Source organism: Acetivibrio ethanolgignens (assembly GCF_001461035.1).
Classification (GTDB): domain Bacteria; phylum Bacillota; class Clostridia; order Lachnospirales; family Lachnospiraceae; genus Velocimicrobium; species Velocimicrobium ethanolgignens.
Genome location: NZ_LNAM01000175.1, coordinates 1 through 57,671, shown reverse-complemented (window position 1 = coordinate 57,671; position 57,671 = coordinate 1). Strand labels below are relative to the sequence as shown.

51 protein-coding genes and 1 pseudogene are annotated in these 57,671 nt (G+C 42.0%); 40 read left to right on the top strand and 12 right to left on the bottom strand.

The window, feature by feature from the left end; all coding sequences use genetic code 11:
- Window positions 1-2: 2 nt before the first annotated feature.
- Complete coding sequence (locus tag ASU35_RS12830) at window positions 3-941, top strand: DUF6788 family protein (RefSeq protein ID WP_058353398.1); 939 nt, start codon at window positions 3-5, stop codon at window positions 939-941.
- A gap of 228 nt (window positions 942-1,169) precedes the next feature.
- On the opposite strand, the gene ASU35_RS12825 is transcribed toward ASU35_RS12830, so the two are convergent.
- Entirely contained in the window at window positions 1,170-2,363 is a 1,194-nt protein-coding gene (locus ASU35_RS12825; protein ID WP_058353397.1) for a coenzyme F420-0:L-glutamate ligase, read from the bottom strand.
- Window positions 2,364-2,521: 158 nt separating this feature from the next.
- On the opposite strand from ASU35_RS12825, the gene pgmB reads away from it, so the two are divergent.
- The 5 genes and pseudogenes from pgmB to purH all read left to right on the top strand — a co-directional run bounded on the left by pgmB (window position 2,522) and on the right by purH (window position 8,848).
- Window positions 2,522-3,172 carry a beta-phosphoglucomutase gene (gene pgmB, locus ASU35_RS12820; protein ID WP_058353396.1) on the top strand — a complete coding sequence of 217 codons (651 nt, stop codon included), beginning with the start codon at window positions 2,522-2,524 and terminating at the stop codon, window positions 3,170-3,172.
- A 15-nt stretch (window positions 3,173-3,187) separates the two neighbouring features.
- Window positions 3,188-4,603, top strand: a pseudogene (gene pyk / locus ASU35_RS12815) (pyruvate kinase); the annotation flags it as partial.
- A gap of 24 nt (window positions 4,604-4,627) precedes the next feature.
- Complete coding sequence (locus ASU35_RS12810) at window positions 4,628-5,128, top strand: DUF5721 family protein (protein ID WP_058353394.1); 501 nt, start codon at window positions 4,628-4,630, stop codon at window positions 5,126-5,128.
- 111 nt (window positions 5,129-5,239) lie between these two features.
- A complete protein-coding gene (gene htpG / locus ASU35_RS12805) occupies window positions 5,240-7,231 on the top strand; it encodes a molecular chaperone HtpG (RefSeq protein WP_058353393.1) in 1,992 nt (663 codons plus the stop codon).
- A 39-nt stretch (window positions 7,232-7,270) separates the two neighbouring features.
- Window positions 7,271-8,848 carry a bifunctional phosphoribosylaminoimidazolecarboxamide formyltransferase/IMP cyclohydrolase gene (gene purH / locus ASU35_RS12800; protein ID WP_242861285.1) on the top strand — a complete coding sequence of 526 codons (1,578 nt, stop codon included), beginning with the start codon at window positions 7,271-7,273 and terminating at the stop codon, window positions 8,846-8,848.
- Window positions 8,849-8,921: 73 nt separating this feature from the next.
- Here purH and hflC read toward each other — a convergent pair whose 3' ends face one another.
- Window positions 8,922-9,803: a protease modulator HflC gene (gene hflC / locus ASU35_RS12795; RefSeq protein ID WP_058353392.1), complete on the bottom strand. Its 882-nt coding sequence runs from the start codon at window positions 9,801-9,803 to the stop codon at window positions 8,922-8,924.
- Complete coding sequence (gene hflK, locus ASU35_RS12790; protein ID WP_083504298.1) at window positions 9,803-10,807, bottom strand: FtsH protease activity modulator HflK; 1,005 nt, start codon at window positions 10,805-10,807, stop codon at window positions 9,803-9,805. Before hflK ends, hflC begins: the two co-directional genes overlap by 1 nt.
- 55 nt (window positions 10,808-10,862) lie before the next feature.
- On the opposite strand from hflK, the gene ASU35_RS12785 reads away from it, so the two are divergent.
- Genes ASU35_RS12785 through ASU35_RS12775 form a run of 3 tightly spaced genes read left to right on the top strand, consistent with a single transcriptional unit; the run spans window position 10,863 to window position 12,957 of the window.
- Window positions 10,863-11,744: a phosphatase PAP2 family protein gene (locus tag ASU35_RS12785; RefSeq protein ID WP_058353391.1), complete on the top strand. Its 882-nt coding sequence runs from the start codon at window positions 10,863-10,865 to the stop codon at window positions 11,742-11,744.
- Window positions 11,745-11,757: 13 nt separating this feature from the next.
- Window positions 11,758-12,132: a diacylglycerol kinase family protein gene (locus ASU35_RS12780; RefSeq protein WP_058353390.1), complete on the top strand. Its 375-nt coding sequence runs from the start codon at window positions 11,758-11,760 to the stop codon at window positions 12,130-12,132.
- A gap of 21 nt (window positions 12,133-12,153) precedes the next feature.
- Window positions 12,154-12,957, top strand: coding sequence for a Cof-type HAD-IIB family hydrolase (locus ASU35_RS12775; RefSeq protein WP_058353389.1), 804 nt, complete (start codon window positions 12,154-12,156; stop codon window positions 12,955-12,957).
- A gap of 156 nt (window positions 12,958-13,113) precedes the next feature.
- Here the strand turns inward: ASU35_RS12775 and ASU35_RS12770 are convergent, their stop codons facing one another.
- Window positions 13,114-13,314 carry a cold shock domain-containing protein gene (locus ASU35_RS12770; protein WP_058353388.1) on the bottom strand — a complete coding sequence of 67 codons (201 nt, stop codon included), beginning with the start codon at window positions 13,312-13,314 and terminating at the stop codon, window positions 13,114-13,116.
- Between the two features lie 191 nt (window positions 13,315-13,505).
- Here ASU35_RS12770 and ASU35_RS12765 point away from each other — a divergent pair, with 191 nt between their 5' ends.
- Window positions 13,506-14,660 carry a class I SAM-dependent methyltransferase gene (locus ASU35_RS12765; RefSeq protein ID WP_058353444.1) on the top strand — a complete coding sequence of 385 codons (1,155 nt, stop codon included), beginning with the start codon at window positions 13,506-13,508 and terminating at the stop codon, window positions 14,658-14,660.
- 20 nt (window positions 14,661-14,680) lie between these two features.
- On the opposite strand, the gene ASU35_RS12760 is transcribed toward ASU35_RS12765, so the two are convergent.
- Window positions 14,681-15,295 (bottom strand): TetR/AcrR family transcriptional regulator, encoded by a 615-nt coding sequence (locus ASU35_RS12760; protein WP_058353387.1) that lies wholly within the window; start codon window positions 15,293-15,295, stop codon window positions 14,681-14,683.
- A 188-nt stretch (window positions 15,296-15,483) separates the two neighbouring features.
- On the opposite strand from ASU35_RS12760, the gene ASU35_RS12755 reads away from it, so the two are divergent.
- From ASU35_RS12755 to spoVAE, 4 genes are all read left to right on the top strand, one after another.
- The gene (locus ASU35_RS12755) at window positions 15,484-17,586 is read left to right on the top strand and encodes an efflux RND transporter permease subunit (protein ID WP_058353386.1); all 2,103 of its coding nucleotides are present in this window, start codon (window positions 15,484-15,486) and stop codon (window positions 17,584-17,586) included.
- Window position 17,587: 1 nt separating this feature from the next.
- Window positions 17,588-19,303, top strand: a complete 1,716-nt coding sequence (locus tag ASU35_RS12750) for a hypothetical protein (RefSeq protein WP_058353385.1) — start codon at window positions 17,588-17,590, stop codon at window positions 19,301-19,303.
- Window positions 19,304-19,392: 89 nt separating this feature from the next.
- The gene (spoVAD, locus tag ASU35_RS12745) at window positions 19,393-20,415 is read left to right on the top strand and encodes a stage V sporulation protein AD (protein ID WP_058353384.1); all 1,023 of its coding nucleotides are present in this window, start codon (window positions 19,393-19,395) and stop codon (window positions 20,413-20,415) included.
- A gap of 21 nt (window positions 20,416-20,436) precedes the next feature.
- Window positions 20,437-20,793, top strand: a complete 357-nt coding sequence (gene spoVAE, locus ASU35_RS12740) for a stage V sporulation protein AE (protein ID WP_058353383.1) — start codon at window positions 20,437-20,439, stop codon at window positions 20,791-20,793.
- 74 nt (window positions 20,794-20,867) lie between these two features.
- On the opposite strand, the gene ASU35_RS12735 is transcribed toward spoVAE, so the two are convergent.
- Complete coding sequence (locus tag ASU35_RS12735) at window positions 20,868-23,519, bottom strand: transglycosylase domain-containing protein (RefSeq protein ID WP_058353382.1); 2,652 nt, start codon at window positions 23,517-23,519, stop codon at window positions 20,868-20,870.
- A 167-nt stretch (window positions 23,520-23,686) separates the two neighbouring features.
- On the opposite strand from ASU35_RS12735, the gene ASU35_RS12730 reads away from it, so the two are divergent.
- The 4 genes from ASU35_RS12730 (at window position 23,687) to ASU35_RS12710 (ending at window position 26,943) form a co-directional block, all read left to right on the top strand.
- Window positions 23,687-24,361: a YigZ family protein gene (locus ASU35_RS12730; protein ID WP_058353381.1), complete on the top strand. Its 675-nt coding sequence runs from the start codon at window positions 23,687-23,689 to the stop codon at window positions 24,359-24,361.
- Window positions 24,362-24,363: 2 nt separating this feature from the next.
- Window positions 24,364-25,692, top strand: coding sequence for a replication-associated recombination protein A (locus ASU35_RS12725; RefSeq protein WP_058353380.1), 1,329 nt, complete (start codon window positions 24,364-24,366; stop codon window positions 25,690-25,692).
- Window positions 25,693-25,709: 17 nt separating this feature from the next.
- Window positions 25,710-25,904, top strand: a complete 195-nt coding sequence (locus ASU35_RS12720; protein ID WP_058353379.1) for a hypothetical protein — start codon at window positions 25,710-25,712, stop codon at window positions 25,902-25,904.
- A gap of 535 nt (window positions 25,905-26,439) precedes the next feature.
- A complete protein-coding gene (locus ASU35_RS12710; RefSeq protein ID WP_058353377.1) occupies window positions 26,440-26,943 on the top strand; it encodes an SEC-C metal-binding domain-containing protein in 504 nt (167 codons plus the stop codon).
- Between the two features lie 66 nt (window positions 26,944-27,009).
- Here ASU35_RS12710 and ASU35_RS18825 read toward each other — a convergent pair whose 3' ends face one another.
- The 3 genes from ASU35_RS18825 to glmS form a co-directional block, all read right to left on the bottom strand.
- Window positions 27,010-27,360 carry a helix-turn-helix domain-containing protein gene (locus ASU35_RS18825; RefSeq protein WP_172794642.1) on the bottom strand — a complete coding sequence of 117 codons (351 nt, stop codon included), beginning with the start codon at window positions 27,358-27,360 and terminating at the stop codon, window positions 27,010-27,012.
- 323 nt (window positions 27,361-27,683) lie between these two features.
- Window positions 27,684-28,544: a methylenetetrahydrofolate reductase [NAD(P)H] gene (gene metF, locus ASU35_RS12700; RefSeq protein ID WP_058353376.1), complete on the bottom strand. Its 861-nt coding sequence runs from the start codon at window positions 28,542-28,544 to the stop codon at window positions 27,684-27,686.
- A gap of 18 nt (window positions 28,545-28,562) precedes the next feature.
- Window positions 28,563-30,380 carry a glutamine--fructose-6-phosphate transaminase (isomerizing) gene (glmS, locus tag ASU35_RS12695; protein WP_058353375.1) on the bottom strand — a complete coding sequence of 606 codons (1,818 nt, stop codon included), beginning with the start codon at window positions 30,378-30,380 and terminating at the stop codon, window positions 28,563-28,565.
- Between the two features lie 330 nt (window positions 30,381-30,710).
- Between glmS and ASU35_RS12690 the strand changes: the two genes are divergently transcribed.
- The 6 genes from ASU35_RS12690 (at window position 30,711) to ASU35_RS12665 (ending at window position 38,454) form a co-directional block, all read left to right on the top strand.
- A complete protein-coding gene (locus tag ASU35_RS12690; protein ID WP_058353374.1) occupies window positions 30,711-31,400 on the top strand; it encodes a YjjG family noncanonical pyrimidine nucleotidase in 690 nt (229 codons plus the stop codon).
- A 94-nt stretch (window positions 31,401-31,494) separates the two neighbouring features.
- Complete coding sequence (locus tag ASU35_RS12685; RefSeq protein WP_058353373.1) at window positions 31,495-32,367, top strand: carbohydrate ABC transporter permease; 873 nt, start codon at window positions 31,495-31,497, stop codon at window positions 32,365-32,367.
- Window positions 32,364-33,260, top strand: a complete 897-nt coding sequence (locus ASU35_RS12680) for a carbohydrate ABC transporter permease (protein WP_242861284.1) — start codon at window positions 32,364-32,366, stop codon at window positions 33,258-33,260. The genes ASU35_RS12685 and ASU35_RS12680 overlap by 4 nt, the downstream gene beginning before the upstream one ends.
- A gap of 10 nt (window positions 33,261-33,270) precedes the next feature.
- Window positions 33,271-35,076, top strand: a complete 1,806-nt coding sequence (locus ASU35_RS12675) for an HlyD family efflux transporter periplasmic adaptor subunit (protein ID WP_058353372.1) — start codon at window positions 33,271-33,273, stop codon at window positions 35,074-35,076.
- Entirely contained in the window at window positions 35,073-36,191 is a 1,119-nt protein-coding gene (locus ASU35_RS12670) for an ABC transporter permease (RefSeq protein ID WP_058353371.1), read from the top strand. Before ASU35_RS12675 ends, ASU35_RS12670 begins: the two co-directional genes overlap by 4 nt.
- Complete coding sequence (locus ASU35_RS12665; protein ID WP_058353370.1) at window positions 36,178-38,454, top strand: extracellular solute-binding protein; 2,277 nt, start codon at window positions 36,178-36,180, stop codon at window positions 38,452-38,454. The genes ASU35_RS12670 and ASU35_RS12665 overlap by 14 nt, the downstream gene beginning before the upstream one ends.
- Before the next feature lie 44 nt (window positions 38,455-38,498).
- Here ASU35_RS12665 and ASU35_RS12660 read toward each other — a convergent pair whose 3' ends face one another.
- Window positions 38,499-39,344 (bottom strand): YitT family protein, encoded by an 846-nt coding sequence (locus tag ASU35_RS12660; RefSeq protein ID WP_058353369.1) that lies wholly within the window; start codon window positions 39,342-39,344, stop codon window positions 38,499-38,501.
- A 173-nt stretch (window positions 39,345-39,517) separates the two neighbouring features.
- Between ASU35_RS12660 and ASU35_RS12655 the strand changes: the two genes are divergently transcribed.
- From ASU35_RS12655 to folK, 6 genes are all read left to right on the top strand, one after another.
- On the top strand, window positions 39,518-40,846 hold the full coding sequence (locus ASU35_RS12655) for a bifunctional folylpolyglutamate synthase/dihydrofolate synthase (protein ID WP_058353368.1): 1,329 nt from the start codon (window positions 39,518-39,520) through the stop codon (window positions 40,844-40,846).
- Between the two features lie 179 nt (window positions 40,847-41,025).
- A complete protein-coding gene (gene sdaAB, locus ASU35_RS12650) occupies window positions 41,026-41,712 on the top strand; it encodes an L-serine ammonia-lyase, iron-sulfur-dependent subunit beta (protein WP_058353367.1) in 687 nt (228 codons plus the stop codon).
- Window positions 41,705-42,580 carry an L-serine ammonia-lyase, iron-sulfur-dependent, subunit alpha gene (sdaAA, locus tag ASU35_RS12645; protein ID WP_058353366.1) on the top strand — a complete coding sequence of 292 codons (876 nt, stop codon included), beginning with the start codon at window positions 41,705-41,707 and terminating at the stop codon, window positions 42,578-42,580. Before sdaAB ends, sdaAA begins: the two co-directional genes overlap by 8 nt.
- Window positions 42,581-42,587: 7 nt before the next feature.
- Entirely contained in the window at window positions 42,588-43,145 is a 558-nt protein-coding gene (gene folE / locus ASU35_RS12640) for a GTP cyclohydrolase I FolE (RefSeq protein ID WP_058353365.1), read from the top strand.
- Between the two features lie 28 nt (window positions 43,146-43,173).
- The gene (folP, locus tag ASU35_RS12635; RefSeq protein WP_058353442.1) at window positions 43,174-43,989 is read left to right on the top strand and encodes a dihydropteroate synthase; all 816 of its coding nucleotides are present in this window, start codon (window positions 43,174-43,176) and stop codon (window positions 43,987-43,989) included.
- Window positions 43,973-44,791: a 2-amino-4-hydroxy-6-hydroxymethyldihydropteridine diphosphokinase gene (gene folK, locus ASU35_RS12630; protein WP_058353364.1), complete on the top strand. Its 819-nt coding sequence runs from the start codon at window positions 43,973-43,975 to the stop codon at window positions 44,789-44,791. Before folP ends, folK begins: the two co-directional genes overlap by 17 nt.
- Before the next feature lie 2 nt (window positions 44,792-44,793).
- Here the strand turns inward: folK and ASU35_RS12625 are convergent, their stop codons facing one another.
- Window positions 44,794-45,813 (bottom strand): DUF5050 domain-containing protein, encoded by a 1,020-nt coding sequence (locus ASU35_RS12625; protein ID WP_058353363.1) that lies wholly within the window; start codon window positions 45,811-45,813, stop codon window positions 44,794-44,796.
- 13 nt (window positions 45,814-45,826) lie between these two features.
- Complete coding sequence (pheA, locus tag ASU35_RS12620) at window positions 45,827-46,963, bottom strand: prephenate dehydratase (RefSeq protein ID WP_058353362.1); 1,137 nt, start codon at window positions 46,961-46,963, stop codon at window positions 45,827-45,829.
- Window positions 46,964-47,672: 709 nt separating this feature from the next.
- Here pheA and ASU35_RS12615 point away from each other — a divergent pair.
- The 10 genes from ASU35_RS12615 to ASU35_RS12580 all read left to right on the top strand — a co-directional run bounded on the left by ASU35_RS12615 (window position 47,673) and on the right by ASU35_RS12580 (window position 57,625).
- A complete protein-coding gene (locus tag ASU35_RS12615) occupies window positions 47,673-48,332 on the top strand; it encodes a lactate utilization protein (protein WP_242861283.1) in 660 nt (219 codons plus the stop codon).
- 17 nt (window positions 48,333-48,349) lie between these two features.
- Window positions 48,350-48,526, top strand: a complete 177-nt coding sequence (locus ASU35_RS19345; RefSeq protein WP_156059425.1) for a hypothetical protein — start codon at window positions 48,350-48,352, stop codon at window positions 48,524-48,526.
- A gap of 3 nt (window positions 48,527-48,529) precedes the next feature.
- Window positions 48,530-50,605: a DNA topoisomerase gene (locus tag ASU35_RS12610; RefSeq protein ID WP_058353361.1), complete on the top strand. Its 2,076-nt coding sequence runs from the start codon at window positions 48,530-48,532 to the stop codon at window positions 50,603-50,605.
- Window positions 50,606-50,759: 154 nt separating this feature from the next.
- A complete protein-coding gene (locus ASU35_RS12605) occupies window positions 50,760-51,305 on the top strand; it encodes a TlpA family protein disulfide reductase (RefSeq protein ID WP_058353360.1) in 546 nt (181 codons plus the stop codon).
- The gene (locus ASU35_RS20500) at window positions 51,289-51,435 is read left to right on the top strand and encodes a CD1871A family CXXC motif-containing protein (RefSeq protein WP_278278075.1); all 147 of its coding nucleotides are present in this window, start codon (window positions 51,289-51,291) and stop codon (window positions 51,433-51,435) included. The genes ASU35_RS12605 and ASU35_RS20500 overlap by 17 nt, the downstream gene beginning before the upstream one ends.
- A 3-nt stretch (window positions 51,436-51,438) precedes the next feature.
- A complete protein-coding gene (locus tag ASU35_RS12600) occupies window positions 51,439-52,332 on the top strand; it encodes a 4Fe-4S binding protein (RefSeq protein WP_058353359.1) in 894 nt (297 codons plus the stop codon).
- Window positions 52,329-53,003, top strand: a complete 675-nt coding sequence (locus ASU35_RS12595) for an acyltransferase (protein ID WP_058353358.1) — start codon at window positions 52,329-52,331, stop codon at window positions 53,001-53,003. Before ASU35_RS12600 ends, ASU35_RS12595 begins: the two co-directional genes overlap by 4 nt.
- A gap of 162 nt (window positions 53,004-53,165) precedes the next feature.
- Window positions 53,166-53,858: an iron-sulfur cluster assembly scaffold protein gene (locus ASU35_RS12590; RefSeq protein ID WP_058353357.1), complete on the top strand. Its 693-nt coding sequence runs from the start codon at window positions 53,166-53,168 to the stop codon at window positions 53,856-53,858.
- 29 nt (window positions 53,859-53,887) lie between these two features.
- Window positions 53,888-54,898 carry a GGGtGRT protein gene (locus tag ASU35_RS12585; protein ID WP_058353356.1) on the top strand — a complete coding sequence of 337 codons (1,011 nt, stop codon included), beginning with the start codon at window positions 53,888-53,890 and terminating at the stop codon, window positions 54,896-54,898.
- A gap of 444 nt (window positions 54,899-55,342) precedes the next feature.
- Entirely contained in the window at window positions 55,343-57,625 is a 2,283-nt protein-coding gene (locus tag ASU35_RS12580; protein ID WP_058353355.1) for an EndoS/ChiA family endoglycosidase, read from the top strand.
- Window positions 57,626-57,671 lie beyond the last annotated feature (46 nt).

Below are 57,671 nucleotides of genomic sequence, written 5' to 3'. Positions count from 1 at the left end.
AAATGGGTGCAAATTATTCGGAAATTCAAGAGCTGTTGCAGCAGCGAGCGGATATACAGGCAAGAATCAACTTAATTCCATATGATGGTAATCCGGAAATAAAAGAAGTGAGTGGTGCAAAGTATTTATATATCCGCAAACGTGTGGCAGGTAAACTGACATCTACTTATGTGGATACATATTCAGATGAACTGTATCAGTTGCTTTTGCGTAATGCAAAAGAGCGTAAAGACTTAAATAAATCAATCCGTAAAATCAATAAAGAATTAGCGACACTTGGTTATGAAGATAAAGAACTCTCGACAAGAGTTTTGCAGAATTTAGATTTTGCAAGAGCTAATATGAAAGCAAATATCTACGATCAGGCAGTATTGGAAGGGGTTGCGACATCATTTCCACAGACAGAAGATATTATTGAGAATGGACAAGTGAATGGTGTATCGGCAACGGATGTGCAGAAGATTCTTAATCTGAAACATGCGTGGGAGTTTATTTTGGATAGAGATGTAATCCAAAGTGAAAGCAACTACTATATGCTTTGTCATATTGCAAAGCTGGTAAATGAAGGATTTTTTTATGATGGTGGTCGTATTCGTGGGATCCCGGTACAAATCGGTGGAACAAGTTATGTGCCGCCATTACCTATCGAATCCGTAGTCATTGAGCGAATTGATGAAATACGAACGCAGGACAAAGAACCGATAGATATAGCGATTGAATTATGTATGTACTGTATGAAAACACAGGTATTCAAGGATGGGAATAAGAGGGCATCTGTAATATTTGCAAATCATTATTTAATTGCACAAGGAATGGGATTTTTGGTAATACCGGAAATGGATGTATCAGAGTTCAAGACATTACTTGTGGAGTACTATGAGGGTGCACCATTAGAAATTATTGGACAGTTTTTGCGTGAAAAATGTTGGAAGAATTTTTAGGGGCTATAATGTTGACATAGGTATGGTTGAGTATAGTTATTGAACTAAAGATAAACGGAAGGTTCAGAAACAGTTAGAGGTTGATTTTGTATGTAATCAATCTTGAATACAGGCGAATATACGGCTGTCAAAGTAACAGTAAAATAAACAGGTAATATAAAAATATCCTCTTGGATTATGCCAAAACAGGCAGGAATCCAGGAGGATATTTTATATAAAGAAAATCTATTATTCTGTTGTGAAATTGTCAAAATAACCCTGAATCAGGATAACAGGAGTTCCCTTGTCACCGGAACCGGAGGTTAAGTCACATAAGGAACCGATTAAATCGGTCAGCTGTCTTGGAGTAGTACCCTGGGAAGCCATATTTCCTACAAGGTTGTCCTGCTTGGATTTAATGCTATTGGAGATAGCTTCCTTCAATGCAGCTCCGCTTAAGCTGGCAAAATCATTATCAGCCAGGTATTTAAGCTTTAATTCGTTTGGTGTACCAATGAGACCATCTGTAAAGGCTGGAGATACCACCGGATCAGCAAGCTCCCAGATTTTGCCCTGTGGATCCTTGAAAGCACCATCACCGTATACCATAACCTCAACGTGCTTACCGGTCTTTTCTAAAATAGCAGACTGGATATCCAGCACGAGGTCTTTGCACTCATTGGGGAAGAGCTTAATCTTGTCCTCGGTAGATTTATTGGAGCCTAAAAGGCCGTATTTTGTGTTGTAGCCACTGCCATTGACAGGTGTATTTAAAATATCATCCAGACCGCATACTACCCTGGCACCAGCATTTTTCAAAAGACGCTTGGTGCGGACTCTGGTGTGGATATCGCAGTTAATGACACAGTCTGTGTAATCAAGAATAGTCTTTGCCTGATTGGAAAAAATAACCTCTACTTCAGCACCGGCTTCTTTAATAATATCGGAATAATAGGAAACATAGTCGATGCCGGTAAATTCATGCTTATTTTCACCAAATAATTCACGGTATTTTTCCAGAGTTAAAACATCGGAATAAGGGTTGACGCCTGCTTCATCAAGCTGGTCATAGGTGAGAAGGGCGTTACCTACTTCATCCCTTGGATAGCTTAACATCAGTACAACCTTTTTGCATCCCATGGCGATACCCTTCAGGTTGATAGCAAATCGGTTACGGGATAAAATAGGGAAGATAACACCAACGGTTTCTCCACCCAGCTTTGCTTTTACATCAGCGGCAATAGCATCGATGGATGCATAGTTACCCTGAGCACGGGCAACGATAGATTCTGTAAGGGCAATGACATCTCTGTCCCTAAGCTCAAAGCCTTCGCTTTTAGCAGCCTCTAAGACGCTGTCAACGGTGATAGCTACCAGATTATCACCTTCGCGGATAATTGGGCAACGGATACCTCTTGAAACTGTACCAACTCTTCTTTCCATTTACATACCTCTTTTCATTTATATAAATACAAGCCGATATTATTATACATGAATATTGACTGGATAGGAAGAGAAAAATAAAAAAATATTTTTCTATCTATCATAGAGAGGGTAAAAGTGATATAATAGGAGCGATAAAGAGGAAAGGTGGAAAGAGAATGCACAAAGGATTATTGTTTGACCTGGATGGTGTTATTGTGGACACCGCAAAGTACCATTATCTGGCATGGAAGGAAATCGCTGATGAGCTTGGGATTGATTTTACAGAGCAGGATAATGAAAGACTTAAGGGAGTAAGTAGAATGCAGTCCTTTGAAATTGTTCTGGAGGTGGGCGGTAAAACCATGTCTCGGGAAGAAAAAGAACAGTATTGTGAAAAGAAAAATGAGGTTTATCTTACCTATATACGTAAACTGAAAGAGAGTGAAATACTGCCGGGGATAAGAGCATTTTTGGAGGATGTTAAGGAAAAAGGCTATAAAATTGCCCTTGGCTCAGCAAGTAAAAATTCGAGATTGATTTTAGACAGGCTTCATCTTACAGAAATTTTTGATGAAATTATAGACGGAACGAAAACAAGCAAGGCAAAGCCAGATCCGGAGATATTTGTGCTGGGAGCTAAGGCCTTGGGCTTTGCCTGTGAGGAGTGTATTGTCTTTGAGGATGCAAAGGCCGGTATTGAAGCTGCTCATGCAGGTGGTATGCAGGCAGTAGGCATCGGAAGCCGCTCCCGGCTTCCGGAGGCAGATTTTAATATACCGGGCTTTGCAGACATGGAAATAGAAGCGATAGAAAAAGCATTAAACTAAAAAAGGAGAAAATATATGAGAAAGACAAAGATTATATGTACCCTGGGACCATCTACCGATAACGAAGAGGTACTACGGCAGCTTATGGAATCTGGTATGAATGTGGCAAGATTCAATTTTTCCCACGCAGATTATGAGGAGCATTTAAACAGACTAAAGATGCTAAAGAGATTGAGAAACGAGCTGGGACTTCCGGTAGCAGCTCTTCTGGATACAAAGGGACCGGAGATTCGTATTAAAAAGTTTGAAAAGGATAAGATTACACTGACCCAGGGACAGGAATTTATCCTGACGACAGAGGATATTATCGGGGACGAGACAAAGGTTTCTGTAACCTATGGGGATTTGCCAAAGGATGTAGCTGAGGGCTTTCGTATCCTGATTGACGATGGCCTGGTGGAGATGGTAGTTAAAGAAAAGACGGATACAGAGGTTTTGTGTGAAGTAAAGAATGATGGTGTTATTTCCAATAATAAGGGAGTTAATCTGCCAGATTCCCAGATTTCCATGCCTTTTATCAGTGAAAAGGATAGAGAAGATATTATTTTTGCAGCAAAGAATGGATATGATTTTATTGCGGCTTCCTTTACAAGAAGTGCTTCGGACATCCAGGAGGTACGTCAGATTCTTAAGGAGCATAATGGAGAAGGAATCCAGATTATTGCTAAGATTGAAAATATGCAGGGTGTTGATAATATCGACGAGATTATTAAGGCAGCAGACGGTATCATGATTGCCCGTGGAGATATGGGGGTAGAGATACCGGGAGAAGAGGTGCCGGTGCTTCAGAAAAAGATTATCAAGCTGGTATATAATGCAGGAAAGCCGGTTATTACAGCGACCCAGATGCTGGATTCCATGATTAAAAATCCTCGTCCGACCAGAGCAGAGGCGACAGATGTGGCAAATGCAATTTATGATGGAACCAGTGCGATTATGCTATCAGGAGAAACTGCTGCCGGCAAATATCCGGTACAGGCTCTGCAGACGATGGTACGGATTGCAGAACGGACGGAAGAGGATATTGATTATAAAAAGCGGTTTCGTGCAATGGGAACTTCAGAAAAACCAGATGTGACAGAGGCTATTTCCCACGCAACCTGTACGACGGCTCACGATTTGAATGCCAAGGCGATTATTACAGTTACAAAATCCGGCAGAACAGCGAGAAAGATTTCTAAATGCAGGCCGGAATGTATGATTCTCGGCTGTGCAATGCATCCGCAGGTTTGGAGGCAGTTAAACCTATCCTGGGGTGTAGTACCACTTCACATCCGGGAGGAGCAGGATGCCTTTGAACTTTTTGACCATGCTCTTAAGGAGGCTATGGATAAGGGACTGGTAAAGGAAGGCGATTTGACGGTTATTACGGCAGGTCTTCCTCTTGGAATTTCAGGAACCTCTAATCTGATTAAGGTACAGACTGCCGGAGAAAAGTATATGGGATGGTAAAGGATGATAGCACTAAAGATATTGGATGTAAAGGAGTTTATGGCTAAGCTTCTGATAAAGAGAGTTTTTGATAACTTTCTGCTTTCAGAGGCAGAGCTTTTATGTGGCTGTTCCTATGTAATCAATGGAAGAAGAAATAAGGACTGGTATTCCGGGGAGGAGCTTTTAGAGCTTTCTGAGCCGGATTATATGTGCTTTTCAGAGCAGAGACCTTTTTTGTATCAGCTGATTAAAGGGAAAAAAACTCCTCAGAGTATGAAGCTTATACTACTTTTATCCAGGGAGAATGTACGAAAAATTCTGGAGCGGATCGGTCGTGGAGCAGAGGCTGATTCCATAGAGGGGCTGTTTTTGAATATCCGCTATGAAAAGGGAGAGGTAAAACTGATTACCGGGAGCTCTTTTAAGGTATTTACCCTGGATAAAACCATTGAGCGGGAATGGGATGACAGTTTGAAGGTATTTTTAAGACATTATGAAATTGCCTTTGAGGAAATTTCTTAATGTATTAGCACTCAATGAAGTTGAGTGCTAATTTTTTCTTGACAATTAGAAATAACCGTATTAATATAAGATTTAGTGAAAGAAACGTAAATGAGAAAAGGAGTGGTAAACATGGCAATGGAAAAAGGAAGTCTTTCCATTAATTCTGAAAATATTTTCCCAATTATCAAGAAGTGGTTGTATTCTGACCATGATATTTTTGTTAGAGAGCTGATTTCTAACGGCTGTGATGCGATTACAAAGATGAAGAAGCTTGAGCTGATGGGAGAATATGCAATCCCGGAGGACAATAAGTTCCGGATCTTAGTTGAGGTAAATCCGGAGGAAAAGACCTTAAGCTTTACCGATAATGGTATTGGTATGACGGGAGATGAAGTAAAGGAGTATATTAATCAGATTGCCTTCTCCGGGGCAGCTGATTTCCTGGAGAAATATAAGGATAAGGCCAATGAAGAGCAGATTATCGGGCATTTTGGACTAGGCTTCTATTCTGCTTTCATGGTAGCAGACAAGGTTACCATTGATACACTCTCCTGGCAGTCCGGAGCGAAGCCAGTACACTGGGAGTCTGAGGGTGGTACTGAGTTTGAGATGGAAGAAGGCGATAAGGATTCCATCGGTACTAAAATTGTATTATACCTGAATGAGGACAGCTATGAGTTTTCTAATGAATACCGCATGCGTGAGGTCATTGAAAAATACTGTTCCTTTATGCCGGTAGAGATTTTCCTTTCCAAAGCAAATGCAGAGCCAGAGTATGAAACGATTGATGCTTCCGAGATTCGTGAGGACGACGAGGTCATTGAGAATATTGTAGAGGAGGCAAAGACCGAGGAAAAAGAGAATGAAAATGGAGAAAAGGAGATTGTAGAGGTTTCTCCACGGAAGGAAAAGGCTAAGATTAAGAAACGTCCGGTATCCTTAAGTGATACCACACCACTTTGGAACAAGCATCCAAATGAGTGTACCGAAGAAGAGTACAAGGAATTTTACAGAAATGTATTCCACGACTATAAAGAGCCTTTATTCTGGATTCATCTGAATATGGATTATCCGTTTAACTTAAAGGGTATTTTATATTTCCCTAAGCTGAATACAGAATATGATAATCTGGAGGGCGTTATTAAGCTGTATAACAACCAGGTATTTATCGCAGATAATATTAAGGAAGTTATTCCGGAATTTCTGATGCTGTTAAAGGGTGTTATTGACTGTCCGGATTTACCGTTAAATGTATCCAGAAGTGCTCTGCAGAATGACGGCTTTGTGAAGAAGATTTCCGATTATATTACGAAGAAGGTAGCTGACAAGCTGTCTGGCATGTACAAGGTAGACCGGGAAAATTATGAAAAATACTGGGATGATATCAGTCCATTTATCAAGTATGGTTGCTTAAAGGATGATAAGTTCCGTGAAAAGATGAAGGATTTCATTATCTTTAAAAATCTGGAGGAAAAATATATTACTCTGCCAGAGTATGTCGAGGCTGCAAAGGAAAAGGACATTGTATATTATGTGACCGACTTACAGCAGCAGAGTCAGTATATCAATATGTTTAAGGAAGAGGGCATTGATGCACTGATTCTGACACACAACATTGACCAGCCATTTATTACCCAGTTAGAGCAGGGTGATTTAAAGGTACGTTTCCAGAGAATTGATGCAGACATTACCGATACCTTTAAGGAGGAGATTCCAGAGGAGGAGTTAAAGGCGGATACCGATGCCTTGACAGAAATCTTTAAAAAGGCTCTGGGTAAGGAAAATCTGACAGTTAAGGTAGAAAAGCTGAAAAATGCAGAGGTTTCTTCTATGATTACTCTGTCTGAGGAAAGCAGACGTATGCAGGATATGATGCGGATGTATTCCATGGGTGGAGGCTTTGACCCGGCTATGTTTGGTGGTAGTGGTGAAACTCTGGTGCTGAATGCAAATAATGCCCTGGTTCAGTATATCCTGGCAAATAAAGAGGGTAATCATACAGATATGATTTGTAACCAGCTCTATGACCTGGCTATGTTAAGCCACAGACCACTGGATGCAGAGGCTATGACTAAGTTTATTGCACGAAGCAATGAAATAATGATGCTTCTCACGAAATAAAGATGAATAGACTGTGTGATGTACCAGGCGGTTTTCTTTATGTTTACAGAAAAGGAGAATAATATGAGAGCATTAATCAGCGTATCTGACAAAACAGGAATTGTTGAATTTGCAAAGGAGCTTACCAAGCTTGGAGTAGAGATTATTTCTACCGGTGGAACCTATGGAAAATTAAAGGAAGAAGGTATTGCTGCCATTGAAATTTCCGAGCTGACAGGCTTTCCGGAGTGTTTGGACGGACGTGTAAAGACCCTGCATCCAATGGTACATGCCGGACTTCTGGCCATGAGAAGCAAGCCGGAGCATATGAAGCAGCTGGCAGATTTAAATATTGAGACAATTGATATGGTAGTTGTAAACCTGTATCCTTTTAAGGCAACCATCTTAAAGGATGGTGTTACCCGGGCTGAGGCAGTAGAAAACATTGATATCGGAGGACCTACCATGCTCCGCTCTGCAGCTAAAAACTACCAGGATGTTACTGTTGTAGTTGACCCGGCAGATTATGAAACTGTTCTTTCTGAGTTAAAGGAAAATAAAGAGGTTTCTCTGGATACCAAGTTTTATCTGATGCAGAAGGTGTTTATGCATACCTCAAATTATGATACGATGATTGCAGATTATTTAAAGAAGGAAAGAGAGGACTACAGCCTTCCGGAAACGCTTACGATGACCTTTGAAAAGGTGCAGGATATGCGGTATGGTGAGAATCCTCATCAGCAGGCGGCCTTCTATCGTGAGATTGGAAAGAAGACAGGCTCCTTAGTGGATGCAAAGCAGTTAAATGGAAAGGAATTGTCCTTCAACAATATTAACGATACGAATGGTGCTCTGGAGCTGCTAAAGGAATTTACTGAGCCTACGGTAGTAGCCTGCAAGCATGGAAATCCTTGTGGTGTTGGCAGTGCCGAAAATATCTTTGATGCATGGACTAAGGCCTTCCAGGCAGATAAGGTATCTATCTTTGGTGGTATTGTAGTTGTAAACCGTGAGGTAACAAAGGAAGCTGCTGAAGAGATGGATAAGATTTTCCTGGAGGTTATCGTAGCTCCTTCTTATGAAAAGGAGGCTTTGGAAATCCTTTGTACGAAAAAGAATCTCCGTGTACTGGAGCTTCCGGGCATTGAGGTTCCTCAGAATGAGCATGCCTATGACTTAAAGAAGGTAAATGGCGGATTGATTGTACAGACCATCGACAGCAAGCTGTTAAAGGAAGAGGAATTAAAGATTGTGACAGACCGGGCTCCAAGTGAGAAGGAAATGGAGGATATGCGGTTTGCATGGAGAGTTGTAAAATATGTAAAATCCAATGGGATTGCGATTGCAAAGGATAAACAGACTGTTGGTATCGGACCTGGACAGGTAAATCGTATCTGGGCTGCAAAGCAGTGCTTTGACCATGCTGCTGAGCTGATTGGAAAGGATGCAACCAGGGGCTGTGTACTGGCCTCTGACGCCTTTTTCCCATTTGATGACTGCGTAGAAGCAGCTCATGAGGCTGGAATTACTGCAATTATTCAGCCGGGGGGCTCTATCCGTGACGAGGATTCCATTAAAAAATGTAACGAATATGGAATTGCAATGGTATTTACCGGTATGAGACATTTCAGACATTAAGAAAAGACAGATATTAGAAAAAACAGCAGGGGCTGTGATTTACAGCTCCTGCTGTTTTTTCTATTGGTAAAGCTTATTCTATTGTAGTAAAAATCTGTGTAATCGGCGAATCCTTGGAAAGAATCAAAGTCTTGTTATCACCGGTCATAGTAGCCTTAGCTGCATCGAGAGAACGGACAAAGGTGTAAAAATCAGCCTTATCCTTGCTGTTATAGGCTTTAGAAAGAATTTTCATATATTCAGACTCGCCTTCAGCAATGATTTTCTCGGCCTGTGCCTCTGCTTCGGATACTTTTACTTCAATGGAGGTATCAGTGTCGGTTTTTATTTTTTTAGCCTCTGAATTACCCTCAGCCTCGTACTGGGCAGCGATATTGTTACGCTCGGAAATCATTCGCTCATAAACTGCGGTCTTGTTGGCATCAGGTAAGTCCAGATGCTTAGTTTCCACTGCTGTCAGTTCAATACCATACTGCTCCGGTGTTGCTCCGATATTCCTTTGGATTGCTTCCGATAATTCGCCATCCCTGCCGCTGATAACATCAGCCTGGGCCATACTACTGATTACGTTTTTAATTGAATTGTATACAATAGTATTGATACGGGATTCCGCATTCCCTACCTGACCATTTAAGGAACGGACAAATTTCTGTACATCAGTGATTCTCCAGAGAACAAAGCTGTCGCAGACCATAGTTTTTTTGTCCTTGGTAATGACATCAGAAATCGGCAGGTCATACAGCTGGACATTCTTTGGAAGAGACTGGGTTGACTGGATAAAAGGTACCTTAAAGGAAAGTCCGGCGGTATTTACAATTTTTACAATCTTTCCAAATTCACGGATAATTTTGTATTCATCCTGCCGGGTTACTACCATAGAGCTTCCCAGCAAAATGACTAAAAGAAGTGCCGCAAAGGGCAGAAGAATTCCGGATACTATTTTTCTTTTTTTCATCAGTTTCCCTCCCCTTCTGTTTTGGTTTCTGTTTGTGCCGTTGCCTGATTTTGTACCATGCTGCCTAAGAAGTTATCCAGAATAACGGTCTGGGTGGTGCCGTCGCCATTGTCAATGACTACCTTTAAGTCAGGTAGAATTTTCTCCATGGTCTCATAGAACATTCGCTGCTTGGTAATCAGCGGATACTTTTTATATTCATTGTAAAGCTCTTCAAAACGGGCTACCTGACCGGTTGCCTCATTAATGCGGGCACTTTTTTTGGCTTCGGCCTCCTTTAAGATTTTATCAATTTTTGCTTCAGCAGCAGGGAGCTGCTCATTTTTGTACTTGGTAGCCTTGTTGATAGCCGTTTCCTTTTGCTGTTTGGCAGTTTCTACGGCCTTGAAGGCATCGGAAACCTCAGCAGTTGGTGGCTCTGCATCCTGAATTGTGATATTTACCAGCTGGATTCCCAGGTCTTCCTCCTCCAGACGCTTAATGAGCTTTTCCTTAATTTCAGCCTGAATTTCATTTTTCCCGGTGGTAATAACGTCATCCACCTTATAAAGGCCGATGGTATCACGGATGTAGCTCATGGCAAGGGCCTTTAATATCATCTGCGGAGAAGAGGAGTTGTAAAGGTATTTTACAGGGTCTCCAATCCGGTATTCAATGTAAAAATCTACGTTCACAAAGTTATAATCGTTTGTAATCATAAGGGATTCATCATCAATGCTTTCTCCACTTTCCGGTCTATAGCCGATAGCAAAGCCCATGATAGCAGTTGGAAGCTTATGTATCTGTTGGATAAATGGTATTTTGAAGTGCATACCGGAGGTTGTGACTGTCTGTGGAACACCAAAGGTAGTCACAACGGCCTGCTCCTGATCCTTTAAGGTATAAAAGGAATTGAACAGACAGACAATAATAAATAAAATGGCAAAAAAAGCAAGAAAAGCTATTTTTACATGTTTAAAAATACCGGGCTTTTTTTGCGGAGTAAACTCCTGTGTAGTTTCCATAAAGAAAACCCCCTTTCATTTGTATAAATAAAATTATAACAAAGTGAGATAGGGAATGCAATCTGTAGTTGCAAAGGATGGAAATTTTGATATAATAAAGCATGACAATATTGGAGGGATAGGTAACGGTATGAGTAAAATAAGGATAAGTAAGACCTGGGTCTGGCTGTTTTATGGGGTTGGAGCTCTGGGGATGATACTATTTGCTTTTTGGGATTTAAGGATTTCCATGACTCTTTGCAATCAGGAAAATCTATTTGGAAAATTTATTGAGGTATTAGGGGACTATCCGATGTACTTAAGTCTTGGACTGGGGTCTGTGTACCTTTTTTGTGAGGAGCTAAAAAAAGAAAAGAAGCATCCTGGATGGTTGGTTTTCTGGGGACTTGGGAGTCTGGCAGGTGCAGTGTTAAGTAGCCTTCTTCCAATCTACCGGATGACCCGGATAAGCCGCTGGCAGCTGATTTTAATACCGATATTTCTGCTTCTGTTTTATCTGATTGTGCAGAAAATGCCAGAAAATAAAGGAAAAGCTCTACATCAGCTGGCAAAATTTGCAGTAATCTATTTTATTGCAGCCCAGGTAATTGCCTATGGAATCAAAGTGCCCTGGGGAAGACTGCGTTTTCGTCATATGAGTGAGCCTCTTTCGCAGTTTATTCCATGGTATCTGCCCCAGGGGCTGACTGGAAATCATTCCTTTCCATCAGGGCACACCTTTAATTCCTGCAGCATCCTTTTACTTCTATATCTGCCGGGCATCCGTAAGGAAAATGCCCAGCCGGATTTAAGGCTCTGGTTGTTTGTATGCACATGGATTTTTATGGTAGCCATAGGCAGAATCATAGCAGGAGCTCATTTTGCATCGGATGTTACGATGGGAGCGATGCTTGGTATTGGAACCTTCCTTTTTATGAATTATAGGCTGGAAGGATAAAGGGGCGTACAAGATGAAAAAGAAAAAACAAAGCCGCAGGGAAAGCTTTTACCACGCTTTTTGCGGTATAAGTGAGCTCATCCGGAAGGAGACAAATTTTAAAATAGAGCTTAGCTGTGCTACTCTGGCATTGTTTGCCTGTGGGATTTTTCAGGTAAGTCGGACGGAGGTTATACTGGTAATTTTGTGCTGTATGATTGTATTGGCCTTGGAGGCCGTCAATACAGCCATAGAGCACACGGTGGACCTGGTGACAGAGGAATACCGGGAGCTTGCCAGATGGGCTAAGGATGTAGCGGCAGGAGCGGTGCTTCTGGCAGCGATAGGAGCAGCCTGTGTGGGGGCAGCTCTGTTTCTTCCTTACCTTGTGGAATGGATGAAAAAATAATAGAAAAGTGAGGGAAATACTATGGCATATGAGCTGATTGTACTGGATTTGGATGGAACCTTGACCAATTCCCAAAAAGAAATTAGTCCCAAAACAAAGGAAGCTCTTTTTCGAATACAGAAGGAGGGTGTCCGTGTAGTATTAGCCTCTGGGCGGCCGACACCGGGGATTATGCCGCTGGCGAGGGAGCTTTGTCTGGACAAGCACGGCGGTTATATTTTATCCTTTAATGGAGGTAAAATTATTAATATAGAAAATGGGCGGCTTGTTTATAATGCAGTAATTCCTAAGGAATTGATTCCGGAGATATATGAGGCATCAAGACAATACGGGACAGGCATTGTTACCTATACGGATGATAAAATTGTGCTGGGAAGTGATCCTGATCCATATATTGAGAAGGAGCAGGAAATTAATAAAATTCCTTATTGGAAGCCGGAGAACTTTGTAGAAGCTATTGATTTTCCTGTGAATAAGTTCCTTTTAACAGGAGAGCCGGAACGTATGGAAAGCATCGTAGAGAAGCTTAAGGAGCAGTTTGGCGAAGACTTAAATATTTTCCGTTCTGAACCATTTTTTATAGAAATCATGCCGCCAAACATTGACAAAGCATATTCCTTAAGTAAGCTTTTAGAGCAGCTTCACTATTCCAGAAAGCAGATGATATGCTGTGGAGATGGTTTTAATGATATTTCCATGATTCGCTATGCCGGACTTGGAGTGGCGATGGCAAATGCCCAGCCGGAAGTAAAGGCAGTAGCAGATTTTATAACTCTGTCAAATGATGAAGATGGAATTGCCTGTGTGATTGAAAAATTTATTTGATTTCTACTTCCAAGCCTGGATGCCCGATTATGCAGATTAACTCTGTCTGGCAATGGAGTCCTTGTATTCACAGGAATCACGCTTAGTGATGACGGTAAAAGGAAAACCGCTGACAGAGTAACTATCTGTCGGCGGTTTTTAAGTGTTCTGGTTTTATTAAGCCAGGCGTACTACGTTAGCTGCCTGTGGGCCTTTGGCTCCATCTACTATATCAAATTCAACCTCTTCATTATCTTCCAGTACCTTGAAGCCGTCCATCTGCAGGGCAGAAAAGTGAACGAATACGTCATTACCATCGGCATCAGAAATAAATCCAAACCCCTTCTTTGCGTTAAACCATTTTACTGTTCCTCTCATGAGAAAAACCTCCTCCATTTTCGTATCAGTGATGCATGACCACAAGTCATATTCTACCACAAATAGGAAAAAATTTCAATTATTTCTTTTTTATGCCTACCTTCGATGGTATAATAATGTTAAAATATAATGGAAAACAATGGGATGATAATATAGTAGAGCTTAGAGAAAATAAAGAAAAGAGGAGATATATGGAAAATATCAAAGGCTATATAGAGGAAATCCTTTCTGATGGCTTGAAAAAGGCAGTTTTCAGTGATATGCGGAACAAGGAATACCCATATCGGAGAATTACCCTTATAAAGAAAGAGAAGGGCTTTCAGGCAGAAAAACAGACAGAAAAGCAGGTTTTTCATGATAATTTGAGAGAGGAAGAGGTAGCTGACTATTGCGAAGAACGGCTTTTAGAGGGCTTTCGCCAGGTGAACTTCTGGGGCGAGAGCTATGAGTACAGCATGAAAATATCGAAAAAGGGAAAGCTGTTCTTTAACCGGAAGCAGGCAAAGAATGCAGTAAAGACAGTAACAGAGCATAACCGCAGAAAAAACTACCTGATAGAAGAGGGTATGGTACCTCCGCTGGTGGATATGGGTGTATTTACCAAAGATGGCAAGGTCGTAAATGCTATGTATGATAAATACAAGCAGATTAACAGGTTTATTGAAATTATTGATGATGCGGTGGAAAAGGCTGGGCTTACAAAGCTTCACATTATTGATTTTGGCTGTGGCAAGTCCTATCTTACCTTTGTTATCTACTATTATCTGACGGAAGTAAGAGGACTTGAGGTTTCTATAATCGGTTTGGATTTAAAGGCAGACGTCATTGAAAAGTGTAATGCTGCAGCGAAAAAGTACCAGTATGAAAATCTGTATTTTGAAGTAGGAGATATCAATGGATATAGGACAAAGGAACCGGTAGATATGGTGATTACCCTTCATGCCTGTGATACGGCAACAGATTTTGCCTTATATAATGCGGTATGCTGGGATGCAAAAATGATTATTTCCGTTCCATGCTGCCAGCATGAGCTGTGTGGACAGATGGAAAGTGAGAATTTATCAATTCTGACACGATATGGGATTATTAAGGAGAGAACTGCAGCCTTGATGACCGATGCTATCCGGGCTAATCTTCTGGAGGTCTGTGGCTATAAAACCCAGCTTTTGGAATTTGTGGATTTAAGCCATACACCCAAAAATATACTGATTCGGGCAGTAAAAACCAATGGTTCAAGAAAGCACCGGCAGGAGCGTTTTGATGAGGCAAAGGCCTTGATGAAAGAATTTCATTTTGAACCAACACTGTGGAAGCTTTTACAAGAAAAAATCAAGGAAACGATCTAAAGAGTTTCCTTGATTTTTTCTTATTGCGTGGAGCCGTGCTGGCTCTGGAAACGGATAATAGCCCGGACGGCATCATAAAGACAGGGTTTCAGCTCTTTAATTGGTACGGGCTGGTTATTTAAAATGGAATCATGGATAGTAGAGCCAATCAATTCAATAATCATAAAGAGAAGAATTTCGGGATTTTTAAAATTTTCCTCGGAATTAGCAATCATATCCAGATATAGCTCATAAAAATTAAATTCACTGGATAGCTTTGGATTGATTAAGGCAGCTTTAAAAACGCCCCAGCTTAAATTCTTGGAAATAAACCGGAGCAGAGTCTTGTCCTTTTCCAGCTGGTCTATAATGTGGTCAATAATAAAAATAATTTTGTCATCTAAATTGGTCAGCACTGTGTTCAAAAGAGCCTTGTGGGCATTCAGAAAAAGGGTACTGGATTTCGTGGCAATCAGGTAATTGCAGATATCCAGCTTGTCCTTAAAATAAAGATAAAAGGTACCCTTAGCAACACCAGCCTTTTCTACAATATCAGAGATAGAGGCTTTTTGAAGCCCCTTTGTTGTAAATATATCAAATGCACTTTGAAGCAGGGTTTCCTGCTTCTTTTGCTTTTTTTCTTCTATTTTTCCCATAATATCCTCTTTTCTATTGTTGCTTCTTTTTCATGATAGCATAGTCAAAAAGAAAAAGAAATGGAAAAATTCTAAAATATTTATAAATAATATTGACTATTAGTCATTTTTGTAGTATAACACTATATAAGAAATGACTAATAGTCATTTTAGTAATATAACCTGTAAATATAGAAAGGAGCATTTTTATGATTTCGTTTGGTAAATTTATTACGAAACATAAAAGCATCATATTGGCGATTGGAATTCTTCTGCTGATTCCATCCGTATTCGGATATATGAATACCAGAGTCAATTATGATGTATTAACCTATCTGCCAAAGGATATTGAGACAATGGAAGGCCAGGACATACTGGTAGATCAGTTTGGCTGCGGAGCCTTTTCCATGGTTATGGTAGAGGGTATGGACAACAAGGATGTGGCTAAGTTAAAGGATCAGATTGAAAAGGTTGATCATGTCAGCAGAGTCATATGGTATGACAGCATTTTGGATCTGAATGTACCAATGGAATTACTTCCGGAGGATATTGTGGCTGCCTTTAATTCCGGTGAATCAACGATGATGGCAGTTATGTTTGATGAAACTACATCAGCAGATGGAACAATGGAGGCTATTGAGGAAATCAGAGGCCTGGCAGATAAGCAGGTATTTGTAAGTGGTATGTCTGCGATTGTTACAGATACGAGAAAGCTCTCAGAAAAAGAGACCCCCCTTTATGTACTGATTGCTGTTATACTTTCTGTTATTGTTCTTGGTATCAGTATGCCGTCATTCTTAGTACCGATTTTTTTCCTGATAAGTATTGGAATGGCGATTGTGTATAACCTGGGAAGTAACGTGTTCTTTGGAGAAATATCTTATGTAACAAAGGCTTTGAGTGCTGTACTTCAGCTAGGTGTTACCATGGACTATTCGATTTTCCTTCTTCATAGCTATCAGGAAAATCAGGAGCGGTTCCCCGATGACAAAAACCGTGCGATGGCCCATGCAATCTCCAATACGATTACATCTGTTGTTAGCAGCTCCGTTACTACAGTTGCAGGCTTTATTGCTCTTTGCTTCATGAGCTTTACCTTAGGTAAGGACATCGGTATTGTAATGGCCAAGGGCGTTATCTTTGGCGTAATAACCTGTGTTACAATTCTTCCGTCATTAATCCTTACCTTTGATAAGGCAATTGAGAAGACAACCCACAAAGAGTTTATTCCGAGCCTGGACGGAATTTCTGATTGGATTACCAAGCACTATCTAATTCCTATGGTATTGTTTGTAGTAATATTATTTCCGGCTCTGTATGGCTACCGGAATACAGAGGTTTATTATAACCTGGATTCTTCTCTTCCAAAAACATTGAAAAGTGTTATTGCTAATGATAAGCTGAGTGAAGAGTATGAGATGAATACAACCCATATGCTTCTGATTAAAAAGGATGTATCAGATAAAGAAGTAGGCTCCATGCTTGATAAAATTGAAAAAGTGGACGGTGTAAAGGCTGTTTTAGGAATGGAATCTGTGGTAGGCAGCCGGATTCCAAGGGAGCTGCTTCCTTCTGAAGCAACAGAAATGCTGGAAAGCGATGAATATGAACTGGTATTAATCAACTCCGAGTATAAGGTGGCTTCCGATGAGGTAAATGCCCAGTTAGATGAACTTGAAAAAATCGTAAAAGCCTGTAGCAAGGATTCCATGCTGGTTGGTGAGGCACCACTTACCAAGGACTTGATTACGATTACCGATGTTGACTTTAAGAATGTAAGTATTGTATCCATTGGTGTAATTTTCCTGATTATTTTACTTACCTTTAAATCCATTTCTCTTCCGGTAATCCTGGTAGCAACGATTGAGTTTGCTATTTTTATCAATATGGGCATTCCATATTATACACATACGACGCTTCCGTTTGTTGCCTCTATTGTAATCGGAACGATTCAGCTGGGTGCAACTGTTGACTATGCGATTCTTATGACAACCCGTTATAAGAAGGAAAGAGCAAAGGGAGCAAGTAAAAAAGAAGCAATCAGCATTGCACATAAGAGCTCCATTAAGTCTATCCTTGTAAGTGCATTGAGCTTCTTTGCAGCCACCTTTGGCGTAGGAATGTATTCTAACATCGACATGATCAGCTCCTTATGTACGCTGATGTCTAGAGGTGCATTAATCAGTATGGTAGTTGTTATCTGTGTTCTGCCATCTATGTTTATGGTATTTGATGGTATTATTTGTCACACATCCGCTGGCTTTCGGCCAAAGAAACAGAAATTAGAACATATTGCACAGGGAGGAATATAAAATGAAGGCAAAAAGATTAATTGCGTTAGGTATGGTATCTGTTTTAAGTTTAAGCCTGGCTGGAGCAAATCTGGTAGATGCAAAAGCAGCTAAGGCTCAGATAAATTCAGGAAGTATAGAAAAGGATGAAACAGTATATGCATTTACAAATGCAGAAGGAACGGTTGAAAAGGTGCTGGTAAGTGACTGGCTGAAAAATCTGGATAATCAGTCTGAAATCTCTGATAGGTCTGATTTACAGGATATTGTCAATGTAAAGGGCGATGAAACCTATGAGCAGAAGGGTGATAAGAGTCTGATATGGAAGGCGGAGGGGGCCGATATTTATTATCAGGGAACCAGCACCAAGACCCTCCCGATGGAGTTAAAGGTAAGCTATCAGCTGGATGGCAAGGATATCAGTGCGGCTGAACTGGAGGGAAAGTCAGGTAAGGTAAAAATCACAGTAAGCTTTACGAATACAACAAAGGAATATGTACCATTTACGATTATTTCAGCAGCTTTACTGGATGCTGATAAGTATCAGAATGTTACCGGCGAAAATATCAAGGTGCTTTCTGACAGCGATAAGCTGATTGTAACCGGTCTTTCCATGCCGGGACTTGCCAAGGCTCTGGACACGGATATGGAGATTCCAGAGGAGGTTGTTATCGAAGCGGATGTAACGGAATACGAGCCTCTTACTATTTATAATGTAGCTACAGCTGGTTTGTTATCTGAGCTTACCTTTGATGATGAGGATAAGATTTCTGATTTAGGCGATGCTATGGAGGAGCTTTCTGACTCTTCTAAAAAACTGGTAGATGGTTCTAAGGAATTGTCCGAGGGATTAAATACTCTGGATGAGAAGGCTTCCGAATATATCGACGGTGTTGACCAGATAGTAAAGGGGGTTGACAGCCTGTATACCGGTGCTGGCCAGTTAAAGAGCGGTGCTTCTGAATTAAATAAGGGTATCACCGATACAAAGAATGGCATGAGTAAGGTTGTAGAAAGTACAGGTAAGCTGGAGGAAGGAAACAAGGCTCTGGCAGTCGGTGTCAGTCAGTTTGATGCAGCTATGAAGCAGCTTGCAGCCGCAAAGAAGCAGGAAAATGCGGCTTATGATACTCTGGCAAAGACGGTAGAGAATAATGAGGCTATTATTAAGGCTATGGAGGCTGCTGGTGTTGACAAGACAATTGTAGAGGAGCTGAAGCAGAACACAGCAGGACAGAAGCAGATAGCAGAAGGCTTACAAAAGAGCGGAAGCCAGATTGAAGCAGGTATTACCCAGGCAGCAGCTGGTGCAGACAGCATTGTAAGTGGAGCTACTCAGTTGACAGGAGGCATCAGCCAGCTGACCGATGCTCATAAGCAGCTATTAGCAGCATTAACCCAGTTAGAAGCAGGCAGTGGTAAGCTTTCTGTAGGCATCGATTCCCTGCTACAGGGTGCCTTAAGGCTTCAGAATGGTGGAAAGCAGCTTGGCAGTGCAAGCATTCAGTTCAAAAAGGGAATTACCTCTGCAGCAGAAGGTGGAAAGACTCTTTACAAGGGTATGAAGAAATTTGATAAGGAAGGTATTCAGAAGCTTTATGATACTTACAACGATAAAATCAAGGGTCTTCTAGAAAACAGTGAAGCTGTTGTAGATAACGCAAAGAATTATACCATTTTCTCTGATGCCGAGGATGGCGTGAAGACAGAAGTAAAATTCATTTTTAAAGTAAATTAATATGAAATGATATCAGAAACCAGGAATTTTGTATAAAATTCCTGGTTTTTGTAAATTCTAACATCAGAATAAAAAAGGAGGATGCTTCAATGAAGAAATACGTTGGAAAAAGAAGTATTGAGTTTGAGAAGCCGCCCTGTATTCTGAGTGAAGCCTCGATAGCCGGAAAAAAGGAGGCTGAGGGCCCGCTGGGAGAATATTTTGATGTGATAGAGGAAGACCCTATGTGTGGTGGAAAGAGCTGGGAGGAGGCAGAGAGCCGGCTTCAGGAAAAGGCAGCATCTTTGGCAATTCAAAAGGCAGGCCTTAAGCCTCAGGATATCCGCTATCTGGTATCTGGAGATTTGCTGGGTCAGCTAATTGCTACTTCTTTTGGCATCATGAGTCTTGATATTCCGATGTTTGGAGTCTATGGAGCCTGCTCCACGATGGGAGAGGCTATGACAATCGGGGCAATTCTGGTTGAAGGCGGATATGCTGACAAAGTAGTATCTCTTACTTCCAGCCATTTTGGAGGAGCAGAGAAGCAGTTTCGTTTCCCTCTGGCCTATGGTAACCAAAGGCCCCTGTCAGCCACCTGGACTGTGACAGGAAGTGGAGCAGTGGTTTTAGGCGAGGCAGCACCGGAAGCCAGTGGCTGGATTGGTATTCGCAGGGTTACAACCGGAAAGGTAGTGGACTTTGGAATTAAGGATAGTATGAATATGGGAGCCTGCATGGCACCGGCAGCCTATGATGTTATTTATAGCCATTTATCTGATTTTGGACTTAGGCCGGACTACTATGATAGAATTATTACCGGAGATTTAGGCTGTGTTGGAAGAGATATTCTTTTAGATATGCTTAAGCAAAAGGGAATGGATATTTCCTCTAATTATATGGATTGTGGAATTGAAATATTCGATGATGAGGAGCAGGATACTCATGCAGGAGGAAGCGGCTGTGCTTGCAGTGCTATTACTCTTACAGGGTATGTGCTGCGAAAGATGAAGAAAAAGGAATGGAAAAAGGTTCTTTTCGTGCCGACGGGAGCCCTGCTTTCGACAGTCAGCTTTAATGAAGGAAATTCTGTTCCAGGTATTTCACATGGTGTTGCCTTGGAATTAATGTAAAACTAGGAAATGAGGAGAAGCATGGATTATATAAAAGCATTTATCATAGGCGGACTAATTTGTGCTGCCGTACAGATTTTAATGGATAATACAAAGCTGATGCCGGGACGTATTATGGTAATACTAGTATGTCTGGGAGCATTATTGGGAGCAGTCGGTATCTATGAGCCCTTTGCAAAATGGGCTGGTGCCGGTGCTACTGTACCATTAATTGGCTTTGGAAACACGTTATTTAAGGGAGTTAAGGAGGCTGTAGATAAGGAGGGCTTTATAGGAATTTTTAAAGGTGGATTTACTGCGTCTAGTGTGGGAATTTCAGCAGCCTTGATATTTTCTTATATTGCATCCTGGATTTTTAAGCCAAAACTAAAGGAATAACAGATATTTCAAGCAGCCGGCTGCTTTTAATATAGATAAAGGGGACCTGCCTTAAAGAGCAGCTCCCCTTTGCTTTATTTTTTCTTTCGCCTATTGTTTTCCGGGCTATCTGTCGGAGCTTCTGACGGCCCCTCTGAAGGGGCAGCAGGCTCATCTGTAGGTTCTTCCACTGGTTTTTCAATTACAGGAGAGGTATGGATGTGACAGGTTTCATTTAATTCATCCGGGCTGATGACATATGGAGTATCAGCGGTTTTTCCTGTTTCCTCTTTTAAAAGGAAGACCTGCTCTGTTACTTCATCCTCTGGGCAGTATTTGCCAGCGATTTTTTTTGACTTATTACAAATACGGAACTTAACATGAATATCACATTTTTCCGTTGGAACAGTACCTGCCTCAAAATATTCGGTACGGATACAGCCATCGCAAAGACCATCAACAGCCAGTTTGCCTGATTTGGTACAAATCTTGGCTGTTACTATATTGCCAGGCTTTTCAAATTCCTTATATTCCTTGTCAAGCTTCTGATGAACTGTCTGCATAACGGTTCGCCAAAGCACCTTATGATAAGAAGTATTATCCTGATCCTTGTTATTATCATAGCCACTCCAGATGCCAGCGGTATAGTAAGGTGTATAGCCTACAAACCAAAGATCAATATCATTGGAGGTAGTACCGGTTTTGCCGGCTACGGGCATTGACATGGAGGTAAAACGGGTAAGACCGCCGGTACCCACCTTGACAACGTCCTCCATAGCATTGGTCAAAAGCCATGCAGTGCTTTCCTTCATGACCTGACGGGTTTCTGGTTTATTTTCCAGAAGTACATTACCATCATGGTCTAAAATCTTAGTATAAAGGGTTGGCTTTGTGTAGACTCCTTTATTTGCAATGGCAGCAAAAGCGGCTGTCAGTTCAAAGTTAGTAACACCCTTTGTAAGACCACCCAGTGCTGTTGGATACTGAAGGTCAGAAAAAAGCTTGCCATTTTCATCTACATATTTATCGTAAACGGTAGTAAAGCCCAACCGCATCAGATAGTCATAGGCAACAGATGGGGTAACATCTACCATGGTTTTTACCGTAACAACGTTCATGGAACGCACGATACCCTGCCGAAGTGTTGTAAGACCCTTATAGGAATCGCCATCCCAGTTATGAACCTTTCTTTGAGAGTCTGGATAATAAAATTCTGCATCATCCTGGACACTGGCAAGAGTCATGCCCCGGGTGTCCAGAGCCGGCAGGTAGGTAGATACTACCTTAAAGGTAGAGCCTGGTTGTCTGGTGGAATCGGTAGCACGATTTAAAGTACGGCTGGCTGTCTTTTCTCCACGGCCGCCGACCAGGGCCAGTACCTTGCCGTTGTACTGGTTTATCAATACAAAGGAAATCTGTGGCTGAATCGTATAATTTGTAGATTCGCCGGTAATCTCTTCGGCATCCTCCAGAATGTGGGCACGGAATTCTTCAATATAGGGAACCGCGTCCTCTTTGTTTTTAAAATATAAATCAAAGCTTGTCTGTTTTTTTGTAGTTACAAAATATTTTTTCAGATGGTATTCATTATAGTGGTGCTCCTCGCCATCCTTTCCCATAATAGAAAGACGGTAGGTCAGTGCCCATTGGGAAGAGGCAGGATACATGGATTCATCACGAAAGATTTTGTCGCAGATTTTTTGTATCTTCTGACTCTGGGTTGTAAAAATCTGAAGGCCATCCCGATATAGGGCATTTACGGCCTGGGTTTCTGAATAACCAAGCTTGTCCTGTAAATCTTTAATAACCTGTTCGCAGACAGCATCGGTAAAATAGCTGTTGACCTGGACAGAGGTATCGGAATACTGCTCCTCATTGAACTGCTGAATCCGGGAATATACATCATCTGCCAGAGCCTCCTCATATTCGCTCTCAGTGATAAAGCCCTGTTCCTTCATGTAACGTAGTACAATCTCACGCTTATCTCTATTAGCTTCAGGATGGCTGATTGGATTCAGGGCAGCCGGGCTCTGGGTAATACCGGCAATCACGGCTGCTTCGGAAATCGTAAGCTCAGAAACATCCTTTCCAAAATAGCGGAGAGAGGCTGTCTGTACGCCAAGGGTATTCTGACCAAGGTTGATGGTATTTAAGTAATATTCCAGAATCTGATCCTTGGAAAGCTTATCCTCCAGCTGGATAGCAAGATACTGTTCCTGAATCTTTCGTTCCAGCTTGGCAATAAAGGTAGGCTCAGACCCACCATTAAAAATCTGGTTCTTTAAAAGCTGCTGTGTCAGGGTACTGGCACCTTCGTCAAATTCACCTTTGGAGAGGCCGTTAAAAAAGGCACGGAAGATACCCTTGACATCGATACCGTTATGAGTACGGAATCGGGCATCTTCAATGGCAATAAAGGCATTTTCAACATAGTCCGGTATCTGGTCTAAAGTAACATAGACACGGTTGGCACCGGAGCCGATGAGCTTTTGGCTTTCCTTGCCATTGGAATAATATAATGTGGTTGCAAATCCACTTGGGGCAACATCTATAGAGTCGATACTGGGTGCATTGTCAATCAGCCCTTTTATGACTCCAAAGCCGGCAAAACCACCGACAATGACACAAACGAGAAAGCACAGGAAAAGGGTGCGGAAAAACGCAACATTTACCTTGGATATCATCCTTCTGCGTCTGGAGGTCAGAGCCCGCTGCTTGTTTGCAGTTCCTTTCTGACTATAGTTCATTTTACACCTCCTGGAGTTTTGCTAAGTAGGCAAAACAATTCATTTTATTATAGCAAATATCTGGATTAAAATAAAGAACTATTTTTTCTAAGTCCGGTTGTGGCTTGTGCATTTCTTTGAATTCTGCTATGATTATGAAAGAAGAAAAGAAAAAGGACAGGTAATCCATAGTGGAAAGTTATAAAATTGTTTATGAGGGCGGCAGCGGTGAACTGGTAGAAAAAAAATCCAGGTTCATAGCAGCTGTAAAACCAGTGGCTTCAGAAGAGGAAGCTCTTGCATTTATTGAAGCACAAAGGAAAAAGTATTGGGATGCCAGACATAACTGTTATGCTTATGTTATTGGCAGAAAAAATGAAATTATGCGGTTTTCTGATGATGGTGAGCCAGGTGGTACAGCAGGAAAGCCAATGCTGGATGTACTTTTGGGAGAAGAAGTACATGATGTAGTCGTAGTAGTGACAAGGTATTTTGGTGGAACACTCCTGGGAACAGGTGGTCTGGTACGGGCTTATTCCCACACAACGCTTTTGGGCCTTGAAGATAGCAGGATTGTAGTAAAAGAACCAGGGAGTGCTTATGAGGTGCTGACTGATTATAATGGAATTGGGAAGCTCCAGTACCTGGCAGCCCAAATGGGCCTCACCATAGAAGATACAGAATATACAGAGGCAGTGAAGATGAAGCTTTTAGTTCCCGAGGATTTGTGCACAGGCTTTGTAAAAAAGGTAACAGAGGCAACCAATGGAAGGGCAGAGATTAACGAAACTGCCCAAGTGTATTTTGGTAATCTTGATGGGGAATCTATTGTATTTGAAAGGATAGCAAAGGAACAGGGATAGCCATGGATTTATTTGAATATATGAGAAGTACAAAAATGGAAAAGGAATCACCTCTTGCTAGCAGACTTCGGCCATCTACCTTGGAGGAAGTCGTAGGGCAGGAGCATATCATCGGAAAAGATAAGCTTTTGTACCGTGCCATCAAGGCAGACAAGTTAAGCTCCATTATCCTCTATGGGCCTCCGGGAACAGGTAAGACAACCTTGGCGAAGGTCATTGCTAATACGACAAGTGCAGAATTTACACAGATTAACGCAACGGCTGCCGGAAAGAAGGATATGGAGGAGGTAGTGGCCCAGGCAAAGGAACGGATGGGGATGTATGGAAAGAAAACCATTCTTTTCATCGATGAAATCCACCGCTTTAATAAAGGACAACAGGATTATCTTCTGCCTTTTGTAGAGGATGGAACGATTATCCTTATTGGAGCTACAACAGAGAATCCCTACTTTGAGGTAAACAGGGCATTGATTTCACGTTCTGTAGTGTTTGAACTGAAACGACTCCATAAAAAGGATATTAAGACCTTGCTTTTGCGGGCGGTTACGGATAAGGAAAAGGGATTGGGAGTTTATAATGCAGTGCTTGAAGAGGAGGCATTGGAATTTTTATCGGATATTTCCAACGGAGATGCCAGGGCGGTCCTTACGGCTATCGAGCTTGGTGTGCTGACTACAGAGCCGTCAGAGGATGGAAGGATTCACATCACTTTAGAGGTAGCATCAGAGTGTATCCAGAAGCGGGTGATTCAGTATGACAAGGATGGGGATAACCATTACGATACGATATCTGCTTTTATTAAAAGCATGAGAGGCTCTGATCCGGATGCAGCAGTTTACTATCTGGCAAGGATGCTGTATGCCGGTGAGGATGTACGTTTTATTGCCCGGAGAATTATGATTTGTGCGGCAGAGGATGTATCCAATGCAGACCCAAATGCGATTGTAGTAGCAGCGGCAGCTGCCCAGGCGGTAGAGCGGATAGGTATGCCGGAATCCCAGATTATACTGGCACAGGCAGCCACCTATGTAGCCTGTGCCCCTAAGAGCAATTCTGCAGTTAATGCGATTTCGGCAGCTATGGAGGCAGTAAAGAATGAAAAAACAGGCAGTATTCCACCTTATCTTCAGGATGCCCACTATGGAGGAGCAAAGGAGCTGGGACATGGGATTGGCTATAAATATGCCCATAACTATAAAAATCATTATGTAAAACAGCAGTATCTCCCGGATGAATTAAAGGACCGGGTATTTTATGAGCTTTCTGATAATGGCTATGAAAAGGAATTGAAGGAACATCTTCGTCGGATAAAAGAGGAAGCAGAAGAATAGAAGAAAGGAGGGGTTTTATGAAAAAATTAAAGCGTATTTTGGCTCTGGTAGGGGCTCTTCTTTTAGGTGGATTATATATCCTTACCTTTGTATCAGCTCTTTTGTCTACTCCGTATAGTAGGGGCTTATTTATGGCATGTTTGTTTTCTACGGTATTTATTCCGGTTATGATTTATGCCATCCTTTTAATCTATCGGATTTTAAAAAAATAAAGGGCAGGAATTGAAATTGCAGATATAGAAAAAAGCTGCCCATAATCGGCAGCTTTTTTCATTTTAGGGAGGATAAGTAATACTGGTAATTGGAAGGGGGTTCCAATTACAGCTATAGTATAGACGGATTTTTTCTCCTTTATACAAGAAAAGAAAATTTTTTATGTTTCCGCATTTTTACTCAAAAGCCTGTAAGAGCGGCACAAAAGTTTGCGAAGCTTGTGTTCATGCTGATATACAGCCCCTTGGGTTGTCCTACCGTTGAAAAGACAGGAATCATAACATCTTTAGAAACGATTTTCCTAAAATTCCGGTTTTGGCGAGTGAAAGCGATGAATTTATTTTGTTGATACACAGGATATTAGGAAATTATTTGAAAAAGAATTATATAAAAAGATATTCTGGCAAGAGTTTGGTGAGTAAAAATGCGGAAACACAATAAAAATGATTGAAAAAGGAGGAAAAGTTTGCTATACTTCGATTGTGCAGTAGGCTGCATGCCAAATCGGCAAATGAGAAAGAGAGGCATAGAAATATGAGTTTATTAACCGAGTGGAGAGAGGAAGCATACTCTCAGCAAAATGACCAGAAAAAGAGCCAGCGGCTTTGGGAGCATTATTTTGCAGTTGAAAAAGGAATTTATGAGCAGCTTTTAAGTGATCCTGAGACAGTAGTCAGCGGCACGGTAGAGGAGCTTGCAGCAAAATATAATACAGAACTTAAGATTATGGTAGGCTTTTTAGATGGTATTAATGACAGCTTAAAGACCCCAAATCCAATCGAGGAGATGGACAAGGATACGGTTGTTTCTCTGGACTTTGATAAGGAGAAGCTGTATTATAACATGGTAGAAGCAAAGGCTGACTGGCTGTACGGATTAGAGGAGTGGGATAATCTTCTGACACCGGAACGCCGTAAGGAGCTTTATAAGGAGCAGAAGGCTTCCGGAACTATCGTAAGGGGTAAAAAGGTAGGACGTAATGACCCATGTCCATGCGGTTCTGGCAAGAAGTATAAGTTCTGTTGTGGAAGAAATTAGTAATAAAAAAGTACCGGAGAGGCAATGCTTCCATTCCGGTACTTTTTTATTACTAATGATGTTTTTTTAATCAAAATTTTCAGGATGTTCCTGGTGGAAAAGAACGTACTTTGCATAATTACGAAGTTCTTTGGCACTTTCGGCATTTAACTGCTGATATAGATTAAAAAATTCTACAATGTCCTTATCCAACACTTCACCACCGATAGGCAGATAAGCATCAGAAATGCCTAGTAAATAATCACAGGAAACATCAAAATATTTTGACAGGGCAATAAGCTTTTCAAAAGAAGGCTCATTTCTCTTGGACTCATAATTGGAAATTGCTGTAGGCTTTAAACCAAGTAAATCAGCAAGCTCACTCTGGGTTAGCTTATGCTTTTGACGCAGTTGTTTTAAACGCACATTAAAAGTCATTTTCCTTCTCCCTTTCCTCTGGTATTGGCCATAATTTTTCATAATATGTTTTGATTATATAATACAATATCACAAAAAGCAAGGGTTATAAAATAAAAATCATAAAATGTGTAAAAGGAATTGATTGAACATGAAAAGTGAAATATGATGAGGTATACCGCTTTGGAAGCACAGAAAACCAGAAGGAAATGGTAAATGCTCTGGAAAAGCTGGTCACCTGTATTGAGATGGAGAACTGGCAGAAGGCGGAAAATTTTGCAGCTACCGTAAAGGGGTTAAGAAGTGCATGGAGCAAAGGTAAGCTTCCATGCACTTCCTGCATTTTAAGGCCGGATATGCCTGAAAACCATATCGGCAGTTTCAAATTTATTCATTGTATAGAGGTGAATGCCGGCAGCATTATTTTGTATCAGTCCATCAATCTGAATAGAAGCAAATTCCAGTCCGGCCTTTTTAACATCCTCTGGATTATCCTGATATTTGGCGAGGATATGAGCCAGTGAGGAGGGAACCTGTGAGCCGGAAAGTCTTACAATCCTCTGTATCTGAGAAATGGAGGTAATTGGCATGATACCTGCCGAAACGGGAACCTTGATACCGGCTCTTTCCAGCTGCTCCATAAAATCATAAAAGATAAAGTTATCAAAAAATAGCTGTGTGATTAAAAAGTCTGCACCTGCGTCTACCTTTTCCTTTAAATGGGCAATATCATCTGCCTGGTCTAGGGATTCCGGATGAATCTCAGGGTAACAGGCGGCACCGATAGAACCAAGAGGATGCTTAGGAATAGCATTAATCAGATTCTTTGCATAGCGAAAATGCCTGCCTTCGAATTCTGCCCGTGTCATATCCTTTGGCATATCTCCGCGAAGGGCTAATACATTCTTCACATTGGCCTCCTTTAGCTGGCTAAGATAATCAAGGAGTACCGCTTCATCTAAAGCAGCACAGGTCAAATGAGCCAAAGCCTCACAGCCTAAGGTATTCTGAATATAGGCAGCAATTTCTACGGTACGATGGCGGCTACTGCCATTAGCGCCATAGGTAACACTGATAAAATCAGGGCTAAGCTCTTTCATTTTATCTAGAGTATTATAAATTAGAGAAATATCCGTATCCTCCTTTGGAGGAAAGACTTCTAAAGATATAACAGGTTTTTTCTTTTGGTACAGATTTTTAATCATAGCAACCTCATTTCGTATTTATTCTACAGTAACTGATTTTGCAAGATTGCGTGGCTGGTCTACATTAAGTCCACGGCTGACAGCTGTGTAATAAGCGATATACTGTAAAATAACAGCAGCAGCAAATGGGGTAAAGTCAGAATCCATCTCCGGCAGGAGAATATGGTGGTCACACAGGGATGGGTCTACCAAAATACCGGAATTGGTAATTAGGATGACCATAGCTCCCCGGGAGCGAACTTCACGGACATTGGAAATCATTTTAGCATAAACCGTTGGCTGGGTAGCCAGGGCAATTACAGGCACGTTGTCTGTAATCAGGGAGATGGTTCCATGCTTTAATTCTCCGGCAGCATAGGCTTCAGAGTGGATATAGCTTACCTCCTTAAGCTTGATAGAGCCTTCACAGGAAAGAGAATAATCAAGACCTCTTCCAATGAAAAATAAGTCCTGGCAATCCTTAAGACGGTGGGAAATAGGCTCTATCTGGGTATCATAGGAGAGAACAGCCTCTACCTGGGAAATCGTATCCTCTAAAAGTCTGGTATAATGCCGTACTTCGTTCTCAGATAACAAATTTTTAATCATAGCCAGGCGGAAGGCTGTCAGATAAATAGCTGCCAGCTGTACCGTATAGGCCTTGGTGCTGGCTACAGCGATTTCTGGTCCAGCATGGGTATATAATACATAGTCACTTTCTCTTGCGATAGAGGAACCCTTGACATTGACGATGGAAAGGGTTCTGGCACCAGCCTCCTTTGCCAGACGGAGAGCAGCCAGGGTATCTGCTGTCTCACCGGACTGGGAAATCGTAATAACAAGGGTGGCTGGTGTTAAAATTGGGTCTGAATAGCGGAACTCAGAAGCTATTTCTACCGATACCGGCAGGCGTGTAAGCTTTTCAAGCATATTCTTCCCAATAAGACCTGCATGCATAGCGGTACCGCAGGCAGTAATAATAATACGATCAAGCCCGGTAAACAGGTTGTCTGGTATGCCGTCCTCCTCAAAGGAAGGAAGGCCGTTTTTGACTCTTGGCATAATCGTATTCCGAAGAGCATCCGGCTGTTCATGGATTTCCTTCAGCATGAAATAGTCATAGCCACCCTTTCTGGCAGCAGCAACATCCCAGTTGACATGAAGCATATCCGGTACAACCGGATGCCCCAGAGAATCTGTAACACTGATAGAATCCTTTGTAAGAACAGCAATGCAGTGCTCTGGAAGTACAAAATAGTCTTTACTGTATTTAATCAGAGCTACCATATCGGAAGCGATAACAGAGCCATCCTTTGCGTGGGCTGCTACCAGAGGACTTCCGTTACGGATAGCAAAAATTTTTCCTGGAATATCTGCAAACATGATACAGAAGCCGTAGGCTCCCTCCAGCCGTTCACAGGCCCTACGAATGGCTTCCAATGGATCTTCGTTATAGCAGTCATCGATGACCATAGCAGCAATTTCTGTATCAGTTTGTGAAACGGGATATTTCCCCTGCTGTTCCAGAACTTTTGCAAGGCTCTGATAGTTCTCAATGATACCATTGTGAATCAGAGTTACTTTTCCGAAGGTATGGGGATGAGAGTTGGCATCAGATACACCACCATGGGTAGCCCAGCGGGTGTGACCAATGCCACAGCTGGCTTCATCACTGGAAAGAGCGACTTTTTCATCCAGACAGGCTACCTTGCCCTGGGTTTTAATGGTCTTAATTCCTTTTTCAGTGAAAAATGCAATGCCGGCACTGTCGTAGCCCCGGTATTCCAGCTCATGAAGTCCTTCGCATAATACTTCCTTTGCGTCTAATACGCCACAAAATCCAATAATTCCACACATAATATTTACTTGTCTCCTTTAAACGATATTCTTTGATCATACTGCCTCTATGTTGCAGTTGCCTGCTGTTTTAACAGTATATGACACGTTCAAAGTACGCGGGAGAGTATCCGCCGAATTTTCGATAAGCTCTCCACCTCGTCAACCTACCAACCGATCCAGAAAGGTACATGGCGCTAACGTTTAAAGACATTTCGGTCTGAAAGCTGGTCCTGGATTGACCCTTATTTTCACCTCCTTTTATACAATATGTAAAAGATACCATTAATTTTACAAAAAGTCAAATTTGTGGTATCCTTTTTTAAGAAAAAAATAGAAATGAGGAAGCTTATGAAATATACAACATTATTTTTTGATGCTGATGATACTCTGCTGGATTTTCAGGAATGTGAAAGAAGTGCATTGGAAAGCTCCTTTCAGAAGCATGGGCTTATCTTTAATGAAGAAATCAGAAAACAGTATAGTCATATTAACCAGGAGCTTTGGTCATTCTTTGAGCGTGGTGAGATTACAAAGCCACAGATTTTGGCAACCCGCTTCAGAAGACTTTTTTCAGAGCTTTCCATAGAAGGGGTGAGTGATACCTTTGAAAGAGATTATCAGTACTTTTTAACAGTCAATGGCTGTACGATTCCGGGGGCCATCAAGCTTTGCAGGGAGCTTTCCAAAGATTTTGAGCTTTACATTCTCACAAATGGCGTGGCATCTACCCAGAAGGGAAGATTTGAGGATTCCGGGCTGCTTCCTTACCTGAGGGGAGTTTTTGTATCGGAAGATATTGGCTTTCAGAAGCCGGACAGAGAGTATTTTGAAGCTGTATTAAAACAGGTGGCTGAGCAGGATAAAAGCAGGATTCTGATGATTGGAGATTCCTTAAATTCTGATATTCTGGGAGGCATAGGAGCAGGGCTTCCTACCTGCTGGTACAATCCGAAACATAAGGAAAATGATACAGCGGAAAAACCAGACTTTGAGGTCGCAAATTACGAGGAGCTTCGACAGATTATTTACCAAGAATAGAGAAGTTTAAGGAAATCGTAAGAAATGTTAAGAGGAAATATATTGTAACTGTCTTGGAAATTCCTTAGAATAGGATGAGCGGGAGGATGTGCTTATGAATATGACAGAAAAAACAAAGAAAAAAATGATTTCCGCTGCCTATCTGGGACCAAGCGTTATCGGAGTTATGGTGTTTTTTGTGATTCCTTTTTGCGTTATTATATATTATTCCCTTGTAGACAATCCGATTAACCGGGAATTTGTATTTTTACAGAATTTTATTAATATTCTGAATAACCAGGCCTTTTTAAAAGCGGCAAAAAATACAGCGACCTTTTCGCTGATAACTGTACCATTAGCAGTGATTTTATCCCTGGGACTGGCACTTTTACTGGATGAAAAGATTCCATACAAAAGTCAGTTCCGCACCTTCTTTTTAAGCCCGATGATGGTGCCGGTGGCATCCGTTGTGCTTATCTGGCAGGTTCTGTTTCACTATAATGGAGCAGTGAACGGAGTGCTGGCTAACCTGGGTATTGATAAAATTGACTGGCTCAAGTCGGAGTACAGCCAGGTGGTTGTTGGCCTTTTGTTTTTATGGAAAAACCTGGGATACAATATGATTTTATTTATGGCAGGGATTGCCAATATTTCAAAGGAGCTTGTTGAGGTAGCCCGGCTGGAGACCTCGAATCCATGGACTATTTTTGTACATATTAAGCTTCGCTATCTGTCACCGACCATTTTGTTTGTGACGATTTTATCACTGATTAATTCCTTTAAAGTATTTAGGGAAACCTATCTTATGACAGGAGATTATCCATATGATAGTCTGTATCTTTTACAGAATTTTATGAACAATACCTTCCAGTCGCTGGATTACCAGAAGCTGTCGGCAGCAGCTATTATTATGGCAGCGGTTATGGTATTGATTATTGGTGCTTTGTTTATTGCAGAAGAACGATTTGGAAAGGATGTGGAGGGTTGATTAAGAGAAAGAGAATATGCTCTCAGACCATCAGGACCTTAATTGCAGCTTTTTTTGCAGTATTGTTTTTGACGCCTACGGTGCTGACCATGGCTAACTCATTTATGTCAAAGACAGAGATTGCTGCCAACTATGGGGCACTTTTAGATAATGCGTCAGAGAACCGCCAGGGGGGTAAAACCTTTGTATCAAAAAAGGTAAATTTAAAGTTTATCCCTGACAGAGTAACCTTCAGCCAGTATGCGACAGTACTTCTTCGCAGCCCGGAATATCTTTTGAAATTTTGGAATTCTGTTATTTTAGTGGTTCCGATAGTGATATTTCAGCTGCTGATTGCCGCGGGAGCGGCTTATTCCTTTACTCGTTTTCGAGGGCGGTTAAAAGAAATTATATTTTTTCTATATATCATTTTGATGTTGATGCCATATCAGGTAACCCTGGTGCCTAACTATCTGGTATCAAAGTGGCTGAATATTCTGGATACCCGCTGGGCAATTTGGCTTCCGGGCTTTTTTGCACCATTTAGTGTATTTCTTTTGACAAAGTTTATGCGGCGAATCCCTGTTTCTCTGATTGAATCAGCGGAGATTGATGGAGCCGGGGAGTGGAAGATTTTTACAAAGGTGTGTCTGCCGATGAGCAAAAGCTCCCTGTTTTCAGTGGCAATTTTGGTGTTTATTGATTACTGGAATATGGTAGAACAGCCGTTGATTCTGCTTAGTGATTCACAGCTGCATCCCTTGTCGGTATTTTTATCAAAGATTAATACAGGGGAGGTTGGCCTCGCTTTTGCAGTGGCAACCATATATATGATACCGGCACTTCTTTTGTTTTTGTATGGAGAAGAGTATCTGGTAGAAGGAATTGCTTATTCAGGAGCAGTAAAAGGTTAAGGAAAGGGAAATGACAATGAAGAAAACAAGAAAAGAATGGGTAAAAAATACAGCAATTATCTTTTTGACAATTATGCTGATACTGACCTTTTTCTCTAATACAATTATGAATTATTCCCTGCCGGAGGTGTCGGCTCAGTATGCATCACCGGGAACTGTGGCTTCCCGGGTGCGTGGCACCGGAACAGTGGAGGCAGCACAGCCATATAATGTATCGGTATCAGAGGAACGCGTGGTAGAGGAGGTTCTGGTAAAGACTGGAGATAAGGTAAAAAAAGGGAAAACGCTGTTCAGGTTGTCAGAGGGGGGCTCCGGCTCTCTTGAGGAGGCAGAGGATCAGTTGGATACAGCTAAGATCGAGTATCAAACTAAACTCTTAGAAATGATACGTAGCTATGATATCCCAAATGCAGAGATAGAGAGATTGAAGGAGGATTTAGAGACGGCTCAGGAGAAAAAGTCTCTGGCAGGTAACAAGGAGGCACAGATAGCGGTGGCTCAGAATAAGGTAGATACCTGTCAGGCAGAGGTTCGACTTCTGGAAAAACAGATAAGTCAGCTTCAGCGGCAGATGGATAGTATTTCCTCAGAGGATGTTGTAACAGCAGCAGAGGAGGCGGCTGTAGAGGTAGCAGGGTATAATCTGGATATTGCAATGTCGAATCAGACAAAAGCAAATAAGGAGCTGACCAAAGCGGAGAGAAATTTAAGCAATAAGAAGGCTGAGCTGGTAGCAGAAACAGACCCGGATAAGATTGCGAAGCTTGAACAGGAGGTCAGCAGCCTGCAGTCAGTGGTATACGCGGCCCAAACAACGGTAGATACAGCCGACTCTAATGTAGCTTACTGGACCAATGAAAAGAAGAAGGCAGATAAGGCTTTAGAAAAGGCGAAGGCAACAGCTGCAAAGACCCAGAGCAGTAAGAAAAAGGAGCTGCAAAGCCAGATAAATGCTCTGACAGATTCAAAAACAGAGAGCGAATATAAGCTGGAAAAAGCCAACAAGGAGTTAGAAAAGGCGAAAACCGGTGCAGTTACTGAGGAGGAAGCTGTCACTGCTGTAAAGACAGCAGAACGGGCTCTGGAGGATAAGATTTTATCGCTGGCAGATACAAAGAGAAAGGACAGCCAGACAGATAAAATCGCAAAAATGCAGCTGGAGGTATATCAAAAAAAGATAGCACGGCTGGAAAAAAAGGTTGCAAAGCTTCAAAAGGAAGGAAATAAAAATGAGGTAAAGGCACCGGTGGCAGGTGTAGTAAGCTCTATTTCAGCGGTAGCCGGAGAAAAGACTTCACCAGATAAGGTGCTGGCTGTTATCCAAATCGTAGAAAAGGGCTATGAGGTTAAGCTTCAGGTAACAGCAGAGCAGGCAAAGAAGGTAAAGGAAGGCGACAGGGCCGATATCTTAAATGTCTGGGGAGAAGAGGTTACGGCTGTGATTTCTAAGATTTCTCCAGTGGAGGGAGATCCGAAGAATAAGCAGTTAATTTTCCAGGTAGGCGGTTCTGTAGAGATAGGACAGAGTCTGGAGCTTTCTGTAGGACAGCAGAAAGCAAATTATGATACTGTCGTTCCAAATTCGGCTATCCGTGAAGATAATAATGGAAAGTTTATTTTAATTGTGAATGCCAAGAGCAGTCCTCTGGGCAATCGTTACATAGCACAAAGAGTTAAGGTGGATGTACTGTCACAGGACGATACCAATGCGGCTATTACAGGAGAGCTTCAGGGCGGCGACTTTATTATCACGACATCAACGAAGCCTTTGACAGATGGTATGCAGGTTCGTCTGGTTGAAGGAGGCGGCCTATGATGAAAAAGCTACGAAAGCCTCTGCTGCTTTCGGGACTTTTCCTGCTGGGCGTGATATTTTCCAGTATGTCTTACTGTATTGGAAGAAGGCTGCCAGACCAGCTAGCTGCCAAACGGTGGGCCTCGGATGATACCAGATATACCCAGGTTTCTGTATTTCTTGGCGGAGGCAGAGCCTTTTCGGAAAATGATGTCAACAGCTTTCGGGTAAACCTGAGCCGAAAGCTGGAGGAGGCCTCTCTAAAAGCAAAGACGAAGTCGGCAAGATTATGGGTGGATGCCTATAGTACAGAGCTTACTGGAAGTGCGGCCTTAGGCAGAGTGAATGAGGATGTTATGATTACTGCTGTAGGTGGCGATTTCTTTCAATTTCATCCTATGGAGCTGGTATCCGGTTATTATTTCCGACCGGATGAGCTTATGAATGACAGAGTGGTAATTGATGAAACTCTGGCGTGGAAGCTTTTTGGCTCATCGGATGTGGTAGGGATGGACTTTGAATTAGATGGACAAAAGTGTTTCGTTGCGGCAGTGGCAAAGAATCTTTCGGGACGCGTTGAGGAATACGCCTACGGATCAAAACCAAGAGTGTATGCACCGTTGAAGCTTACTGGACTTTTGGATGCAGGAGCTGGAGAAAATGGATTGGCGACAGGAAGTATTACCTGCTATGAGGTTTTAATTCCTAATCCGGTCAAGGATTTTGGAAAGAAAATCGTGACAGAGTATCTGTTTGGAGAGGTGAAGGCAGGTGAGGAGGAGCTGGCAAAGGCACGACGAAGGATGCAGGATATTGAGGTGGTAGAAAATACAACCAGATATCAGCCATTACCACTATTACAGCTGGTCAAGACCTTTGGTATCCGCTCAATGCGGGAAAACCAGATAAGATACCCTTATTGGGAAAACATTGCAAGGGTTTGGGAGGATTATGGTTCAGCCATGCTTTTTATGGCGTTAGCAGCCTTTATTCTGCCTCTGGTAGTGACCCTGCGGTTTTTACATAATAAATGGAAGCATAGGAAATGGAGAAAGGAAGTCCTCTTTCACTGGTTTGAAAAGAAAAGAGAGGCATCCTGGGAGAAAAGGAGGAAAATAGAAAATGAAAAAAATTAATGGAAAGAGACTGGGGGCGCTGGTGATGGCTGGTATTATGTCAGCCTCTTTGCTGACTGGCTGTGGCGGCGGTAACGGCGGGAGCAAGCAGACGTCTACAGCTGAATTTGACAAAAATCTGATTTATAAGGCTACGTATTATAACAAGCCGGAGGAGCTTTCTTATCTGGGAAATGTGGCTGCTGGTATGGATGGGAAAATTTACATCCAAAGCTTCAGTGAAAAAGTGGGTAAGGATGTTACAGCACAGATGAATCCGGATACAGGTAAGGTTGAAAGGATAATTTCTAACGAAGACAGTATGGAAAATACATGGACCATGAGCTTTACCATTGACAAAGATGGTAATTTCTGGAAGATTGTTGGCTCCTGGAAAATGGACGAAAAGAACCCGGAGAATTCTAAAAATATTTATTATATAGTAGAAACTGACCCGACAGGAAAGGAACTTTTAAAGAATCAGCTTGAGGTAAAGGATGAAAACTTCTATTCAAGTGCTATGCTTTTTGACAATGCTGGCAATCTTGTTATTGCATTCTCTAATGCTATTGCTGTTTATGATGCGAAAGGCAAGGAACTGTTTACGATTGATACACCTACCTATGTTGAGAGCATGGTAAAGGATGGAAAGGGAAACATATGTACCGTTGCTCACAATGATGATTATACCCAGAGAATTATCAGCAGGTTGGATACACAGTCAAAGCAGCTTTCGGAGGTGCGGAAACTGGCTGCTGGTCTAAATATGATGAATCTTATTTCCGGACCGGATGGCCTATATATGAATGACGGTGTATATGTTTATTCCTATGATATTGAAAGTGATGAGAAAACTAAAATTCTTAACTGGATTAATTCAGATATTAACGGAAGCAGCACCTATGATATATCCTGTCTGCCAGATGGAAGATTTGTAGGAAATGTCTATGACGAGCTTACCCAGGAAAATCAGATTATGGTAGTGGAAAAGGTAGCTCCGGAGGACGTAAAGGACAAAAAGCTTGTCACTCTGGCAATGCCATACAATGATTACAATGTGAATATTGCTGTTATTTCTTTTAATAAGAAGAATGACGAGTACCGTATTATCATCGATGATTATTCTAAGTATGCAACGGCCGAGGATTTTAGTGCCGGAGCGGATAAAATGAATACAGATTTGATTTCCGGTAAAGTTCCGGATTTGGTTTCTGTAGGCAACCTGCCAATCGGAAATTATACCAGTAAAGGCTTATTTGCTGATTTATATGAGCAGATGGATAAAGACAGTGAGTTTAACCGTTCTGATTATATGGAAAATATTTTTAAAGCTTTTGAAAAGGATGGAAAGCTTTACAGTATTGCTCCTGGTTATTCTGTACTGACTGTAATTGCAAAAGAAGAGAATGTTGGAAAAACACCGGGCTGGACAATGGAGGATTTAGAAAAGCTGATGGCCCAGAAGCCAGAGGGAACAAAGATTTTCGAGGGTGAGACTCAGACGTCTGTTTTACAAAGAGGTCTGTTCCTCGCAATCAATCAGTACATTGATTATGCAAAGGGTACCTGTAACTTTGATACAGAGGCATTTGTAAAGCTTCTTAATTTTGCAAAGCAGTTCCCGAAGGAAGTAGATAATGGGATGTATGATGAAGGTGTCATAGCTGTAGAGGAAGCCAATGCAATGGAAGAAGCAACTAAGTATGCAACCGATAAGGTAATGCTGCAGACCTACTTTTTATATAATTATGGACAGCTTCACAATGACAAGTATTATAACTATGGCGGAAAAGAACTGACCTTTATCGGTTTCCCGACAGAAAATAAGCAGGGCTCTGCTATCACCAGCAATATGGAAATTGCAATGTCTGCCAAGGCGGCTTATCCAGAGGGAGCGTGGGCATTTATCAAGTACCTGTTAGGCGATGAATATCAGGGTAGCCGTTCCTATGAATGGCCGATTAAAAAGTCTGCATATGCAGATTTAAAGACGAAGGCACAGAAGCCAGATACCTATACTGATGAAAACGGAAAAGAGCAGGTATATGAGAATACTGCTGTTATTAATGGTAAGGAAGTAAAGATTGGAAAGGTTACAGATGAAGAAGTAGCTAAGATAGATGAATTCCTGGCATCTCTTACCCAAGTAATGCGTTATGATACCAAGGTAGAGGAAATCATAACAGAGGAGACAGGTGCCTACTTCTCCGACCAGAAGTCGGCTGAAGAAGTAGCAAAGCTGATTCAGAACCGTGTACAGACCTATTTAAGTGAATCACAGTAGAAAAAAAGAGCCGACTTGTGTGCGGCTCTTTTTTATGTATAGGTTTAAACATTATGGAAGCCTTTTCCTACAATCTCGCTGGTATTGGTAATCAGGATAAAGGCATGCTGGTCTAAATCTCGTATATAGTTTCTAAGACGAATGGCCTCATAGCGGCCCATAACTGTAAAAATAACGTATTTTTGATTACCGGAAAAGGCTCCGGTGCCTTCACAGATGGTGGCACTTCGCTTTAACTTATTTACGATAAAGTTGCAGATTGGCTCCGGGTCATCACAGACAATATTAAAGTACTTGCACAGGTTAATGCTTTCAATCATGCCGTCTACCATAAAGGACTTAATGGTAAGACCTAATAAGGAAAAAAGACCGGTCTTGATATCAAACATGAAGAAAGCAAGGAATACAACCAGCAAATCGGTAGCCAGAAGAGCATTACCGATGTGAATGGAGGTGTATTTCTTAAACAGCATGGCGATAACATCGGTACCACCACTGGAAGCATCCATATTAAAAAGGATGGCTGAGCCAAAGGCCGGTAGTGCAATGGCAAATACAAGCTCCAGAATTGGCTCGTTTGTGAGAGGGCCTTTCATAGGAACCAGCCGCTCCAGAGTGGAGATAATAACGGATAGTAAAATACTGGTGTAGGCTGTTCTGGTGGCAAATCCACGGCCCAGGAATAAAAGACCTATGACCAGAAGCACCATGTTGGCTATAAAGGAAAAGTCACCGGCACTCATAAGACCAGTTTTTGCAACTAGGGGTGCATAACCAGTAACACCACCAAAGGTGAAGTTATTTGGAAACTTGAAAAAGTAAACGCCAACGGCCATGACAAGGGTGCTCATTGTCATTATTAGGAAGTCCTTGAATTTTTGTGATTTCATTATAAAATACCTCTCTCAATGATAGAAACCTATTTTTAGATAAACATCCAAATTTATTGTAGCACGAAAAATCTTCTTGTCTACCTTTTTTTTAATGAAAAGGTGTGTTATAATCAAAAATTACAGAGATATACAAGGAAAAGCGAAATTATTGGGAAATGAGGCTGTAGAAAATGGAAAGCATGAATTACGATAAAGCAAGGCAGTATATAGAGGTTGCCGGGAAATATGGCATGGTTCTGGGGCTTTCTACGATGCAGAACCTTTTAGCACGGCTTGGGAATCCTCAGGATAAGCTGAAATTTGTACACATTGCCGGAACCAATGGAAAAGGCTCGGTAGGAGCATTTTTAAATGAAATCCTACGGACCGCTGGAATAAAGACAGGACGCTATATTTCTCCAGCTTTATTTTCCTATGAGGAACGGATTCAAATCAGTGATGAAAAAGGAACGGAATACATTTCTAAATGGAATGTTGCCAAGTGGATGAGTGCTATTGAATTTGCTGTGCTTGAAATGGTGGAGGATGGACTTCCCCATCCGACGCCTTTTGAGCTGGAGACAGCGATGGCCTTTATGGAGTTTGAGACCCAGGGGTGCCAGCTGGTGCTTTTAGAAACCGGACTTGGCGGCAGGCTGGATGCAACGAATGTTATAAAAACTGGGGTATGTCAGATATTTACAGCAATTAGCCGGGACCATATGCAGTTTTTAGGGGAAACCCTTACAGAAATTGCTTTGGAAAAGGCAGGAATTATAAAAAAGGGTGTACCGTCCGTATCCTGGCCTCAGGAGCCGGAGGTAAAAAAGGTACTTCTGGAAACTGCTCTGAAACTTGATAGTGAGCTTATCTGGGCAGACCTTGAAAAACTTGCTATCAGGGAAATGACACTGGAGAAAACGGCCTTTTCTTATAAGGGAGAAGAGTTTGAGACAGCTTTATTAGGAGAAAATCAGCCAGGGAATGCCGCTCTTGCTATTGAGGCAGCCCGGATGCTGGAAAAACAGGGCTATTCTTTGGGAAAAGAGGCTATCTGTGAGGGAATAAAAAAAGCCTGTTGGGTAGGACGGTTTACCATAGTTTCCAGGGAACCGGTAATTATTATAGATGGTGCACATAATGAAGCAGCGGCTCAGTCCCTGGCCCGATCCCTTAAGATATATTTCCCGGAAGAAAAGCTGATTGGTATTGTAGGGATGTTTAAGGATAAGGAATATGATAAGGTGTTAAAGGAAACACTTCCTTTTATGGAAAAGGTTTATACACTGAAGCCAGAGGGTGAGCGTGGACTTCCGGCAGCTGTGCTTTCTGAGTGTGCGAAAAAATACTGTCAGAGAGTGACCTCCTGCCAGAGTGCCGGAGAGGCCCTGAAAAAGGCAATACAGGAAAATGAGAATAGGACAGCAATTATTGTTTACGGCTCTCTTTCCTTTTTACATGAGATAACGAAAATACTTCAATATAATGATGCCAGGGTCAAAAGGTCGAAACCCACATGAGCTTGCTCATAAGTGGGTGCAAGACCTTGGAACCCGCCCCGATATGAGCATAAAAGTGGGATGTATATCCCACGATATGCGAATATTGGGCAGGATTGTGGGAGTGCGTAGCACGGAACAATCCGTAGGCATCATAGTTGGGGCTTTTGACCTCAACATCGTATAATTAGGAGAAGAAGATGGATATCAGCATTTTTAATGTTTTAGGACCGGTCATGATTGGTCCAAGCAGCTCTCATACAGCGGGAGCAGCAAAGCTTTCCAAGGCAGCAAGGGCTATTGTTGGAAAGGCTTTTTCAAGAGTGTCCTTTGGGCTTCATGGCTCCTTTGCCAAGACCTATAAGGGACATGGAACAGATGTGGCACTGGTGGCAGGGGCCTTAGGGTTGAAGGAAAATGACGACCGTCTGGAAAGGGCTTTTGAGCTTGCCGATAAGTCAGGTCTTGCCTATGATTTTTATGAGGTTGAGCTGGAAAATATGCATGAAAACACAGTGGTTATGACCTTTTATATGGAAAACGGAGAAAAAACGGAGATTATCGGAGCTTCGATTGGCGGCGGAGAAATCCTGATTAAGCGAATTGATGGCTTTGATACGGAGCTTCGGATGAATTCCAGTACCCTTTTAATCTGTCAGGAGGATAAGGTGGGTATTATCAGCGAGATTTCCAGAGTTCTGGCAAAGCACCAGATTAATATCGGTGTTATGACAGTAAACCGAAGCTCTAAGGGCGGGACGGCCTACTGTACGATAGAGACAGACAGCTATCTGACGGATGAGGTAGTTGAGGCTCTTCGCAAGGTGCCTAAAATTATCAGTGTAAAGGCAATCAATGTAGTAATGGAGGACGACGAGCATGTATAATTCCATAGAGGATATGCTAAGGCTTGCAAAAGAGGAAAATAAGCCGCTGTATCAGATTATTCTGGATAATGAAGTAAGGCTTTCAGAAAGCAACGAGGCGGAAGTGTTAGAACGCCTTAACAGACGGTATCAGGTTATGGAGGAGGCTGCTACGAAGGCTCTTACCGCAGAGAGAAAGACGGTTGGTTCTTTGATTACCGGTATTACAAAGCCTCAGTATGAATATGCAAAAAAAGGAGATACCCTCTGTGGGGATTTCCTTAATATCGTGATGGCACGGGCTCTTTCCTGCAGTGAGGTGAATGCCTCCATGGGTAAGATTTGTGCGGCTCCGACAGCAGGAGCCTGCGGAATCCTTCCGGCTGTCCTCATTTCTCTGGAAGAAAAGGAGGAGTTTCCGAGAAAAAAGGTTCTGGAGGGACTTTTGATTGCTTCTGGTATCGGAGCTGTGATTATGAAAAATGCGACAGTAGCCGGGGCTGAGGGCGGCTGTCAGGCAGAGTGCGGAGTGGCAGCTGCGATGGCAGCAGCGGCGGCTGTATATTTAAAGGGTGGTACCGATGAGATGATAGCTGACAGTGTGGCGATTTCTCTGATGAACTGTATGGGACTGGTATGCGATCCGGTAGCAGGGCTGGTACAGGTGCCATGTGCCCAGAGAAATGCTTCCCAGGCAGTCAATGCCCTTTTAAGTGCTGACCTGATTCTGGCAGGGATGAAAAGTATTATACCGCCGGATGAGGTAGTGGATGCCATGTACCGTGTAGGAAAGCTTCTTCCATACCAGCTAAAGGAAACTGCCCTTGGAGGTATTGCGAAGACGAAGACGGGGCAGGCGATTGCGGCAGAGATTTTTGGAAAGGAATGAAACGCCCATGATAGATGAAAAGAAGATTGAAGAAGCAGTACGGCTATTTTTAGAAGGAATTGGGGAAAATCCGGAAAGGGAAGGCTTAAAGGAAACACCGGGAAGAATCAGTGCTATGTGCCATGAGCTTTTTGAAGGAATCAGACAGGATGCTTCCGAGCATCTTTCTAAAACCTTTACCGCAGAAAATAATGAAATGGTACTGGAGAAGGATATTACCTTTTATTCAGTGTGCGAGCATCATTTTCTGCCCTTCTATGGAAAGGTACATATAGCTTATGTGCCGGATGGGAAAGTCGTGGGCTTAAGTAAGCTTGCCAGAACGGTTGAGGTCTACGCAAGGCGGGCACAGCTTCAGGAACAGATGACAGCCCAGATTGCAGAAGACATTATGAAAAATCTGATGCCAAAGGGTGTTATGGTATATACAGAGGCAGAGCATATGTGTATGACAATGCGGGGCATTAAGAAGCCAGGAAGCCGCACGGTGAGCTTTGTTGCAAAGGGTGCTTTTGAAACGGACAGAGAATTAAGAGACAGTTTTTTTCAGTTGATAAGAGACTAGAGGAGGAATGTTGGATATGATAAAAAATATGATAATCGGTGGAAAGAGCTTTCCAATTGGAGAGAGAATTTATCTGATGGGAATTTTAAACGTGACGCCAGATTCTTTTTCCGACGGAGGCAGCTTTAACCAGATGGATAAGGCTCTTTATCATGCCGGGGAGATGATTTCCCAGGGAGCAGATATTATCGATATTGGCGGTGAATCCACCCGTCCGGGGCATGTTAAGATTACCGAAGGGGAAGAAATAGAAAGAGTGGCACCAGTAATTGAGGCTCTGAAAAAAGAGTTTGACATACCGATATCCATTGATACCTATAAGTCACGGGTAGCAAGAGCAGCCTTAGAGGCCGGAGCTGATATGGTTAATGATATCTGGGGCTTTCAATATGATGGTAAAATGGCAGCCCTGGTAAAGGAATTTGATGTGGCTGCCTGTCTGATGCACAATAAGGATAACACGGAATACGGTGCTTTTATGCCGGAGGTGCTAGCGGAGCTTTCGGAATGCATAGAGCTGGCAAAGGTAGCAGGTATTTCGGAGGATAAGCTGATGGTAGACCCAGGAATTGGCTTTGGTAAGACACTGGAGCAGAATCTAATTTGTATGAACCATCTGGAGGACTTTTTGAAATTTAATCTTCCGGTGCTGTTAGGAACCTCCAGAAAGTCTATGATTGGGCTGACCCTTGACCTTCCTGTAACAGAGCGAGAGGAGGGAACGATGGCGACCAGTGTGATTGGTGCTATGAAGGGCTGTCATTTTGTCCGGGTACACAATGTAGAGGCCAATAAGCGGGCGATACGGATGACGGAGGCGATACTGCGTGAAAAAGCAAGATAAGATAAAAATTAAGGATTTAGAGGTATATGGAAAGCACGGAGTTTTTAAGGAAGAAAATGTTCTGGGGCAGAAGTTTTTAGTATCTGCCGAGCTGTATGTAGATACGAAAAAAGCGGGTAAAAGCGATGCGATGGAGGATTCTATCAGCTATGCCGAGGTAGCCCATGAGATAGAAAGCTTTTCAAGAGACCATACCTTTAAGCTTTTAGAGACCTTGGCAGGGCGGCTGGCAGAACGGCTTTTATTAAAGTACAAGGGAATTGAAAAAGTGCATCTGGAGATAAAAAAGCCATGGGCACCAATTTTATTGCCACTGGATACGGTTTCTGTTGAAATCGAGCGGGGATGGCACCGGGTTTATCTGGGGATTGGCTCCAATATGGGAGATAAGGAAAAGTATTTAAAAGATTCTTTAGAGCTTCTAGCTGCAGATGAAAGGATACGTCTTTTTAAGGTATCAGATTTTATCGTAACAGAGCCTTATGGTGGTATAGAGCAGGATGATTTTTTAAATGGTGCGGTAGCTGTTGACACTCTGTATGAGCCGGAAGAACTTCTTGCTGTGGTAAATGAAATTGAAAAGCAGCTGGGAAGGCAGAGAACGGTTCACTGGGGACCGAGAACTCTGGATATTGATATCCTTTTGTATGAGGAAGAGGTAATCCGGGAGGAAAATCTAAGGATTCCCCACATAGAAATGCATAAAAGAAGCTTTGTCCTGGAGCCACTGGTACAGATAGCTCCACAGGCAAAGCATCCTCTTTTACAAAAAACAGTATATGAGCTTTGGAACAGTTTATAAGACTATTTTACCAATACTGGCGGGCTAAAGGGCTTCAGGGTACTCGTGGATGGTGTATACTGATACCACTGTTCCAAGTGGAAATCCTGGAAGAACAGATATCTGGAGGTTACATTGAGCTTACAGAAATCACCCTCCAGGATTATTTTTTCTTCCATCGTGACCAAATCCAGCTGGCACAGACGGTTATGGTCTATACCATCAATCTGGTAATACAGGTAGCGGTTGTCAGGACTCAGGTTAAAAAAGGAACAGCGATCCCTTACTAAAAGCTCCGGATTGGAGCCGTCTGTGTCCATTCGACCGATGGCATAATTTTGTGCCAAATCCAGATAGTAGATGGAGCCGCCCTGAGCTAGAATGGAAAAGTAGTTGCCAAAGGCAATATCAGACACCTGGTTATTGCTAAGGTTCAGGGTATGGATGTCATGATCCTTTTTCACTCCATTGTAGTACAGGTATCCACCTTCGTAAGAGCCTGGAAGAATCGGCTCAGCACTAAGCTTTTCCTCCTCAGAGCCATCCAGCTTCACCTTATAAAATTCCAGATTTGTTTCTGTATTATAGTGCTGATAGTAGATATAGTTGCCATACAGACTGGCAACTCCGGCAGGGTCATTATAAAGCTGCTTGATATCACCACTGTTCTTTTTGCGGATGCGGTAGATACCGACATTGTTAAAGCTGAAGAAGTTGCCGGCATTTTTAGCCCGGTTGTGATTATCACGGACATAAACAATGTATTCGCCGGTTACATTAATAGAAGAAACCTTATCCGCATGTATTTTTTTAAATTCCTTTCCCTCCTGGTTCATGGAATATAAAGCACCATCATCCTTTGGATTGGAAAAGTAGATGGTATCTCCGTCTTCACAAAATAAGCCCTCATTATTTAAATTCCCTGGAAAATTCCCGGAGGAACCTTCGCTATTCCACACTGTGCGGGTGTTCAGATAGGCAAAGGTACCAAAGCCGCCGCCTATAACTAGAAACACGATAACTGTAATAATCCATTTTCTCATCAGTAATCCCTCCTTAAATTGTTGTAAAGTTTCCTAAAATTTTGAGGCTTTCTGCCTCTGCCTGAATACCGGTAATCGCATTTTTCATGCCTGCATCGGCAAGATTACCCTCGACATCCACAAAGAAGCGGTATTCCCATGGACGTCCTGAGATAGGGCGGGATTCGATTTTCGTCATATTCAGGTTATTATAAATAAAATGGGAAAGCATATTATAAAGAGTTCCGCTTTCGTGTGGAAGCTCAAAGCACAGACTTACCTTACTGGCATTTTCCAAATAGGCCTTTTTGCTTCCAATGATGATAAAGCGGGTCGAATTCGTACTTTCACGATTTAAACACTCCTGAAGGACAGAAAGTCCGTAACAGTCGGCAGCCCGGAGACTTGCGATGGCCGCATTTTCCTTTTTGCCCTTCTCCAGTACCCGTTTAGCTCCCAAAGCAGTGCTTAAGTATTCTACTGGTGTAATCTCAGGATGTGCTTCTAAAAAAGCAGAGCACTGCATAATACCCTGGGGATGGGAATATACGGTGCGGATGTCAGAAAGACTGGCACCGGGAAGACCAAGGAGTGCATGACGAATCGGAACAATATGCTCACTTAGAATATAGTTGTCATATTGCACCAGCAGATCATACATATCCAATACCCCTCCGGTAGAAGAGTTCTCAATCGGGAGAACACCATAATCGGCGGCACCGGTATGTACAGCCGTCATAACCTCTTTAAAGGTTTTGCCGGAGAAGTGTGTAACCTCAGTTCCGAAATATTCCTCCATAGCCTGTTCGGAATAAGAACCCGTTTCTCCAAAAAATACGACCCTTGTTTCTGAATTGAAAGGAAGAGAGGAGAGTCTTTCAAAGGAAAGCTCCTCAGTATAATTTTTTATCAGGCTGTACTGATACTTGCGGCTCATGGACATAATCTGGGTAAAAAGCTCCTGAACTGGATAGGTATTATAAGGCTCTTTAACTAAGGAGGAGAGGGCATTAAGCTTCTGGGCTTCCCTTTCCTTATCAAGAACAGCCTTGCCTGTCTGCATTTTGTATTCAGCTACCTCTTTGGTAAGAGCCATCCGCTTTTCAAAAAGCTCAACCATCTGCGTATCAATTTCATCTATATTTTCACGGATTTTAGATAAATCAAGCAAAGTAAGCATCCTCCTGTAGTATAGTTTAAAATTATTATATCCTATGTGTTTTCCGGTGGCAAGAAAAAACAACTATCCTGTGTATCAGCAGAATAAATTCATCGCTTTCGCTCGCAAAAACCGGAATTTTAGGAAAATCGTTTCTAAAGATGCTTTGATTCCTGTTTTTTCAACGATAGGACAACCCATGGGGCTGTATATCAGGTTGAACACAAGCTTCGCAAACTTTTGTGCCGCTCTTACAGGCTTTTGAATAAAACCTAACCGCAGTAATTGTATGTCTGAGGTATGTTCTATCCTTCTTTTATAGAACATACCGAGTTGCAATTACTGCGGTTTTATCGGGACTTTATGAAAAAGCCTGTCTAGAGCGGCTAAAAAGTTTTCGGCTTGTTTTCATCTGATATACAGTCTCCCATGGGTGGTTCTCTCGTGAAAGAGACAGGAAACATTTTTTAGAAACGATTTTTTAAAATTCTCGGTTTTTACTCGAACGAAGCCTCTGAATTCATTCTGCTGATACACAGGATTTTTACAAACTTATCGAATAAGAATTCTATATAAAAAGATGCTCGGTAAAGGAGGCTTGTGAAGTAAAAATACAGAAATTCAAAAAAATGTTTTGAACTTTGTCAATAAAAAAATAGTGATTTTCTGTATTTGGGGCTAGCCGTTATGCCAGTAAATTGGTATAATAAGAAGGGATACTATGGATACAGAAGGGAGAATGGTTATGTTACCAAAGCAGCAGGCTTATGAGAATCTTGCAGATACCTTGATTGAGAAGTTTAATCTGCGGGGAATTGAGGGTTATTATTGTAATACAAAGGAAGAAGCTAAGGAAATGGCAAAGCGTTTTTTGACTCCGGGCTGTTCTGTTACCTGGGGAGGCTCTGCAACGCTTTCGGAAATTGGACTTTTGGATGAGCTTAAGTCTTCAGATTATGTGGTCTATGACAGAGCTTCTGCAAAGACACCAGAGGAAAAGAGGCAGCTGTATGGAAAAATTGTTACAGCGGATTACTTCTTTATGAGCTCCAACGCGATTACTCTGGAGGGAGAGCTTGTCAATGTAGACGGAGCCAGCAACCGTGTATCCTGCCTGTGCCACGGACCGGAAAACGTAATTATCGTTGCCGGCATGAATAAAATCGTGCCGGATGTGGAAAGCGGTGTAAAGAGAGCCAGAAATGTGGCGGCTCCGGCAAATGCAGTACGTTTGGAGACAAATACCCCTTGTGGCAAAATCGGACGCTGTGGCAACTGTCTGGCAGAGGATTGTATGTGCTGTCAGATTGTAGTAACAAGACGTTCCAGGATACCAAACCGTATTAAGGTGATTTTAGTAGGAGAAGAGCTTGGATTTTAACGAAAGGAGAATGTAAAGTGAGTTGTCTTAGAAATAAAAAAGCGCTTCCGGAGGAGGCAGTAAGAGTAGAAGTAAAGGTGGATGTCGCAAAAATTGTTAAATACTGTGCACTGGCAGGTATTGTGATTGTCGGCATTATTTTTGGAACAAGGGCATGGGTAAAATCGCTGGAACTAGAGAATAAGGATATCTAACCCGTGGGTAAAGCATTATATATTTCAGAAAAACCAAGTGTAGCCCAGGAGTTTGCCAAGGCCCTTCATATCAATGGCAAGCCCCGGGACGGCTACCTGGAGTCTGATGAGGCTATCGTAACCTGGTGCGTAGGGCATCTGGTTACGATGAGCTATCCCGAAAGATATGATTCGGTTTATAAAAAATGGTCGCTGGAGACACTGCCATTTTTACCGGAGAAGTTTTTATATGAGGTAATTCCATCCGTCAGTAAGCAGTTTAATGTAGTCAAGGGACTTCTAAACCGGGAGGATGTCAGTACGATTTATGTCTGTACCGACTCGGGAAGAGAAGGAGAATACATATACCGCCTGGTAGATGAGATGGCAGGTGTAAAGGATACCAAGGAAAAACGCCGGGTTTGGATTGATTCCCAGACGGAAGAAGAAATCCTTCGAGGCATTAAAGAGGCAAAACCCCTATCTGCCTATGACAATTTGTCATCGGCGGCTTATTTGCGTGCAAAAGAGGATTATCTGATGGGAATTAATTTTTCCCGGGTGCTTTCTTTGAAATACGGTCAGAACGTAAATGGATACCTGAATAACAAAAAGTGGTCTTCGATTTCTGTCGGCCGTGTTATGACCTGTGTTCTCGGCATGGTAGTACGGCGGGAACAGGAAATCCGTGATTTTGTAAAAACTCCCTTTTACCGGGTAGTAGGAACCTTTGGCAATGGACAGACCTCGCTTTTAGCAGAATGGAAGGCTGTAGAAGGCTCAAAATATTTTGAGACACCATTTCTTTATAAGGAAAATGGCTTTAGGGAAAGAGAAACGGCAGAGGAGCTGATTCGTTTTCTGATTGAGCCGGAAAAACCAAAGGAAGCGTTGGTTGAAAGGATAGAGAGGAAAAAAGAGAATAAACAGCCGCCTCTTTTGTTTAATCTGGCAGAGCTTCAGAATGTCTGCTCTCGGCTGTTTAAAATCAGCCCGGATGAGACCCTAAAGATTACTCAGGAGCTGTATGAAAAAAAGCTTGTAACCTACCCGAGAACTGATGCAAGAGTGTTGTCTACAGCAGTCAGTAAGGAGATTTATAAGAATATAAGTGGACTTCGTAATTATAGCTATGCAAGGGAATATGCAGAGGAAATCCTTTCCTCCGGCTCCTATAGAAATATTGCAAAGACCAAATATGTGAATGACAAGCAGATTACCGACCATTATGCCATCATTCCTACCGGACAAGGCTTCGGAGCTCTTAAAGGGTTGACGCCGACGGCAGCAAAGGTATATGAGACGATTGTACGCCGGTTTTTAAGTATTTTTTATCCACCGGCAGTCTATCAGAAGACAGCTATTACCCTGAACCGGAAGGAAGAGCGGTTTTTCGCAAATTTCCGGCTGCTATCTGAGGAGGGGTATCTTAAAGTAACGGAATATTCCTTCTTAAAAAAGAAAAAAACAGGGGAAGATGGTGGACAGGGTAAAGAAATACAGGAAGAGGCTGTGGAGCATCCAGAAAATGCAGAGAATGGTGATACAGCAGAAAACGGTATGAGTCCACTGCTTTTGGAGATGATTAACAGCCTGAAAAAGGGAAGCCACCTTACAATGGAGGCTCTGGAAATTAAGGAGGGTGAAACCTCACCGCCAAAACGCTACAGCTCCGGCTCGATGATTCTGGCAATGGAAAATGCCGGACAGCTTATTGAGGATGAGGAGCTTAGAGCCCAGATTAAGGGTAGCGGTATCGGAACTAGTGCGACCCGTGCGGAAATCTTAAATAAGCTGGTGAAGATTGCTTATCTGAATCTGAATAAAAAGACCCAGATTATCACACCAACGCTGCAGGGAGAGCTTATCTATCATGTGGTAAATTCCTCGATACGCTCTCTTTTAAATCCGGAGCTGACGGCAAGCTGGGAAAAGGGACTTACCTATGTGGCAGAGGGCACGATTACAGAAGAGGAGTATATGCAGAAGCTGGAGGGCTTTGTAAGACGCCTGACCGATGGTGTAAAAGGGCTTAACAATCAGGCAGCTTTGCGGAGCATGTTTGATAAGTCGGCATCCTACTATAAAAATAAGTCGTAGAGAGCTACCGCATTTCGTAAGTATTTTGTAAGATAATTAAATAAATTCTGAATAGTTTTTAAAGTTTTTTCAGTGGTATTGACGTCTTTGTATGGCATAGGATATAATCGATGAGAAACTTACAACTAACAATGAATAAGAAAGAGGGAATTCGATGAAACGAAAAAGTAAATTTATGAAAGCAACTGGAATTTTTTTAATGACAGCTCTGGTTTTGACAGGCTGTACCAAAGCTACAAGTGGAGATACAAAGTTTCCAGAGCAGATGCCAGTCTTTACAACTAAAGATTTGGGTGGAAACACTGTAACTAACAGTATTTTTGAAGAGAAGGATTTAACGGTTGTGAATATCTGGGGAACCTTTTGCACTCCTTGTGTAGAAGAGATGCCGGAGCTGGGAGAATGGGCAAAATCTATGCCGGATAATGTACAGCTGGTAGGCCTTGTTGCAGATCTTCAAAGTGAAGATGATACAGAGCATCATGATCTTGCAGTATCTATTACAGAAAAGGCCGATGCGAATTTTACACATATGATTGCAAATTCTGATTTTGATAATATTACAAAATCTGTAACGGGAGTTCCTACAACTTTCTTTGTAGATAAAGAAGGAAAGATTGTTGGAAATGCTGTTGTTGGTGCAGATGTAGAGGGCTGTAAAAAGGCTGTGGAGGATTATTTCAATGAGCAGCAGAAATAAAAGGTTTGCCAGAATTGCAATAATTATAATTTCCTGTGCCTTTATTTTTTGTGGAGTATCAAGAGGTGAAGTTGCAACTGTATTGAATAAGGCTGTGAATATTTGCTTTGAATGCATTGGATTGGGGTGATTTATGGTGGAAATAAAGAATCCCGTAAAAAGAAAATTAATCCAACTGATTGCTTTTGGATATTCCAATGCCCATCTTTTAAATTTTAAAGCTGGAAGCATATACAAGGGAGAATGGAAGAAATTCTGTAATCCAGGATTGAATTGCTATTCCTGTCCGGCGGCGACCTTTGCTTGTCCGATAGGAGCATTACAGGCAGTTAATGGTTCCAGGAGCTTTAATTTCAGCTTTTATGTTGTAGGTATTTTATTGGCCTTTGGTGTCCTTTTTGGGAGGTTTATCTGTGGATGGCTGTGTCCCTTTGGCCTTTTTCAGGAACTGATACATAAAATACCTTCTCCAAAGCTACGTTTAAAAAAGGGCTTTCTGTATATCAAGTATGCTGTACTTATTATTTTTGTTATTTTATTACCGATTGTGGCGACTAATTATATGGGAATGGGAAAGCCTGCCTTCTGCCAGTTTATCTGCCCGGCAGGAACCTTAGGAGGAGGAATTCCGCTGCTTGCTACGAATGAAGAGCTCAGGCAGACAATAGGATCGCTTTTTTTCCTGAAGATGGCAATTCTGATTGGAACCATAGCTGGTTGTATTTTTATATATCGCTTTTTTTGCCGTACACTCTGTCCTCTTGGTGCCATATATGGATTAATGAACAAAATAAGCTTATACCGTTTGGAAGTGGACAAAGACAAGTGTGTAAATTGCGGAAAATGTAAAAGAGTATGTAAGATGGAGGTTGATCCTGTCAAGGTACCGGATTCACCTGAATGCATTCGATGTGGAGCCTGTGCATACCACTGTCCGAAGGAAGCTATCCATACAGGATTTGCAATCAGAGCTTCTAAGTGTACGTGTGGAGAGGTTATAAGGGAAAGGAAGAATAACAAGGCATGAGTACCTTTGACAAAATGAAAATTGAAAAATTATTTGATTTATCCCAGACGATTGCGGCTGAGATTTTTGCAGGAGCAACCTATCCGTGGGAGGTACTTCCCAAAATCAGTGCATTTATTATAAAGCTGGGGGAAAGTCTTTCTGAGGAGGAATATGAGAAAAAAGGTGACAATATTTGGATTGCCAAATCTGCCACCATTTTCCCTAGTGCATATATCGGCGGACCTGCTATAATAGGAAAGGAAGCTGAGGTTCGCCAGGGGGCTTTTATCCGTGGCAATGCCATTGTCGGGGAAGGAGCCGTTGTGGGCAATTCCACCGAGCTTAAAAATGTAATTTTATTTAATAAGGTTCAGGTACCACACTATAACTATGTGGGTGATTCTATCCTTGGCTATAAGGCTCATATGGGGGCTGGAGCAGTGACCTCAAATGTAAAGTCTGATAAGACTTTGGTAAAGGTAAGCTGTGATGGAGAACGGCTGGAAACCGGCCTTAAAAAGTTTGGTGCAATGTTAGGTGACCGGGTAGAGGTAGGCTGCAACAGTGTATTGAATCCAGGTACGGTCATCGGCCGGGATTCTAATATTTATCCGCTTTCTTCTGTGCGTGGCATGGTTAAGGAAAGGCATATTTATAAGGATAAGGACAATATAGTGTTAAAAAAATAACAAAAATACCATAGATTTTAGGTAAAATTACTATAGACTATTTTGGCGATTTATGAGAAAATATAAAACGAAAGTGGTATTTTTAGCGAAAGCTGACGAATTTTATGATTTGATGTGAGGTAGCTAAGAAATTATAATATGTACACTGAAAGGAGTTACAACATGATTTATTCACATGAAGTAGAAATGATGTGTCCTGTAGCACAGGGTGTAAATCACGGTGCTGCACCAATCCCAGAAGAAGCAAAATGGGTACAAGCAAAACAGATTAGCGACATCTCCGGTCTGACCCACGGTATCGGCTGGTGTGCTCCGCAGCAGGGTGCCTGTAAACTCACCCTGAACGTAAAGGAGGGCATTATCCAGGAGGCTTTGGTTGAGACTATCGGATGTTCAGGAATGACCCACTCAGCAGCTATGGCTTCTGAGATTTTACCAGGAAGAACACTCCTTGAGGCATTAAATACAGACTTAGTATGTGATGCAATTAATACAGCCATGAGAGAATTATTCTTACAGATTGTATACGGAAGAACCCAGTCCGCATTCTCTGAAGATGGACTTCCTATCGGTGCAGGTCTTGAGGATTTAGGTAAGGGACTTCGCTCCCAGGTTGGTACTATGTACGGAACCTTAAAGAAGGGACCTCGTTACCTTGAGATGGCTGAAGGTTATGTAACAGGTATTGCTTTAGATGAAGAAGACCAGATTATCGGTTACCAGTTCGTAAGCCTTGGTAAGTTTACTGATTTCATTAAGAAGGGTGACGAGCCAAACGTAGCTTGGGAAAAGGCAAAAGGACAGTATGGTAGAGTAGATGACGCAGTTAAGATCATCGACCCTAGAAAAGAATAATCAAATCATCGTAAGGAGGCAAACAAATCATGGCTTTATTTGAATCATATGAAAGAAGAATTGATAAAATTAACAGTGTATTAAACAGCTATGGCATCGCTTCTCTGGAAGAGGCAGAGAAGATTACAAGGGATGCCGGTCTTGATGTATACAATCAGATCAAGAGTATTCAGCCTATCTGCTTTGAGAATGCCTGCTGGGCTTACATTACAGGTGCAGCGATTGCTATTAAGAAGGGCTGCACAAGAGCAGCAGATGCAGCAGCAGCTATCGGTGAGGGACTCCAGGCTTTCTGTATCCCAGGCTCTGTTGCTGACCAGCGTAAGGTTGGTTTAGGACATGGTAACTTAGGAAAGATGTTACTGGAAGAGGATACCGAGTGCTTCGCATTCCTGGCTGGCCACGAAAGCTTTGCAGCAGCTGAAGGTGCTATCGGTATCGCAGAAAAGGCTAACAAGGTTCGTCAGAAGCCATTAAGAGTTATCTTAAATGGTCTTGGCAAGGACGCAGCTCAGATTATTGCCAGAATCAACGGATTTACCTTCGTTGAGACACAGATGGATTACTATACAGGAGAGGTTAAGGAGGTATCCCGCAAGGCTTATTCCAATGGACCTCGTGCAAAGGTTAACTGCTATGGTGCAAACGATGTTCGTGAAGGTGTTGCTATCATGCACAAGGAAGGGGTAGATGTTTCCATTACTGGTAACTCCACTAACCCTACCCGTTTCCAGCATCCGGTTGCAGGTACCTACAAGAAGGAATGTATTGAGCAGGGTAAGAAGTACTTCTCCGTTGCTTCCGGCGGTGGTACAGGCCGTACCCTTCATCCAGACAACATGGCAGCAGGTCCTGCTTCCTATGGTATGACAGATACTATGGGACGTATGCACTCTGATGCTCAGTTTGCTGGTTCCTCTTCCGTACCAGCTCACGTTGAAATGATGGGTCTTATCGGTGCAGGTAACAATCCTATGGTTGGTATGACCGTAGCTGTAGCTGTAGCCATTGAGGAAGCTCATAAGGCTGGAAAATTCTAATTAGTCATGCAAGATACTCGGTCTAGTTGTTGAGTTGAACTGCAAATTTAATAAGACAAAAATAATTGAGGACTTCTTATGCTTCGATGAGGTGTAGGAAGTCCTTATTTGTTTTGTGTAAGACGCATACACGCATAAGAAATAAAAGCTGGACTCTGAACCAGGAAGAATTGGTAACAATGCACAAAAAGAATATCGGGAAATCAGACTTGTTTAACAAAATTTTTCGTTTATTAACATTGTATATTGACATTTTGTTATATTTGTGTAAATATCTAGTTGTAATTATCAATATATTTTGTTAAAAAATGTTAAAATCAGTTAAATCAAAAGGAGGAACCGTATTATGAAAAGAAACTTTACTGTAAAAAATTGGGGGGGGGGGAGAGAAATACTGCGAAATACAGTCTTAAAAGAGCTGTTTCAGCAATACTTTTAGGCACGATGCTCGCAACTACTCCTTGTATCCCCTTTGAAGCTAATGCTGCAAAAGTCTATGCAGAAGATTTTGTTCCGGTTGAGAGCATAGATTTTAAGGATCAGACAGTTAAAGCAGGAGAAACAATTACGCTTCCGCAGGGCGATGGCCTTACTCCTGTTACTGCAACTTCAAAAGAAAATGGGATATTTTGGGAAGTTTTTTATACGGGGGAGACAGAGGTCGAGGTAGAAAAAAATGCTACTGCAAAAGTACAGAAGGCTTATTCTTGGTATAAGGAAGTTGAGGAAAAAGCTACAATTAGCAGCATTACACCAAAAAAGCCTGGATATATATATCTTCGTGCAGAAGTGGCCTATGGAAGAAAAGATAAATATACCGACTGGGATAGAAAAGATGCAAGTATTGTAAAATATTATAAAATTACTGTAACAGATGCAGCGGGTAATGCACCTGAGCAATGGAAGTATCCGCAGGTGGATAAGGCGGAAATGGCAGCTAAGTTTCCTCTTAAAGCACCTCTTTACATGGGATATTACAGAACCTGGATGGATTACTGGTCTGAAGCCTGCTGGAATGATTCCGTCCACAGAATGACGTCTATTCCGGAGGAAGTCAATGTAGCCTTTGTATTCCATGATTATACGGAAGACGAAAATCCTTATTGGGAATATCTTAAAAATGAATATGTGCCAAAGCTTAATGCTCAGGGAACGAGAGTCCTTCGTACAATAGGAATACGGGATATAGATGGAAGAAGAGGGGTTTCGGCACAGTTTCCTTTTAAGGAGGATGCAGCAGAATACAAGAGCAAAGAGGAGTATTATGGCTGGCTTGCGGAAAAAATAGTTGATGAGTATGTAACGAAGCATAACCTTGATGGACTTGATATTGATATGGAGTATCATGATACTACGCAGGCCCGTGATATGAAAGAAGAAAACTGGAATCAAGCAGAGGCTGTTTTTAATGAAATAGGAAAGCTTATAGGAAAGACCTCTACAACCAGAGAAAAGAATATGATTTTTATTCTTGATACCAACATGGAGGCCAATAGCAATAAAATTTTTAAAAATATTTATCAAAACTTTGATTATTTATTAAAACAGGTTTACAGCTACTGTAAAGGTACAGCTGATGGCTGGTTCTCCAGCTACTATCCGTATTACAAGGATAATTTGAACGCAGAATACAATCGGACAATGCTGCTTCCTGGATTTAGTTTTTATGAAAATGAGCAATTTGTAAATGTTCCAAGAGAGGATTTGGTTGTAAGTAAAGAAAATCGTACAAAAAATATTTCTAGTGCGAAGACTACTGCAGAATTGATGGCTGAGGAGGCTTTTCAGAATTGCGGAGCTTATCAATTAGCTTCTACATCGGCTGCTGCAGGACTTGGAGGAGCTTTTGGATATGCGGTAGAAAGGGATGGAGTAGCTGCAGGTTTTACTCAGAAATGGTTTAAAAATGCCGAAGGTTCACAGGATTCTATCTATCTTTATTCCAGAGCCTTGAAAGAAATGATGCTATATAAGAGCAATAGGGATGTAACCGATCTGGAGCTAACAGCCGAAGATACCTTTATTGAGGGCAGCACCTTGGAGCTCACTGCCCGGGTGTTACCAGAGAATGCTACCAATCAGGAGATTACATGGTCTGTCATTGCTGAAAAGACAACAGCAAAGGATGCTGCTATTACCGATGGCAACAAGCTTACTGCAAAGGGTGCAGGAAAGGTAGCTGTTAAGGCTATGATTGAAAATGGCAAAAAGGGCGAGACTGTACCTGCTATGCTGCCTTTTGAAGCAGAATTTGAAATCACGGTAGCGGCTCTTCCTTTCATCCCTTCTACACCTTCGGCTCCAGTAACGGAAACAAAGACCGAGGAAAAAAAGACCGAGGAAACAAAGACTGAGGAAACAAAGACTGAAGAAAAGAAAACGGAGGAAAAGAAGGTAACCGTTACTAAAACAGTATATACGGAAAAAGCCATCACCAGTGCATTGAAGAGCGTTCCAAATAAGGTAAAAACAGAGGTAAAATTTAATACCAAAACCAAAAGTACTACCATTACCTGGGATAAGGTTAAGGGAGCAACGGGCTACCTTGTATATGTGAAGGACAGCAGCAATAAGTTTAAACAGGTAAAGGTTATAAAGAAGGGAAAGAGTCTTAAGCTTACACAAAAGGAATTAAAAAATGGTAAAAAAGTCTGCATTGTAGCTTACCAGACTGTAGATGGTAAAAAGGTTGCTATAGGAAAGAGTAAGCTCATAAATATAAAATAGATAAAAAATCGCTGTACCCCTTGTATTTAATGGGTACGGCGATTTT

Bases quoted from the DNA above. Each gene is read 5' to 3' on its own strand.
- ASU35_RS12830 (WP_058353398.1), top strand. From the start codon at position 3: ATGGGTGCAAATTATTCGGAAATTCAAGAGCTGTTGCAGCAGCGAGCG.
- ASU35_RS12825 (WP_058353397.1), bottom strand. From the start codon at position 2,363: ATGGAAAGAAGAGTTGGTACAGTTTCAAGAGGTATCCGTTGCCCAATT.
- pgmB (WP_058353396.1), top strand. From the start codon at position 2,522: ATGCACAAAGGATTATTGTTTGACCTGGATGGTGTTATTGTGGACACC.
- ASU35_RS12810 (WP_058353394.1), top strand. From the start codon at position 4,628: ATGATAGCACTAAAGATATTGGATGTAAAGGAGTTTATGGCTAAGCTT.
- htpG (WP_058353393.1), top strand. From the start codon at position 5,240: ATGGCAATGGAAAAAGGAAGTCTTTCCATTAATTCTGAAAATATTTTC.
- purH (WP_242861285.1), top strand. From the start codon at position 7,271: ATGTTTACAGAAAAGGAGAATAATATGAGAGCATTAATCAGCGTATCT.
- hflC (WP_058353392.1), bottom strand. From the start codon at position 9,803: ATGAAAAAAAGAAAAATAGTATCCGGAATTCTTCTGCCCTTTGCGGCA.
- hflK (WP_083504298.1), bottom strand. From the start codon at position 10,807: ATGGAAACTACACAGGAGTTTACTCCGCAAAAAAAGCCCGGTATTTTT.
- ASU35_RS12785 (WP_058353391.1), top strand. From the start codon at position 10,863: ATGCAATCTGTAGTTGCAAAGGATGGAAATTTTGATATAATAAAGCAT.
- ASU35_RS12780 (WP_058353390.1), top strand. From the start codon at position 11,758: ATGAAAAAGAAAAAACAAAGCCGCAGGGAAAGCTTTTACCACGCTTTT.
- ASU35_RS12775 (WP_058353389.1), top strand. From the start codon at position 12,154: ATGGCATATGAGCTGATTGTACTGGATTTGGATGGAACCTTGACCAAT.
- ASU35_RS12770 (WP_058353388.1), bottom strand. From the start codon at position 13,314: ATGAGAGGAACAGTAAAATGGTTTAACGCAAAGAAGGGGTTTGGATTT.
- ASU35_RS12765 (WP_058353444.1), top strand. From the start codon at position 13,506: ATGGAAAATATCAAAGGCTATATAGAGGAAATCCTTTCTGATGGCTTG.
- ASU35_RS12760 (WP_058353387.1), bottom strand. From the start codon at position 15,295: ATGGGAAAAATAGAAGAAAAAAAGCAAAAGAAGCAGGAAACCCTGCTT.
- ASU35_RS12755 (WP_058353386.1), top strand. From the start codon at position 15,484: ATGATTTCGTTTGGTAAATTTATTACGAAACATAAAAGCATCATATTG.
- ASU35_RS12750 (WP_058353385.1), top strand. From the start codon at position 17,588: ATGAAGGCAAAAAGATTAATTGCGTTAGGTATGGTATCTGTTTTAAGT.
- spoVAD (WP_058353384.1), top strand. From the start codon at position 19,393: ATGAAGAAATACGTTGGAAAAAGAAGTATTGAGTTTGAGAAGCCGCCC.
- spoVAE (WP_058353383.1), top strand. From the start codon at position 20,437: ATGGATTATATAAAAGCATTTATCATAGGCGGACTAATTTGTGCTGCC.
- ASU35_RS12735 (WP_058353382.1), bottom strand. From the start codon at position 23,519: ATGAACTATAGTCAGAAAGGAACTGCAAACAAGCAGCGGGCTCTGACC.
- ASU35_RS12725 (WP_058353380.1), top strand. From the start codon at position 24,364: ATGGATTTATTTGAATATATGAGAAGTACAAAAATGGAAAAGGAATCA.
- ASU35_RS12720 (WP_058353379.1), top strand. From the start codon at position 25,710: ATGAAAAAATTAAAGCGTATTTTGGCTCTGGTAGGGGCTCTTCTTTTA.
- ASU35_RS12710 (WP_058353377.1), top strand. From the start codon at position 26,440: ATGAGTTTATTAACCGAGTGGAGAGAGGAAGCATACTCTCAGCAAAAT.
- ASU35_RS18825 (WP_172794642.1), bottom strand. From the start codon at position 27,360: ATGACTTTTAATGTGCGTTTAAAACAACTGCGTCAAAAGCATAAGCTA.
- metF (WP_058353376.1), bottom strand. From the start codon at position 28,544: ATGATTAAAAATCTGTACCAAAAGAAAAAACCTGTTATATCTTTAGAA.
- glmS (WP_058353375.1), bottom strand. From the start codon at position 30,380: ATGTGTGGAATTATTGGATTTTGTGGCGTATTAGACGCAAAGGAAGTA.
- ASU35_RS12690 (WP_058353374.1), top strand. From the start codon at position 30,711: ATGAAATATACAACATTATTTTTTGATGCTGATGATACTCTGCTGGAT.
- ASU35_RS12685 (WP_058353373.1), top strand. From the start codon at position 31,495: ATGAATATGACAGAAAAAACAAAGAAAAAAATGATTTCCGCTGCCTAT.
- ASU35_RS12675 (WP_058353372.1), top strand. From the start codon at position 33,271: ATGACAATGAAGAAAACAAGAAAAGAATGGGTAAAAAATACAGCAATT.
- ASU35_RS12670 (WP_058353371.1), top strand. From the start codon at position 35,073: ATGATGAAAAAGCTACGAAAGCCTCTGCTGCTTTCGGGACTTTTCCTG.
- ASU35_RS12665 (WP_058353370.1), top strand. From the start codon at position 36,178: ATGAAAAAAATTAATGGAAAGAGACTGGGGGCGCTGGTGATGGCTGGT.
- ASU35_RS12660 (WP_058353369.1), bottom strand. From the start codon at position 39,344: ATGAAATCACAAAAATTCAAGGACTTCCTAATAATGACAATGAGCACC.
- ASU35_RS12655 (WP_058353368.1), top strand. From the start codon at position 39,518: ATGGAAAGCATGAATTACGATAAAGCAAGGCAGTATATAGAGGTTGCC.
- sdaAB (WP_058353367.1), top strand. From the start codon at position 41,026: ATGGATATCAGCATTTTTAATGTTTTAGGACCGGTCATGATTGGTCCA.
- sdaAA (WP_058353366.1), top strand. From the start codon at position 41,705: ATGTATAATTCCATAGAGGATATGCTAAGGCTTGCAAAAGAGGAAAAT.
- folE (WP_058353365.1), top strand. From the start codon at position 42,588: ATGATAGATGAAAAGAAGATTGAAGAAGCAGTACGGCTATTTTTAGAA.
- folP (WP_058353442.1), top strand. From the start codon at position 43,174: ATGATAATCGGTGGAAAGAGCTTTCCAATTGGAGAGAGAATTTATCTG.
- ASU35_RS12625 (WP_058353363.1), bottom strand. From the start codon at position 45,813: ATGAGAAAATGGATTATTACAGTTATCGTGTTTCTAGTTATAGGCGGC.
- ASU35_RS12615 (WP_242861283.1), top strand. From the start codon at position 47,673: ATGGATACAGAAGGGAGAATGGTTATGTTACCAAAGCAGCAGGCTTAT.
- ASU35_RS12605 (WP_058353360.1), top strand. From the start codon at position 50,760: ATGAAACGAAAAAGTAAATTTATGAAAGCAACTGGAATTTTTTTAATG.
- ASU35_RS20500 (WP_278278075.1), top strand. From the start codon at position 51,289: ATGAGCAGCAGAAATAAAAGGTTTGCCAGAATTGCAATAATTATAATT.
- ASU35_RS12600 (WP_058353359.1), top strand. From the start codon at position 51,439: ATGGTGGAAATAAAGAATCCCGTAAAAAGAAAATTAATCCAACTGATT.
- ASU35_RS12595 (WP_058353358.1), top strand. From the start codon at position 52,329: ATGAGTACCTTTGACAAAATGAAAATTGAAAAATTATTTGATTTATCC.
- ASU35_RS12590 (WP_058353357.1), top strand. From the start codon at position 53,166: ATGATTTATTCACATGAAGTAGAAATGATGTGTCCTGTAGCACAGGGT.
- ASU35_RS12585 (WP_058353356.1), top strand. From the start codon at position 53,888: ATGGCTTTATTTGAATCATATGAAAGAAGAATTGATAAAATTAACAGT.
- ASU35_RS12580 (WP_058353355.1), top strand. From the start codon at position 55,343: ATGCTCGCAACTACTCCTTGTATCCCCTTTGAAGCTAATGCTGCAAAA.